General features: G+C 29.3%; 67 protein-coding genes and 2 pseudogenes (2 of these 69 running past the window's edge). 13 read left to right on the forward strand and 56 right to left on the reverse strand.

Features of this window, described 5'->3' with window-relative positions:
* Positions 1-650, reverse strand: partial view of an APH(3') family aminoglycoside O-phosphotransferase gene (locus B3Z56_RS12430; protein ID WP_346878881.1) — the 5' portion only. 109 nt of this gene lie to the left of the window's left edge; 650 of the gene's 759 nt are visible here — the first part of the coding sequence; the start codon lies at positions 648-650; its stop codon lies off the left edge, out of view.
* Between the two features lie 59 nt (positions 651-709).
* On the reverse strand, positions 710-1,261 hold the full coding sequence (locus B3Z56_RS12435) for a hypothetical protein (protein ID WP_346846815.1): 552 nt from the start codon (positions 1,259-1,261) through the stop codon (positions 710-712).
* Positions 1,262-1,648: 387 nt separating this feature from the next.
* Between B3Z56_RS12435 and B3Z56_RS12440 the strand changes: the two genes are divergently transcribed.
* From B3Z56_RS12440 to B3Z56_RS12450, 3 genes are all read left to right on the forward strand, one after another.
* A complete protein-coding gene (locus B3Z56_RS12440; RefSeq protein ID WP_346878882.1) occupies positions 1,649-2,119 on the forward strand; it encodes a hypothetical protein in 471 nt (156 codons plus the stop codon).
* A 227-nt stretch (positions 2,120-2,346) separates the two neighbouring features.
* A complete protein-coding gene (locus tag B3Z56_RS12445) occupies positions 2,347-3,138 on the forward strand; it encodes a CPBP family intramembrane glutamic endopeptidase (RefSeq protein ID WP_346846813.1) in 792 nt (263 codons plus the stop codon).
* A gap of 131 nt (positions 3,139-3,269) precedes the next feature.
* On the forward strand, positions 3,270-3,755 hold the full coding sequence (locus B3Z56_RS12450; protein WP_346846812.1) for a hypothetical protein: 486 nt from the start codon (positions 3,270-3,272) through the stop codon (positions 3,753-3,755).
* Between the two features lie 404 nt (positions 3,756-4,159).
* Here the strand turns inward: B3Z56_RS12450 and B3Z56_RS12455 are convergent, their stop codons facing one another.
* The 4 genes from B3Z56_RS12455 to B3Z56_RS12470 form a co-directional block, all read right to left on the reverse strand.
* Positions 4,160-4,660, reverse strand: coding sequence for a GNAT family N-acetyltransferase (locus tag B3Z56_RS12455; protein WP_346846811.1), 501 nt, complete (start codon positions 4,658-4,660; stop codon positions 4,160-4,162).
* A 127-nt stretch (positions 4,661-4,787) separates the two neighbouring features.
* Entirely contained in the window at positions 4,788-5,450 is a 663-nt protein-coding gene (locus B3Z56_RS12460; protein ID WP_346846810.1) for a Type 1 glutamine amidotransferase-like domain-containing protein, read from the reverse strand.
* A gap of 117 nt (positions 5,451-5,567) precedes the next feature.
* Positions 5,568-6,095, reverse strand: a complete 528-nt coding sequence (locus B3Z56_RS12465) for a GrpB family protein (protein ID WP_346846809.1) — start codon at positions 6,093-6,095, stop codon at positions 5,568-5,570.
* A 235-nt stretch (positions 6,096-6,330) separates the two neighbouring features.
* Entirely contained in the window at positions 6,331-6,783 is a 453-nt protein-coding gene (locus B3Z56_RS12470; RefSeq protein WP_346878883.1) for an NUDIX hydrolase, read from the reverse strand.
* Between the two features lie 511 nt (positions 6,784-7,294).
* Between B3Z56_RS12470 and B3Z56_RS12475 the strand changes: the two genes are divergently transcribed.
* Together B3Z56_RS12475 and B3Z56_RS12480 are read left to right on the forward strand one after the other, a co-directional pair.
* Entirely contained in the window at positions 7,295-7,417 is a 123-nt protein-coding gene (locus tag B3Z56_RS12475) for a hypothetical protein (RefSeq protein ID WP_346846807.1), read from the forward strand.
* A 30-nt stretch (positions 7,418-7,447) separates the two neighbouring features.
* Positions 7,448-7,714 carry a hypothetical protein gene (locus B3Z56_RS12480; protein ID WP_346846806.1) on the forward strand — a complete coding sequence of 89 codons (267 nt, stop codon included), beginning with the start codon at positions 7,448-7,450 and terminating at the stop codon, positions 7,712-7,714.
* Between the two features lie 217 nt (positions 7,715-7,931).
* Here B3Z56_RS12480 and B3Z56_RS12485 read toward each other — a convergent pair whose 3' ends face one another.
* From B3Z56_RS12485 to B3Z56_RS12495, 3 genes are all read right to left on the reverse strand, one after another.
* Positions 7,932-8,411 carry a GNAT family N-acetyltransferase gene (locus B3Z56_RS12485; protein WP_346878884.1) on the reverse strand — a complete coding sequence of 160 codons (480 nt, stop codon included), beginning with the start codon at positions 8,409-8,411 and terminating at the stop codon, positions 7,932-7,934.
* Between the two features lie 219 nt (positions 8,412-8,630).
* On the reverse strand, positions 8,631-10,514 hold the full coding sequence (locus B3Z56_RS12490) for a S41 family peptidase (protein ID WP_346878885.1): 1,884 nt from the start codon (positions 10,512-10,514) through the stop codon (positions 8,631-8,633).
* Positions 10,515-10,745: 231 nt separating this feature from the next.
* Positions 10,746-11,216, reverse strand: a complete 471-nt coding sequence (locus B3Z56_RS12495) for an NUDIX domain-containing protein (RefSeq protein ID WP_346846803.1) — start codon at positions 11,214-11,216, stop codon at positions 10,746-10,748.
* A 366-nt stretch (positions 11,217-11,582) separates the two neighbouring features.
* Here B3Z56_RS12495 and B3Z56_RS12500 point away from each other — a divergent pair, with 366 nt between their 5' ends.
* Positions 11,583-11,912, forward strand: coding sequence for a hypothetical protein (locus B3Z56_RS12500; protein ID WP_346876786.1), 330 nt, complete (start codon positions 11,583-11,585; stop codon positions 11,910-11,912).
* Positions 11,913-12,241: 329 nt separating this feature from the next.
* Here B3Z56_RS12500 and B3Z56_RS12505 read toward each other — a convergent pair whose 3' ends face one another.
* The 20 genes and pseudogenes from B3Z56_RS12505 to B3Z56_RS12600 form a co-directional block, all read right to left on the reverse strand.
* Positions 12,242-12,544 carry a spore coat protein gene (locus B3Z56_RS12505; RefSeq protein WP_346846801.1) on the reverse strand — a complete coding sequence of 101 codons (303 nt, stop codon included), beginning with the start codon at positions 12,542-12,544 and terminating at the stop codon, positions 12,242-12,244.
* Positions 12,545-12,548: 4 nt separating this feature from the next.
* Positions 12,549-12,764: a hypothetical protein gene (locus tag B3Z56_RS12510; protein WP_346846800.1), complete on the reverse strand. Its 216-nt coding sequence runs from the start codon at positions 12,762-12,764 to the stop codon at positions 12,549-12,551.
* A gap of 266 nt (positions 12,765-13,030) precedes the next feature.
* Positions 13,031-13,219 (reverse strand): hypothetical protein, encoded by a 189-nt coding sequence (locus B3Z56_RS12515; protein WP_346876788.1) that lies wholly within the window; start codon positions 13,217-13,219, stop codon positions 13,031-13,033.
* 273 nt (positions 13,220-13,492) lie between these two features.
* Positions 13,493-13,951: a GNAT family N-acetyltransferase gene (locus B3Z56_RS12520; RefSeq protein WP_346878886.1), complete on the reverse strand. Its 459-nt coding sequence runs from the start codon at positions 13,949-13,951 to the stop codon at positions 13,493-13,495.
* A 220-nt stretch (positions 13,952-14,171) separates the two neighbouring features.
* Positions 14,172-14,498 (reverse strand): hypothetical protein, encoded by a 327-nt coding sequence (locus B3Z56_RS12525; protein ID WP_346876790.1) that lies wholly within the window; start codon positions 14,496-14,498, stop codon positions 14,172-14,174.
* Positions 14,499-14,727: 229 nt separating this feature from the next.
* A complete protein-coding gene (locus B3Z56_RS12530) occupies positions 14,728-15,363 on the reverse strand; it encodes a class I SAM-dependent methyltransferase (RefSeq protein ID WP_346878887.1) in 636 nt (211 codons plus the stop codon).
* Between the two features lie 282 nt (positions 15,364-15,645).
* Positions 15,646-16,158: a GNAT family N-acetyltransferase gene (locus tag B3Z56_RS12535; RefSeq protein ID WP_346876792.1), complete on the reverse strand. Its 513-nt coding sequence runs from the start codon at positions 16,156-16,158 to the stop codon at positions 15,646-15,648.
* Between the two features lie 75 nt (positions 16,159-16,233).
* Positions 16,234-16,944, reverse strand: a complete 711-nt coding sequence (locus B3Z56_RS12540) for an HAD family hydrolase (protein WP_346878888.1) — start codon at positions 16,942-16,944, stop codon at positions 16,234-16,236.
* Positions 16,945-17,318: 374 nt separating this feature from the next.
* Positions 17,319-17,564: a hypothetical protein gene (locus B3Z56_RS12545; protein WP_346846792.1), complete on the reverse strand. Its 246-nt coding sequence runs from the start codon at positions 17,562-17,564 to the stop codon at positions 17,319-17,321.
* A 174-nt stretch (positions 17,565-17,738) separates the two neighbouring features.
* Entirely contained in the window at positions 17,739-18,158 is a 420-nt protein-coding gene (locus tag B3Z56_RS12550; protein ID WP_346846791.1) for a GNAT family N-acetyltransferase, read from the reverse strand.
* Positions 18,159-18,266: 108 nt separating this feature from the next.
* Positions 18,267-18,746, reverse strand: coding sequence for an NUDIX domain-containing protein (locus B3Z56_RS12555; RefSeq protein ID WP_346878889.1), 480 nt, complete (start codon positions 18,744-18,746; stop codon positions 18,267-18,269).
* 122 nt (positions 18,747-18,868) lie between these two features.
* The gene (locus B3Z56_RS12560) at positions 18,869-19,786 is read right to left on the reverse strand and encodes a hypothetical protein (protein ID WP_346876795.1); all 918 of its coding nucleotides are present in this window, start codon (positions 19,784-19,786) and stop codon (positions 18,869-18,871) included.
* A 271-nt stretch (positions 19,787-20,057) separates the two neighbouring features.
* Positions 20,058-20,501 carry a GNAT family N-acetyltransferase gene (locus B3Z56_RS12565; RefSeq protein ID WP_346846788.1) on the reverse strand — a complete coding sequence of 148 codons (444 nt, stop codon included), beginning with the start codon at positions 20,499-20,501 and terminating at the stop codon, positions 20,058-20,060.
* A 105-nt stretch (positions 20,502-20,606) separates the two neighbouring features.
* Complete coding sequence (locus B3Z56_RS12570; protein WP_346878890.1) at positions 20,607-21,089, reverse strand: GNAT family N-acetyltransferase; 483 nt, start codon at positions 21,087-21,089, stop codon at positions 20,607-20,609.
* A 184-nt stretch (positions 21,090-21,273) separates the two neighbouring features.
* Positions 21,274-21,573, reverse strand: coding sequence for a hypothetical protein (locus B3Z56_RS12575; RefSeq protein WP_346876797.1), 300 nt, complete (start codon positions 21,571-21,573; stop codon positions 21,274-21,276).
* A 158-nt stretch (positions 21,574-21,731) separates the two neighbouring features.
* Positions 21,732-22,094 carry a sigma factor gene (locus tag B3Z56_RS12580; RefSeq protein ID WP_346878891.1) on the reverse strand — a complete coding sequence of 121 codons (363 nt, stop codon included), beginning with the start codon at positions 22,092-22,094 and terminating at the stop codon, positions 21,732-21,734.
* 186 nt (positions 22,095-22,280) lie between these two features.
* Positions 22,281-23,480, reverse strand: a pseudogene (locus B3Z56_RS12585) (VapE domain-containing protein).
* Between the two features lie 21 nt (positions 23,481-23,501).
* Positions 23,502-23,693, reverse strand: coding sequence for a hypothetical protein (locus B3Z56_RS12590; RefSeq protein ID WP_346878892.1), 192 nt, complete (start codon positions 23,691-23,693; stop codon positions 23,502-23,504).
* A 160-nt stretch (positions 23,694-23,853) separates the two neighbouring features.
* Entirely contained in the window at positions 23,854-24,255 is a 402-nt protein-coding gene (locus B3Z56_RS12595) for a sigma-70 family RNA polymerase sigma factor (protein ID WP_346846783.1), read from the reverse strand.
* Between the two features lie 246 nt (positions 24,256-24,501).
* Positions 24,502-24,663, reverse strand: a complete 162-nt coding sequence (locus B3Z56_RS12600) for a hypothetical protein (protein ID WP_346878976.1) — start codon at positions 24,661-24,663, stop codon at positions 24,502-24,504.
* Positions 24,664-25,146: 483 nt separating this feature from the next.
* Between B3Z56_RS12600 and B3Z56_RS12605 the strand changes: the two genes are divergently transcribed.
* Entirely contained in the window at positions 25,147-25,491 is a 345-nt protein-coding gene (locus B3Z56_RS12605; RefSeq protein WP_346878893.1) for a hypothetical protein, read from the forward strand.
* A 231-nt stretch (positions 25,492-25,722) separates the two neighbouring features.
* Here the strand turns inward: B3Z56_RS12605 and B3Z56_RS12610 are convergent, their stop codons facing one another.
* The 6 genes from B3Z56_RS12610 to B3Z56_RS12635 all read right to left on the reverse strand — a co-directional run bounded on the left by B3Z56_RS12610 (position 25,723) and on the right by B3Z56_RS12635 (position 32,506).
* Positions 25,723-26,526, reverse strand: a complete 804-nt coding sequence (locus tag B3Z56_RS12610) for a RelA/SpoT domain-containing protein (RefSeq protein ID WP_346878894.1) — start codon at positions 26,524-26,526, stop codon at positions 25,723-25,725.
* Positions 26,527-26,740: 214 nt separating this feature from the next.
* On the reverse strand, positions 26,741-27,979 hold the full coding sequence (locus tag B3Z56_RS12615) for an MFS transporter (RefSeq protein WP_346878895.1): 1,239 nt from the start codon (positions 27,977-27,979) through the stop codon (positions 26,741-26,743).
* 1 nt (position 27,980) lies between these two features.
* Positions 27,981-28,730 carry a hypothetical protein gene (locus tag B3Z56_RS12620; RefSeq protein ID WP_346878896.1) on the reverse strand — a complete coding sequence of 250 codons (750 nt, stop codon included), beginning with the start codon at positions 28,728-28,730 and terminating at the stop codon, positions 27,981-27,983.
* Positions 28,730-29,452: an ABC transporter ATP-binding protein gene (locus B3Z56_RS12625; protein WP_346876804.1), complete on the reverse strand. Its 723-nt coding sequence runs from the start codon at positions 29,450-29,452 to the stop codon at positions 28,730-28,732. Before B3Z56_RS12625 ends, B3Z56_RS12620 begins: the two co-directional genes overlap by 1 nt.
* A 78-nt stretch (positions 29,453-29,530) precedes the next feature.
* A complete protein-coding gene (locus B3Z56_RS12630) occupies positions 29,531-30,178 on the reverse strand; it encodes a TetR/AcrR family transcriptional regulator (RefSeq protein WP_346846777.1) in 648 nt (215 codons plus the stop codon).
* Between the two features lie 156 nt (positions 30,179-30,334).
* Positions 30,335-32,506 (reverse strand): peptidase domain-containing ABC transporter, encoded by a 2,172-nt coding sequence (locus B3Z56_RS12635; protein WP_346876806.1) that lies wholly within the window; start codon positions 32,504-32,506, stop codon positions 30,335-30,337.
* A 427-nt stretch (positions 32,507-32,933) separates the two neighbouring features.
* Between B3Z56_RS12635 and B3Z56_RS12640 the strand changes: the two genes are divergently transcribed.
* The 5 genes from B3Z56_RS12640 to B3Z56_RS12660 all read left to right on the forward strand — a co-directional run bounded on the left by B3Z56_RS12640 (position 32,934) and on the right by B3Z56_RS12660 (position 38,269).
* Positions 32,934-33,155 (forward strand): lichenicidin A2 family type 2 lantibiotic, encoded by a 222-nt coding sequence (locus B3Z56_RS12640; RefSeq protein WP_346846775.1) that lies wholly within the window; start codon positions 32,934-32,936, stop codon positions 33,153-33,155.
* A gap of 21 nt (positions 33,156-33,176) precedes the next feature.
* Positions 33,177-33,365, forward strand: a complete 189-nt coding sequence (locus B3Z56_RS12645) for a lichenicidin A2 family type 2 lantibiotic (RefSeq protein WP_346846774.1) — start codon at positions 33,177-33,179, stop codon at positions 33,363-33,365.
* 158 nt (positions 33,366-33,523) lie between these two features.
* Positions 33,524-36,577 (forward strand): type 2 lanthipeptide synthetase LanM, encoded by a 3,054-nt coding sequence (gene lanM, locus B3Z56_RS12650; RefSeq protein ID WP_346878897.1) that lies wholly within the window; start codon positions 33,524-33,526, stop codon positions 36,575-36,577.
* A 14-nt stretch (positions 36,578-36,591) separates the two neighbouring features.
* On the forward strand, positions 36,592-37,308 hold the full coding sequence (locus B3Z56_RS12655; RefSeq protein ID WP_346878898.1) for a flavodoxin family protein: 717 nt from the start codon (positions 36,592-36,594) through the stop codon (positions 37,306-37,308).
* A complete protein-coding gene (locus B3Z56_RS12660) occupies positions 37,301-38,269 on the forward strand; it encodes a site-2 protease family protein (RefSeq protein ID WP_346878899.1) in 969 nt (322 codons plus the stop codon). Before B3Z56_RS12655 ends, B3Z56_RS12660 begins: the two co-directional genes overlap by 8 nt.
* Positions 38,270-38,351: 82 nt before the next feature.
* On the opposite strand, the gene B3Z56_RS12665 is transcribed toward B3Z56_RS12660, so the two are convergent.
* The 4 genes from B3Z56_RS12665 to B3Z56_RS12680 form a co-directional block, all read right to left on the reverse strand.
* Positions 38,352-40,439, reverse strand: a complete 2,088-nt coding sequence (locus B3Z56_RS12665) for an ABC transporter permease (RefSeq protein WP_346878900.1) — start codon at positions 40,437-40,439, stop codon at positions 38,352-38,354.
* Positions 40,439-41,194 (reverse strand): ABC transporter ATP-binding protein, encoded by a 756-nt coding sequence (locus B3Z56_RS12670; RefSeq protein ID WP_346878901.1) that lies wholly within the window; start codon positions 41,192-41,194, stop codon positions 40,439-40,441. The genes B3Z56_RS12665 and B3Z56_RS12670 overlap by 1 nt, the downstream gene beginning before the upstream one ends.
* A 26-nt stretch (positions 41,195-41,220) precedes the next feature.
* Positions 41,221-41,658 carry a helix-turn-helix domain-containing protein gene (locus B3Z56_RS12675; protein ID WP_414632757.1) on the reverse strand — a complete coding sequence of 146 codons (438 nt, stop codon included), beginning with the start codon at positions 41,656-41,658 and terminating at the stop codon, positions 41,221-41,223.
* 261 nt (positions 41,659-41,919) lie between these two features.
* Positions 41,920-42,354 (reverse strand): DUF3788 family protein, encoded by a 435-nt coding sequence (locus B3Z56_RS12680; protein ID WP_346878903.1) that lies wholly within the window; start codon positions 42,352-42,354, stop codon positions 41,920-41,922.
* Positions 42,355-42,936: 582 nt separating this feature from the next.
* Between B3Z56_RS12680 and B3Z56_RS12685 the strand changes: the two genes are divergently transcribed.
* Positions 42,937-43,374, forward strand: a complete 438-nt coding sequence (locus B3Z56_RS12685) for a GNAT family N-acetyltransferase (protein ID WP_346878904.1) — start codon at positions 42,937-42,939, stop codon at positions 43,372-43,374.
* Positions 43,375-43,973: 599 nt separating this feature from the next.
* Here the strand turns inward: B3Z56_RS12685 and B3Z56_RS12690 are convergent.
* From B3Z56_RS12690 to B3Z56_RS12765, 17 genes and pseudogenes are all read right to left on the reverse strand, one after another.
* The gene (locus B3Z56_RS12690; protein WP_346878905.1) at positions 43,974-44,090 is read right to left on the reverse strand and encodes a DUF3732 domain-containing protein; all 117 of its coding nucleotides are present in this window, start codon (positions 44,088-44,090) and stop codon (positions 43,974-43,976) included.
* Positions 44,091-44,576: 486 nt separating this feature from the next.
* A complete protein-coding gene (locus tag B3Z56_RS12695) occupies positions 44,577-46,862 on the reverse strand; it encodes a DGQHR domain-containing protein (RefSeq protein ID WP_346878906.1) in 2,286 nt (761 codons plus the stop codon).
* A 38-nt stretch (positions 46,863-46,900) separates the two neighbouring features.
* On the reverse strand, positions 46,901-47,719 hold the full coding sequence (locus B3Z56_RS12700) for a Dam family site-specific DNA-(adenine-N6)-methyltransferase (protein ID WP_346878907.1): 819 nt from the start codon (positions 47,717-47,719) through the stop codon (positions 46,901-46,903).
* A gap of 651 nt (positions 47,720-48,370) precedes the next feature.
* A complete protein-coding gene (locus B3Z56_RS12705; protein ID WP_346878971.1) occupies positions 48,371-48,937 on the reverse strand; it encodes an HRDC domain-containing protein in 567 nt (188 codons plus the stop codon).
* A 135-nt stretch (positions 48,938-49,072) separates the two neighbouring features.
* Positions 49,073-49,357, reverse strand: a pseudogene (locus B3Z56_RS12710) (nuclease-related domain-containing protein); the annotation flags it as partial.
* Positions 49,358-49,369: 12 nt separating this feature from the next.
* A complete protein-coding gene (locus B3Z56_RS12715) occupies positions 49,370-49,546 on the reverse strand; it encodes a hypothetical protein (RefSeq protein WP_346878908.1) in 177 nt (58 codons plus the stop codon).
* An 89-nt stretch (positions 49,547-49,635) separates the two neighbouring features.
* Positions 49,636-49,791 carry a hypothetical protein gene (locus B3Z56_RS12720; RefSeq protein WP_346878909.1) on the reverse strand — a complete coding sequence of 52 codons (156 nt, stop codon included), beginning with the start codon at positions 49,789-49,791 and terminating at the stop codon, positions 49,636-49,638.
* Positions 49,792-50,038: 247 nt separating this feature from the next.
* Positions 50,039-50,323, reverse strand: a complete 285-nt coding sequence (locus B3Z56_RS12725) for a GIY-YIG nuclease family protein (RefSeq protein WP_346878910.1) — start codon at positions 50,321-50,323, stop codon at positions 50,039-50,041.
* Positions 50,324-50,454: 131 nt separating this feature from the next.
* Complete coding sequence (locus B3Z56_RS12730; protein ID WP_346878911.1) at positions 50,455-50,730, reverse strand: hypothetical protein; 276 nt, start codon at positions 50,728-50,730, stop codon at positions 50,455-50,457.
* 621 nt (positions 50,731-51,351) lie between these two features.
* Entirely contained in the window at positions 51,352-52,212 is an 861-nt protein-coding gene (locus tag B3Z56_RS12735) for a hypothetical protein (protein ID WP_346878912.1), read from the reverse strand.
* Between the two features lie 251 nt (positions 52,213-52,463).
* Positions 52,464-53,195, reverse strand: a complete 732-nt coding sequence (locus B3Z56_RS12740; RefSeq protein WP_346878913.1) for a hypothetical protein — start codon at positions 53,193-53,195, stop codon at positions 52,464-52,466.
* Between the two features lie 153 nt (positions 53,196-53,348).
* Positions 53,349-53,633 (reverse strand): hypothetical protein, encoded by a 285-nt coding sequence (locus B3Z56_RS12745; protein ID WP_346878914.1) that lies wholly within the window; start codon positions 53,631-53,633, stop codon positions 53,349-53,351.
* Positions 53,634-53,652: 19 nt separating this feature from the next.
* On the reverse strand, positions 53,653-53,775 hold the full coding sequence (locus B3Z56_RS12750; RefSeq protein WP_346878915.1) for a hypothetical protein: 123 nt from the start codon (positions 53,773-53,775) through the stop codon (positions 53,653-53,655).
* Between the two features lie 130 nt (positions 53,776-53,905).
* Positions 53,906-55,162 (reverse strand): HNH endonuclease domain-containing protein, encoded by a 1,257-nt coding sequence (locus B3Z56_RS12755; protein WP_346878916.1) that lies wholly within the window; start codon positions 55,160-55,162, stop codon positions 53,906-53,908.
* Positions 55,163-55,409: 247 nt separating this feature from the next.
* The gene (locus B3Z56_RS18035) at positions 55,410-55,568 is read right to left on the reverse strand and encodes a DUF4351 domain-containing protein (RefSeq protein ID WP_414633084.1); all 159 of its coding nucleotides are present in this window, start codon (positions 55,566-55,568) and stop codon (positions 55,410-55,412) included.
* A gap of 77 nt (positions 55,569-55,645) precedes the next feature.
* Positions 55,646-56,428: a GNAT family N-acetyltransferase gene (locus tag B3Z56_RS12760; RefSeq protein ID WP_346878917.1), complete on the reverse strand. Its 783-nt coding sequence runs from the start codon at positions 56,426-56,428 to the stop codon at positions 55,646-55,648.
* A 119-nt stretch (positions 56,429-56,547) separates the two neighbouring features.
* Positions 56,548-57,671: the 3' portion of a hypothetical protein gene (locus B3Z56_RS12765; RefSeq protein ID WP_346878918.1), read on the reverse strand. 784 nt of this gene lie beyond the right edge of the window; only the last 1,124 of its 1,908 coding nucleotides appear in the window; its start codon lies beyond the right edge, outside the window — the gene reads right to left on this strand; the stop codon is at positions 56,548-56,550.

Consider the following 57,671-nt stretch of genomic DNA (forward strand, 5'->3'; position numbering starts at 1 on the left):
TCACGAACACATAATGCAATATCTTGATATAGATCGCCAACGCCCCCTCGTCCTAAATCTATAAAGGATGTAATATCTTTACCATCTGTAAAATAATTGTTAAAACAATAGTCTCCATGTGTAAACACTAATTGTTCTACTGGCTTATTCCTTACGAGATAATTAAATACATCCCTAGATGTTTCAAGGCCTTCCGTATATTTATTTCTATCCACTCTTCCTATCAAATTATGTTCAATCCTGTATTTTGCTTTTTCTAATTTTTCCTCTATTCTACTGTTAAAATTACATTCTGTGATATCAACACTCTGCAATTTCTTTATACCAATAGATGCTAAATGAACTAATCTTTCTGGAGCTTTTCTATATGTTTCATCTTCTAGCATCTGACCTTTTGCATTCTCTATTAGCATATAAGAAATGTCATCTTCTATCACACGATAAATCACTTTTGGTACTGATAGTTTTCCATACAACCACTGGTACATCTCATATTCTCTGATCACTTCATCATTAACCTTTTCTATCTTTAAATAATAAGATTTTTCCATATCAAAGCACTTAATTACTTTTGCTTTAGACATACCTTCTTTATCTACTTCAAAGTGCATACCTGCAAGTATTTTTTCTAACTTATTTGGTAAATACATATATTTTCCCACCAATCCTTTTTCTATATAAATATCTGGTTTTCTATATTCATTTAAATCTATCCTTGTGATTCTGTTGATCTATTTATTTTTTCATCTCTCCATAGTTTTAACAACTTTTTCATTTTTTTTCTGCTATCAATAACCCAAAACGGTTTATTAGGATATTTTTTATGTAAATTCATTATAGTATGTTTACGTGTTTTAGAGAAACTCCATAAGCCTTTACAAAGACGTAAAAACTCCTTATCAAGTTTTTCTTCAAGATATTGGGGTATATCCGAACGCTTTTTACCATTTCTTGTTAATACACTAACCAAACATATGAAACGATTTATATCAAGAAATATTATTAAATCTGCTGCTTTAAATCGCAATTCCATTGTGTCAGTATGATTTCCCTCAATTATCCATTTTACCTTTGATGTAAGTTCCATTTGCTTCTTTATCCATTCTTCTCTCGGAGGTTGTTCCCAATTAGGACGCCAAAACTCAACATCAAGATGAATAAGTGGCAAACCCGTGATAACAGACAATTCTTTAGATAAAAAACTTTTTCCACTACCATTATTACCAACAATAATAATGCGATTGTATCCTAATATACTCAATACTATCACTTCCTAAAATATAAATAATTTAATACCTATTATTAATGGGGCATGTCTAAAGAAATTATTCAGTTTTATATTTCTTAATCTCCTTCGATCAATTTATTATAATTACACATAGCCTATAAAATAATTATACATGAATATAAGCAAGTATAATCTAATTCTTCAAAATATCAGTATTAATAAATTTATTAAATATTTCAATCAGAATCATTTTAATTTTAAAGTGAAATTTGCCCTCGTCATATGTAGATATTGGGAACTAATTAAGAAAGTTTGATCTTTGAAAATTGAATAGTACTTTATTGGTAAGATATGTTATAATAGTATCGAATTGTACTGGATAAATGGGAGTCATTGGGCTAGAAGTAAGGAGGATTGGTAATGAGGAAAAACGCATTATTAACTTGCTTTATATTAATTGTGTGTGCCATGATAACAGGATGTTCATCTGTAAGCAAAGATTATTCATCAAATATATCTGTAGATAATTCAGAATTAATATATGAATCGAAAGAATATCCAAACGAAAACTATGTTAGTTTGGAGAAAGATAAAGTATTTTTTGTGGTACAAGTATTTCAAAAATCAGATAATTCTATCATTGTAAATTCAAGTTCAAATTCACAGTTTTTTGATGATATGCAATATATAATTAAATATGATAAGAAGATTTCTAAATCAGATATAGATATAAAATGGTTGACTCTAATGGGTTCTGAGGATGCTACGAAAGAAAATCAAATAGCCATATCTGATATAATAATATCCTATAGCGGAGAAGTAATTAGTGAAAGAAAAATAAATTTTGTTAAGAAAGCAATAGAAATAGTTGTAGATACTGTCAAAAATTAATTGTAATGCGGGATAAGTCCCCATTTTATAGTATATAGAGGAGTAATTTCAAATAAATACAATTCATTATAATTACACATCACCTATAAAATAATTATACATGAATATAAGCAAGTGTAACCTAATTTTTCAAAATATCATTATTAATAAATTCATTAAATATTTCAAGTAGAATCATCCATCCATTAAAATTTAATGGATACTTCAAAATGTGAGGTGAAGAAATCATGACAGATAAAAAAATTATAGTACAATTTACGATGCTGACATTTTGCATAGCCTATATTGTGTCAGGTGCTTTGATTATTCTTGGGCAGTTCGGATACTCGGTTTACAATTGGGTTCACTCGTTACAGCAATTCGGTATGAACATTCCTTTTGCAATCTATATTTTGTCACCCGCTATTGCTTCATATATCGTTCTCAAGAAGAATAACAAAATAGCAGATTTTAAGGAATGGTTGAAAACTGTTTTTTATTTTAAAAATAAAATTTCCCTCTATTTGTTCGTTGTTGCAGGGCTTGCACTGTATTTTTTGATACATATTGCAGTTTCAGGCCATACGGAAATGGTGCTTCCGTTTTATACGTTCTTCCTTTCTCTACCTGGGGGGCTTATTATCGGTGGCTTGGAAGAAGCTGGCTGGATGTACATATTGCAGCCTGAGCTTGACAAAGATTATGGCTTTGTTTTTTCTTCCATTTTTACAGGTATAGTTTGGATTTTTTGGCATATTCCTCTCTTTTTTATTCCGGGGACTAATCATGGAGAGGGACTCATTAACTTTTGGATGTTTGCAGTTCAACTCATGGCGTTTCGTTTTTTTAATGGAGCAATCTACAAAATATCGGGAAAAGGCTGTGTGTTTATGTGTGTATTATTCCATACCATGTTTAATGCAGCATCCCCCATCTTTGGCACCATGACTATGACTTGGTTAGGAACTGTTGTGGCAAATACTATGATTATTGTTGTTTCAATTGTAACTGTTGTGATGTACAACAAAAGTATAGTGTAATAGTACAACCCTGCATCCTTATACAAACTTTTCTTTGAAAATTGAATAGTACGGTGTTGGGAAATATGTTATAATATGGTCAAAGTAAGCGTGTTTAAATCAGTTGATAAAAAATAACGGGAGGTATTTTTATGGATTTTAGGATAATATCATTGCCACCATTCAAAGCAGCATCATCTGGGATAGATAAAGAATTTAACTTTTCCCCTGACGGTATTTTAGGAAAGTTCAATAAGTATTTTTCTGCAATTAATCTATGTGAACGAGATAGTTTTATGCCCAGAGACTTTTTATGTTTTGATGAAGAAAAACAAGGCCTAGTATGGTGGTGGGCATTGAGTGATGATATGGATGATGGCAGTAACGAAATTGTTGATTTTGAAGGCGGGTACTATGTAACTTATTTCTTCAAAGATGGAGATGAAGAAACACGTGGTAAGTTATATAATCAAGCCTTGGAATATATTAAGAATTCTGATATTTTCGAACTGGATATCCGTCAAAATCATTATGGTATGGGACATATTATTACACCACCAGAGATTATAAAAGCACAAGGATGGGCACAAATGGAAGCGTTTATACCCATTAAATTAAAATCAACCTCCAACTTGTAATGAAAGTTACAGTGAAGTAATTGAAATGTAAAGCTGTAAAAGATATAAATAGCTCACTAAAAATAAAATCAAATATTTTATGAAAATACCGTACTATTCAAAACTGAATATACGGTATTTTTAGTTCGCAATATAATTAAAATCCAATTTATTATTTTATGAAAAATCAGCAAATATTGAGTTAACCATTTAATATAGTTTTTCTATTATTCTATAGATTCTATTAATCTTACAGAAGTTACCACTTTATTTAATTCGTATTCATTGTTGTTATTTAATACTTTAATTATATCTCCAGTTTCAAGTGCTGTTGACCAAAAATATCCGGGGTGATGTATTAACCTTACTTATAATTATTATAATATTCTCGCTCCAGAATACTAAAATAGAATTGATCAATACACTTATTGTAAATTGTTTAATGGAAATGTATATTTAAAAACACTAATCATATAATCTTTTTCTTGAAAATCTCCGCAATAATCAAATCCCGCTTTAGAATAATAGTTTTTTAATTTTACATTTCCAGCCCAACAGTCTAAATATAGTGTTTTTCTTAAATTTCTTGAAATCTTAAAGGCATAATTAACAATTTTAAGTCCTATATCTTTTCCTTGATACCCTGGTAATATTGCTATTCTGTAAAGATATAAATTATTGGGTTTGTTGATGTGAAGTACAGCATTAACATCCATGTCTTTTATAGAAAATGTTCCAACTATTAGCTTGTCTATTGTCATCATATAGATGTTTTTATTTTTTACGTCTATGTTTATTTCTTCAATATCCCAAGGATATGTCCATTGATTAATACTTTTTTGATGTAAGTTTAACGTTACTTTATTTAGTAACTCAACTATTATCCTTATATCATCTTCCTCTGCTAATCTAATTTCATATAACATTCTAATACCTCTTTTATATTTCATTTATAGGTGCAGACCTTTTTGCTTTTATTGCATAATCCTCAAGTAATCTGGCAATCTTTCCTCTATACTACAGTTCCTTCTTATTGAAAATTTAATATTAAAGTTATTTTTGATAAACTTTTGCATTTCCTAACAATGATAGGTTATAACCGTCAACAATTATTGCACTTTGTTGTTGTGTAGTATATACCATCTTTCCATTTTCTCTTATATATTTTTCAATACTTTTATTTTGTGAATCAGTATTTTTATAGTGTACTTCAACTGCAAAATTGTCTATACATCTTAGTCCTTTTTCATAAATAAACTCTGGATAATCTTTATCTGGAGAAATATAATACTGCGAGCATTGCATCATAGCACCAGCACTCCATCCCATTATTATTCCACTATGCTGTTCTACGGTATTAATCAATCCTAACTCCGATAGCCTACTCATTATTTTATCTGGGAATCCACCTGTAAAAAAAACTATATCCGCTGAATTAATTTTTGCTTTAGCACTTTCTGAATTGTCTGTAAAGTAATTAATCAATGTTATATTATTATCCTCTATTCCATAAGTGTAAAATGGAGCAGCTATATTTTTGTAATGCTCACCACTTATTTTATTATAGGATTTTTCCCACTCAGCCTCATTTTTTATCCAATCCTCATGAAAAGCAAAAGGAATCACACAAATTTTGTACTCAGGTCTAATTATATTCTTTAATGTTTTATATGCCCATGATTCGTTAAAATCTAATCCATCTAATAAAATATTCATAATACTCCCCCTCAATGAAACTTTTTAAAATTCATAATGCTTCACAATTTAATATAACCGTTTTTATTTTCTGCTACAAACATAAATTCCATTATGTATTCCTTACTAAAGAGCGTGTCAATCCACTTCTTCTTTTACCTTTTTTAATACAGAATTAATAAATTCATTCTTTGCATTTGTATATGAACCTCTATCATTAGTATACTTTGAAGCTAAATTCTTCTTTAGCCTTGAATATTCCTCAACGGCTTCCTTATTTAGCCTAAGGTAATCACGAAAATAGATGTGATTTTTCCACAGTTCTCCGTTAATTATTTCTATATGCAAATAATGAGTTCTTAAATCTTCCCTTCCTTTAGCAAACATTACACGACCTTCAATCCCTGCATTATCTCTAAATTGATATCCATTTGCTTCTAATAAGTTTCTATGCTTATCTACATCATCCAATGATTTAACTCCTACAGCAATATCTATAATTGGTTTTGAATCAAGTCCTTCTATTGATGTACTTCCTACATGTTGTATGTCTATAGCAGTTTTGCCTAACAAATGATACAATAGTTTTTCTTCTTCCTTATAAATCTCTTTCCAATTAAAGCTATATGGAACAATCTTAACGGTTCCCCTTGCTAATCCAATCATTTATTTAACCTCCTTAAAGAGATGCACTAAATATTCTAGTTTAATAGTTAAATATATCTATAGTTAAACTGGTTCATGTTTTTATATTTAAATAGGTCTCTATATGCATTTTTACCTATATTAGATAGTTAAGTATATACCTATATGTATTTTAAACTAGGTAAGGGTATAGTTTTTAAATTTTAATATCTTACATAACTTATAGACAATATATTGAATTTGTAAATTGATTAATCTAAAATAAGTTTGTTTCAATTCTACTATTTAGTTCAAATAGTGCAACTTTATTACTTTCCCAATATAACTTTTTAAAAACCTCTTGATATGTCCCCCAGAAATATTCAGTATGTTCTAATGATAATTCTATATGGTTATTGTTAATATTAACTGCAAAACAATATTCAGGTATTACAAATACATTCTTATCCCAATATTGTCTACATTTCTCTGATATGCAGTTAGCAGGCACATAAAATGTAGATACTAATTGATAAAATTTATTTAAACGTTCTATACCAGACTCTTCAAATGATTCTCTCTTTGCAGCCTCTAAAGGAGTTTCATCGTCTTCAGCTCCGCCAGCAATAAATTGCCAATAATCTCCATTATTTCTCTTAAAAATACAATATAATGGGATTTCATTAACTAATTTATATGGTATTACTAATACCTGTATAGGCGCTCTCATAATATACACTTCCCTTTTACATTTATTTGTATTTAACGAATAATAAATTACATTTTTTCATTTACAACCATAAATATAATACTTATTATAGCACGATTACAATAAAATGTATGTATATGAAAAAAGCACCTCCATAAAGAGATGCTCTAAAATAAATGGCTCTGATTTTTAATCAAAGCCATTAAATTCAATATTATGCTTATACTATTCGTCTTAATATTGCTTCTCATATTCTATAAGCATAATCCTCAAGATTCTTTTGAACTTCAAATCCTTCTGGCATTTTTTATGCTAACTCAATACTTTCAATGGTTATATTCCCCTTATTCCTTTTAGTCTTCATTAAGGGCAAAAAAGTTAAAGTTAATATATCATCTACGGTAAATTTAAAATTATTTTATTTTTCATTATTTTGTAGTAAACTATTCATAGTATAATTAATCCATAAATTGATTTTTTAGTATTTTTTTCTAATTTGAGTTATGACATTAATTATGAGGAGAGTAAGTAGATGAAAAAAAGAACAAAGATTATATTTAATGCAGAAGGAGAAAATTCAACTCAAAAGAAAGAACATGAGGAATCTATGGAAAGATGGAAAAAGGAAATACAAGAAGATAATAGATCAGATTGATTAACTTTAATATATATTGGGAGGTGTATCATGAATAAGATAGAAAATTTACTAAAAATTCGTAAAATTTCTTTGGCCTGCTTATTTTTATCTGTTCCTCTATGCTTTATAGGATGTTTTTTTCCTTTTACCTTATTTACAATTATTGGTATAAGTTTATTGCCAGTATTTATAGTATTATCTCTTTTGTTTTGGAAATGTCCTTATTGTAATTACAGGTTACCAATGAAATTTGACAAAGATAGTGATATTGATTTGGTATATCAATGTCCATATTGTAATAAGAAGTTTAATTGAAGTAAATATATATTTATAGACAATATCCAGATATGAAAGACAATATGTAAAATGAAATATAAAAACAAATGGAAGAGCAATCTTCCATTTGTTTTTTACCCCTAATATAAATTAAAATTTAAATATCTAGTCACTTTATGCCTCAATATTGTACTTTCCTAAGGCTGATTGTAAAATAAAATTCTATAAACTACAATAGTCTTTATTAGGAATTCTATTAAGAAGAGTGCTCATAAAATTCCATTCTAACAAATTCTCCATAACCAAGAGGCGTATCTTTCCTATAAGTATCTACTACATTAAACCCTGCACTTTTATAACATTTAATCGCCCTTTCATTGAAAGACCGAACTTCTAAATCAATCTTTTTATCTGTATATATCTTCTTGCATTGTTCTTTTACTATTTCCATTAAGACCTTTCCTAATCCTTGTCCACATAGAGATGGTTTTAAACCAATTCCAATAAAAACACACTCATTTTTATCCAGTAACCTTATGTATCCACATAAGCAATTGCAATCATCAATCACAGCATTAAATTCACTCTTTCTCTTTTCTTCTATTGTAATCCCCCATTTTTCATTAGATACTTTATCCCATCCTGGATAATTATATATAGAATATATATCGTCATATTTCCAATCGCAAACTTCTTTTGCATATAGCTCTGTAAGACCTGCCAATCTCAAATTCATTTCGTACACCTCTAGAAAATTTTCCATTTACATTACAATATGATACTTTCATGAATAAATTCACCACATCCACCACAAGGTGTCATATTTAATTACTTCACAACATTTTACAATTTCTGATTTACAATCATAATTATATATACTTAGCAACTTTTGAAGCAACAAAATAGAATTTATCATAATATTATTTCACATGTTCTTACTTATTTTACACTATTGCTATTTACTCTCTGGTTTCGTGATTAACTCTATTGCTTTTTCTATAACCTCATCCTTACCCTCTGCAATTCCTTTCACAGTTTGTTTTACAGTTATGTCAGGTTTAAGACCTATTCTTTGTGTCTGGCTTCCATCCATATATGTTACTGCTAGCCCTGATATAGATGTCTGTATACACCCTGGAAGTGTAATGTCCATAATATTACCATTAGCTCCTGCAGAAGGAGTTCCTATTACCGTTGCATTTGGTGCATCCATAAAAGACATAACCATTGTCTCCAAGACGCTTTGTGTACATTCATTCATCAGTATTATTACCTTCCCATTATACTGATATCTATCTTTTACTTTTCCTAATGAGGTTCTAATAATGCCGTTATCAAATATTTTGCTAAATGTAGTTGAATCTATACCTTTGTCCAATTGTTCTGCTATGAATCCTCTTCCTGAACTATTACTGGTTGATTTTAAAAATTTCCCTGGTTCGAAACTATTACTTGAATAAAATTGTTGATATTCAGAAACTTTAGGTTTTATATATTCCCCTATAGGATAATTAATAAATTTTAAATATTCACTCATTTTTACATTATCGAATCGCGCATCAATAATCAACCCTTCTGTCCCTTTAAATTTTTTCATTAATTTATCTAAATCTCCACTTTCAAGTGTAGCTATATTAATATAACCTATTTTTTTGTCTCCCATAAAGCAACTTTTCTCATCTTGGCCCAGTCTTTTTACATCATACTTGCTATTATAATAGCATGGAACATTCAAGCTTAACTTTTCACCATTTCTTATTACCTCTATTTCAGCTATTTCTTTTGTAGAACGCAAAAGGTAATAGTCAAAAGCATTTGTAAAACGATTTTTATCTGATACTGATATATATTTGTTGCACTCATCTATTATCTTTTCTATAGTAGTTCCATCAATAGCTACCACAATATCTCCTACCTTTAAAGGGGACTTATCTTCCCTGCCAGCAATGACAATCTGACCATCTATATTAAATATTGATGCTTTTGCTTTGTATGCTCCAAAGTGTTGTTGTAGCACCTTAAAGTTATCATTAAAAAAGCCATGAGAGTCATGAATATATGTGGTAAGATTTGCAATGGATAATACATATGATTCCTTATCACCTTGAAGTGCTAACTCAGGAATCTTGTCATAAAGTACTTGATCCCAATCTTCATCCATGAGATTTTTATATGGATAGAAATATTCTATAATATTCCAATAACGAAACAACCCGAGCAATCTCATTCCTGTGTCTTCATAGTTAATAGAATTGTCCATAAAAGAATCTGAAGATACATTAACAATATCCCCTTCTTCAAAAACAGCATATCCATTGTCATTATCAGTTACTTTTACCTCTGATAAATTTTCAAGATAGTCAGCAAGGTTATTTCCAAGGACTTGTCTATTCTTTATCCATGAATATTCTACATCTAAGTATACTTTCTCTTTTACTTGACGATATAGATCTTCCTGTTCTTTACTAAGTGTATTAACCTGAAATGGAAACTGGTTTAACCATGTAGCCATGATATCTCCAGCTTCTTCCTTGGTGGTTGCCTCAAGCACTTTGGGAATAACTCTAAATAATTCTGCATCCCAATTAACATTCCCTGCTGTAATCTCTGGATGACGATACTTAGTAAATCCCCAGACCTTTGCTAAAGTATGCAAATTCTTCTGTTGAACTTCACTTAATTTTTCTATCCTAACTCCACTATCTGATGCAAATTCTGTATCTTGGGATCTTTTAAGATTCTTTTCTTTAGTTTTATCTGAACTAGTACAAGCTACAAATGTTAGACCCATAACTATAAGTATAAAACTAATTATTACTTTTTTACTAAATACATTCATTTTAACTTCTTTTTTTTCATACTTTCCACCTACATTCTTTAGTACTTTAAAATCTTTTTCAATAAGATTTTATCTTTGATAAAGTACAAATATATACAATATTGTCTATAATATTGTAAACATACCATAAAAACACTATATCACATAGTAACTAATGTGAAAACCATTTATGGAATATATTATAATTTTTGTTAGGTGATTTGAAATATGCTCACTTAAAAAAATCAACAGTTAACTTATCATTGATGAAAAATACTCTTTAATTATATGTCTATGTGTTTCAGCGATATTTAATTTTTCTAGCTCTTGGTAAGTAAAATACTTCAATTCTTCTGATTCGTCACTGCATACCAATTTATGATTCTCTGTTAAATTTACTATATAAGCAGCAGATATTATTCTAACAATATTTCCATCTGGATATGCTGCGATTCTTGATGGGTCTGAAAACATTTTCCAAAAGAACAAAGACTCTTCTGATATTATAATTCCTGTTTCTTCATTAATTTCTCTAATTATTCCTTCTTCTAAACTTTCATCAATTTTCAAACCTCCTCCTATAAGTGCCCAACGGTTACTATCTGCTCTTTTTTCTAATAATATTTTATTATTATACTTAATAATTGCACAGGCACCTATATGGTTTGGCTTATTAGGCTTTGGTGCATTTTCATTTTTATAATAAAATTTTGCTTCAATCATATTATTCCATCCTCCAATATTTAAAATCTACAATGTTATGCACTATAACACAATTATTCATTTACAATCATAATTATAATACTTATCATTGCACATTTACAATAAAATGTACCAATATACAAAAAACACCTCTAAAAAGAGATGCTCATATCAAAGTTTATTAAATATTAATCTATAGATTTATTAATGTATTTTAAATTTGCATTAATTACTTTTATAATATCTTATAATTATATAACATACTCATTATAAGATAATTGCAATAAACTACCAATTTATTTATCCTAATTAATTCATTTCCTTAAATTACAAATCTGTATATTATTAGCTCCATTACACAAACTAAAGACGAAAGGAGGCTGTGCTATGAAAAAGTTTACCGTTATATTGTTAATTTTAATTACATTGGTATTAAGTACTTTTGCTTCTACACGTGTATTTGCTGAAAATATATTTACAGAAGGTGTTTATAAAGCAACTGATTTCAATATATCCCCAAATGAATCTTATATAGTCCAAAATGTTTCAGCAAATGATAGTGTTTTTCTTACTCTTTATGATGAAAATCAAGTTATAATACAATCTATTCGTCTTGAACCTAAGTCAGCTAAGTATAATTTAATTCCTCTTAAGCCTGACTATAGAATTGTTATAGTTGGTAACGGTCAAATATTTATTGATAAAGGGACACAATAGGGTGTCCTTTTATTGTTATAATTTCTTAATTTCTTCTATGCTAGTAAATTATTCTGCTATGCTATTAAGTTCTATTTCGTAATTAGCTAGATTTTCATAATCATTTATTATTTGCTCCAAGTATATTTTTCAGTTATTAATATGCAGTAAACTATTCAGAATGCTGAAGAGTTATAATATATTTTTTTATTTGTAAGTATAACTCTTCTAGTTATTACAATGGTAACTACCTCTTTTATATACAAAAAATAAGAAGTGCTGTCGCACCTAGAAGTAATTTTCTATTGTGTAACAGCCCTTCCAATTAATCATAATAGATTTATAATTTATTATTCAGTTTGATCAGTTACAGTTTTTGATTCATTATAAGTGTCAGTCAATTGTTGCATAGGTGAATTATAAGGTTTAGCCCAACCTTTGTTTACAGCTAGTTCTGTAAGAGCAGTGTGCCCTCCAACTATTTGATTTAAACCAGAAGAATAAATGGATCTTAACTCTGGAGTACTGCTTGTTAATGTAGCATTTAGATAAGCGTCAGCTGCAGCTTTTCCAGAAGAAAGCATATTTGTAGATATAACCTCATCATTGATATTAATGTTGTTTTTAATTAGGTTTCCAACTAAATTTGCCATTCCATTATACCTCCCTTGGAACTGTTACTTGATTTTCGGTGATAAATTGTTGTAATCCTTTTATCCTACCCTCGCATGCTAGCGTGCTAGATTCACCTTGTCTTTTTAGATTTTCATCTGTTATTAGTGCATTTACTGCTCTTTGTACAATTAATCCATCTTGTTCCATCTTCAAAAGTGATGTTAAAGATAGTACTTCTGCTTCTGAAAGTTTTCTCATGTTCTTACCTCCATAATATAAATTATAAGCACTTATATTATGTGATTTTAAGAAGATTAATAACCATGTTATATCTATCCATTTCATTTTCAAATAAGTATCATTTGCTTTTTTATGAGGTAGGTTTGTTAATATAATACTTATTATAGCTCAACTACAATAAGATATATTAAAATACAAAAAGCACCTCTAAAAAGAGATGCGCAAATCAAGGTTTATTAAATACTAATCTATAGATTTATTAAATGTCTTAATAGAATCATATATTAATATAATTTCTTAATTTCTTCAAAATATGAATTATTAATTACTTTAGTTATAGCTTTACTTACGTAAGAATAATTAAAATCTTTTAAATGAATATTTCCAACATAATATTCATTTTCCCTTTCTTCTAAACAGAATAAATCATAGTACTGATTTAAGTCATTGAGCAATTCTTTCAAATCATCCATACTAGGGGATAACCATAAACTTCTTCAGCATCTATATTAATACTCCAATTCCTTACTATTTGAGCGTATTTCCTAAAAACCTCTACAAATGAATTGCAATATTCATCATTTTCATTATCACTAAATATAATTTTTGATTTATCATTATTAATGATTATTGGTAATATTTCTTCTATGCTAGTAAGTTCTAGTTCGTAATTAGCTAGATTTTCATAATCTTTTATTATTTGCTTCTAGTATTCCCCTTATTTCCTAACACTATCTTCCACATCCTCATCTATGTCCTTCTAATTTAGCCTTAATATATCCCATATATATCATTGATGAACTATCAGATATTTGAGGAATCTCAAATCTACATTTCTTATAGAAATCATAATTTTCTGGAGTAGTATGCACCCACCAATTTCCATGGGGTAACTTTTCTAAACACAAGTCTATAAGTTTTTTACCTATGCCTTTTCCTCTATACTCTTCTTTCACAGCCAGGTCTTGGATTGTTGCTGTCATGACTCTATCTGATACAACCCTTACCATAGCTATCATATCTTCCTTATCCCAGACAGTGAAAACCCATGATGAATTTTTAAAGCAGATTTCATACTTTTCATCTAGCCATAACGGTTGATTTGCAGACACCCAACCAACTTCATTGTACATTTTTTTAATGATATCCCCCTTAATCCCATCTGCACCTTCTCTAATAATCAATCCTTTATAATATTGATACATTAAATCCCCCCCTAAAATTAATTTGAACACAATTTCCTAATTTTTTTCATTTGCAATCATAAATATAATACCTATTATAACATTAGTACAATAAAATGTATGCAAATAAGCACCTCTATATAGAGATTCTCTAAAATAAATAGCTTTGATTTCAAATCAAAGCCATTTAATGATAAGTATACTTATTTTATAATAACTAGTTAAAAAATATAAGATCTAATTATTTTATACCTGCATCAATATGTACCTCACCGTCACCAACTATTACGATTTTATATTCAGATTTAAGAGAAACTAAATAATGTCTTGGTGATTTAGGTTCTAGATATAAGACTTGTGTTTTAATATTATTTTCATTAAAAACAATAACAGAAATACTATATGCTGATATATTTTGAACATGATAAGAACCATCTTTTGAATGATTAAAATCCGATACTTTATAAAAACCCTCTTTATACATATTTCGTGAAGATGCATAAGTTGTAATAGATGTACCAAATATAATAGTTACTAAAATTAGTAAGATCATAATAAATTTTTTCATATAATATCCACCTCTCAGTGATATTTTATGTATTATTAATAATAATATACAATTATTCACTTATATCATTTTGCACTATAAAATAGGAGCAATATAAAATGTACTCTATAAGGTGGACAAATTAAGAAGAAGGCAAGGCTTAGGTATTAACTAAACAACTTATGAAAAAATTCAAAATGAAAAGAGTGTCAATTATCCTAACTAATAATTATTATCGTTAGTTTTATGATTATCCTCTTTTTCTACCTAAGTAATAATAACCGTTTGATTTATTTCCATTCATAGTTGTATATACCACCTGATTTAAAATCAATTTATCAAATGGCTGCAAACATTGATCAATCCATTTTATATCGTGATGCCTAACTATAGCACCTTCAGGTAATTCAAATACACCATATTTTTGGTATTTATCTTGAAATAACTTATAACGTTCTATATTGCGTTCATCTGTGTTTAGTAAGAAATCATTAATATACAGAATCCCATTAGGTTTCAAAACACGCTCTATTTCTTTTAGCAATGCTGCCTGTTCTTTATCGTTAACAATACACGTTAGCACTGCAAATAAAATAACCGTATCACAACTTTCACTATCTAATTCAATATTATCTCCTTGCATTACCCTCAAATCTAAATGAGGATATTTTACATTGCCTCGTTGTATCATTTTCTCTGAGAAGTCAATTCCTATTAAATTGCTGTACCCTTCTAAATTTAGCTGTTCTAATGTTCTTCCATAACCACAACCCACATCTAGAATAATACCTTCCTTATTAACAAACTTAGCAAACTCTTCAAAGTGAAAAGGTGTTGTAAATTCTTTGTTTTCTGCGACTGTATTCCAATATTTCTTCTGTGTCATGACAAACCTCCTAGTTTCTTTTTATTGAATTATAATTTATGATGAAATATTATATAAATAACCTTTACTTAGTCTTATGTTATATAAGATTGTGTTTATAATGTCCTTAATGATTTGTTCCATTCAATATAAAAATCAACCATTGAATTATATCTTTTAGACCTATCAATATTTATGGATTTAATTACGATATCATATAGGTTTTTATTCAATTGCTTATTATTTATTAATTTTATTACCTAATTTAAGAAACTTTCAACTTAATGCAATTTATAATTGCAACTACTTTTCCATTAAGTATGCTGAACATGAAACACTAAAATCACATTGTTCATATAATTTTTTTGCACTAATGTTATCAACATCTACGTATAGCCTAATGCCTGTAGCATTCTTTTCTTGCCTTAATATCTCTGCTTTTTTCATTAATTCATAGGCAAACCCATTTCTGCGATATGAAGGATGAATCCATAATTCATCAACATAAACATGTCCAAAACCATTATATTTACCAACTTTAGGCATATAAATTAATGAAATCCAACCAACATATCGTCTTTCCACTTCAACCACATATATAAACAAATTAGGATTTGACAATTCATTTATAATACTTTGCTTAATTGCTTCTTTCAATGGTAATCTTTCACTACCGTTCATTCTCCAATATATCATATCATCAAATAATGAATAATTCCGTGCATCTATTTTCACAATTTTATAGTTCATACAATCACCCTCATATACAATATAATTAGTTATCTTTTTATCTAGTAAATCCATATTTTTTGACATTCTCATTAAAGCATTATTCACTCTTGCTTATATATCATTATCAGTCATCCTACAATTTGTCTAACACGCCTATTTTTATCTAATTATCTCTAATAATTCATTTAGGGAATTAATCTCAATAAAATTTTTGTTATTAATATGGGTATCATGTTTACGGTTTATAAAAACAGGTGTAAAACCAAATTTTTCAGCCCCCAGAACATCAGCTTCAAAGTTATCTCCAATGAAGTAAACTTGTTCCATTTCGATGTTAGTATCATACTTTTTAATATCATCAAATACAATTTTAAATAAATCTTTATGGGGCTTCCTTATCTTATAATCCGCACTGAAATGTATATTAGCAAAATATTTTTCTAAATCATATTGGTTAATGAATCTTTTCATTACATTCTTTTTAAATATGGAATTACTTAATAAATATACTGGGATTCCTAATAACTTAAGCTGCTCTAAGGTAGAAATAGTGTCATTAAACAATTCAGTAGTATTTATTTCAAGTGCACAATTAAATAAAATTTCTTCTAGGGGATAATTCACTTTAAAACCATATTTATTTTTAAAATCTAAAAGTTCATCTTCAAATGCCAGTTCTGAATTATCCTCGCTTCTTTTATCATAAAGTTCTTTCCAATATGTAGCTGCATAATCTAGAAATTCAGCTTTAACAGTGTCTTTTGATAAAATATTTTTATGTAGATAAGATAAACCCGAATTAAAATCAAATTTAATATCATGAAGCAATGTGTCAAATAAATCAAAGACAATAGCTCTAACTTTAGCCATAAAACCCCTCCGCAAATTATTATTTATCTAGCCTTGATAATATTTTTTGTATCCTAACCGTACAGTCAATCTTTCTATTAACATGGTCTCTCCATGAATTAGATAAAGGAAAATTAAAAGATATCTAGGTATCGGGTCTAAATCGAAATTTAGAAGTTCCTCCACTTTTAGCATGCTTCAATCCTCCTTTTAGCTCCGTTGCTTAAATGCATTTGTATATATGCTTTTTGCACAACCATCGCTGATCGCTTTATGGTAACATATTCTATAAAATACCATAAATTCTTCTAAAGCAAAAGAAGTCTTGTTAGTAGAGTTTGGATTTTATAATAGACTAAAATAAGCTAAAATTAAACCATTAATAAGTTTTCAAATTATTCAATGTAAATTAATACCCCAATTATTCTCAAAACTATTACTGTAATAAATCCAATTATAATTAATCTATTTGCTACCTTAAGTTCTTCTAGCGTTTCCTTACTAACTATTTCTGTATCATCATGCCTCTTTAGTTTTTTAGATATCTTTATATGCTTTATATATCCCCAAAGTATTATACAATAAGGAATCAAAGAAAGTAGTTCTAGAATAACAGGAAATTCTCTTAATATATCTCTCAAATATATACCCCCTTATATGATAGTGCGTAACAATTTATAATTATTCCTTCACATTCTTATTCATATACTTATTATAACACGATTTCAATAAAATGTATAAAAGCACCTCTATATAGAGATGCTTTAAAATAAACAGTTTTGATTTTTAATCAAAGCCATTAAAACCTGATCAATCTATGCCTCAAAATTGTATTTAACAAATGCAATTCCTTCAAGTTCACATGATGTGGACATACCACTTTTCTTATAAAAGGCTTTAGTTTTTTCTGTATTATCAGTCATCAGTACAATTTGTCTAATATGCTTATATTTATCTAATACTGATTGTAAAAGATAATTTCCTATGCCTTGTCTTTGATACTCTTCTTTTACTAAGATATCTTGTATATAAATAATAGAAGCATCATCACCAACAACCCTAATTAATCCAATCAACTCTTCCCCATCAAAAGCTCCAATATTGAATAAGGAATTTTTTACTGCCTTAAATAGTTTATCAGGTTTATCTGAATATACTGTCCACCCAACATTTTTATATAATTCTATCAATTGTTTTAATTCAAACGTTCCATTTTCTTTATATTTTATATTCATTTTTATTCTCCATTTCATATATATTTGAACTAGCTACTTTATGTGGAGAATTAATTTCTACCACTCACTAATAATTTCTTATTTTCCGTTTTAAGAAAAGGACAACCATCAAAATTCCTTTAATTCAATAAAATCAACACCATTTTCACTTGCAATTCCTGCATACAACTTATTATTATCTTTACCTATAGACAAATAATGCCTCAAACATTCTTTAGCAGTAAAAGGCATTTCTCTATCTAAAACTTCATCCATATTAACCCACTCCAATATGCCTTCATCACATTCATTAATGTCTATTTCAGTGTTTTGTAGTTCAGTGAAATAGTAATAGTTTTGCCTAATCTCATTATTCTTCATACGAAGTGTAACATATTTTAAATCTACAGTTCCAATATCGTTTTCTGTAATACCTGTTTCTTCAAACAGTTCCCTTAAAACACATGCCTTTGGATTATTTAGTTCGCCTTTTTCAAAATGACCACCTATACCACACCAAGAAGGTTTCACAACTCTTGAACCAACTCTATAAAGCAGTAACATTTTATTTTTAAATATAATATAAATTGTAGTCATATTCCTTAACATATCTAAAACACCTCATTTAAGTTTCTTTTAGACTTTAAGTTCACTTTCTTATACCCCTATGCGAAACTTATTAATATAATTTCTTAATTATAGAAGATTACGAATTAATTAAACTTCTATATTTATTTTGCAGCCTCAATAATCCAGTCAACTATATAATTAAATCTTTCTGATGTAAGTGCATGACCACCTTCATATTGTTTAATACTAATTTGTTGCCCTGCATTACATTTTATATATTCCTTTTCTGCCTTTTTATAGATATCCATTGCATCTTTCGAGTATTTATCTTCTGTTGCTGATACAATTAGAAATTTAGTTGGGCAAATCTCGCATACTACATCGTCAATATCATAATATCTCATAAAATTTGGTATAACACTTGCCATTTCAATACCAACATTATTCTTAATTCTGTTTCTAAATGTTGCGGCACTACCGCTAGCACAAGCATAATGTATTCTTTTATCAAATGCAGTAAGATAAATCGTTGTATTACCTCCATATGAATGTCCTAAACAACCTATTTTATTATAATCAACGCAATCCAATCCATTTAACACGCTGATTGCTCCCATTGCATCTTCAATTACTGTTTTTGCCAGAGTCTGACCTGTGAGTATTCCGTAGCACATTGTAAGAAAATGCTGCCAGTCATCATCTTCATCATTTTTATTGATTCCTGAGGCATTAACTCTTCTATCCTCAAAACACAATGAATCTGGTGCGATGACAACAAATCCCCTCTCTGCAAGTGCAGGACCAAAGGCTTGAAGATGATTCCCAGCAAGACCACAAACTTCACTTTTGCCAAGATTTCTTTCTCTGTTATGTTGATGATTTATTAAAACTGCTGGATGCTTACCTTCTCCATCTGGCAAAAACAAAAAGGCAGTGTTTTTACGTCCATGTATGAAATATTGAATAAGTTCCCTTCTGTATCCATTACATTGGAATGTTTCTAAAACCTCATAATTTATTCTGCTACTCACAGGCTTCAAGTCAATAAGTTTTAACATCTCTATACTGTTTGTACTCATACTACCTCCTTCTAATAAATACAAATTTATACTTTTGCAATATACGTATTTTATTTACTTCGTAATTTAACACAATTATTCCTTAACATACTTATTATAGCACAATTGAAATAAACTGTATGAGCATATTAAAAGCACCTCCATATAGAGATGCTCTAAAATAAACAGTATTACTAATAAGTTATTTAATTATATATCAATTTCACCATATAAAAAGATGAGATTTTAAAACATAAAAACTCTCTGACTCCACCTTGCTTAAACAATTATTTTAAATTGTATACTTAAATATAAGTTCTCCATTAACATCCTTTTCATTTATATACTCAAATCCAATGCTTTTATATAAACTATAAGCTAATGTATTTTGCTCAACTATACTTAAGTAGATAGTATTAACATCATATTTTTTCGAAACTATATCAATAAGGTTGGTCATTGCAATTCTTCCAAATCCTTTTCCCTGGTATCTTTCATCTATCATTATTCTATCAATCCAAGTATCTTTATTAGGCCCAAAGGATCCGTACATTGCAAATCCAATTACTGCCTCCTTATGATATATAGCTACAGGATTCCATTGACTACAAGTTCTTGCTTCTTCTAAGCATTCATCTACAGTTTCAATAAATTTCTCTTGGTCTGACTTTAATTTTATTTTCCTAACAATATTTTCATTAGTATTATCTATATCTTTAAAATATATATTATTCATATAATTACTTATCCCCCAAATTCAAAACATTTAAATTCATGCATCTTAACCAATGAATTACTTGATTAATCTTCTTTCTTATCTTAATTCAATCTGTTTATAATATTATTTTTCCTTCTTAAAAACAAAAGATTTGCATTCATCATTATATATGTTTTCCTTTAAAAATGTAAATCCACATTTTTTAGTATAAAATCTATGGTTTCTTATTGAATAATCCGGCGTTTCAACTGTCCATATCTTAGCATTTATATATTTTTGCTCTATGTCATTCCAAACTATAGTTCCAAGATGATGTCCTCTGTAATTTGGATCAATAAAGAGCATTTCCAAACTATATTCATTATTGGGCTTAATTCCAACTGTGTAAGCACCAACTGTATTTCCTTCATAAATAACTTTATAACTTTCAAAATCTGTGTGCTCATTGAGCCATTTAATCAAACTGCCATCATTATATCCTTTAGGTCCATCCTCTTTTATATCCGTGTGCATTGATGTATCTTCATTAAATGCAGAAGTCATGATTTTTGTTAATTCTTTATATTCATCAATATATATCTTTTGATACAAAATCTTATTATTCATTATAACTTCTCCTTCTTATTGTTTAGTACTTTGACACGTTTTTCCTACAATTATTCACTTATATTATAAACTTATTGTAACATAATTTCTATAAAGTGTATGTTTATGTACAAAAAGCATCCAATTAAAGAAAAGGTCATAAAATTAAGTGGCTACTTTTTTCTAGAAGCAACCACTTTTTAGTTTAAGTAAATGAAACTACCCTACCAACAGTTAAGATAAAAATTATAAATCCTGTCATTATAATGGTTATGGCTACTGTAAAGACTCCTCTAAATAATTGAAACCAGCTGATGGCTGCCGAAAATCCAAGTAGCCCTAGTAATAGTGTGATTATAGAAAGTATCATAACTATAACTAATGGATGCACTTGCAATAGATCCATTGTAAAGTTAATTACCTTATTTGATTCTATTGATAAAAAGAATAATATTACACATATCAATGATAAAATGAATGAGTAAATATTTAACCTTAATTTCATACTGAACCTCCTAGATATTCCATGGTAATGCAAGGTGCTTATTTAGCACGCTGCAATATTCTATTATAATTTACAATTTTACCATATTGTACGACCAATGGTATTAACTTAAATTTAAATTTCTATATACATTCAGTAAAACCTTATAAATAGAGTTTTTAGCTTCTCTGAAGCTTACTAACAGAATTCTTTCCATCGGTGTTTCTGCCCATGTAAATTAGACCTTCAAGGTTGTTTTTTATAGCTATAGCTACATGGCATGGGAAGTGACCTTTGGTTATATCATAGCCATGGACTGCTTTATATAGGGCAATAATACCCACTTGAATTAGGTCATCTATGTCATAGCCATTTACACTTATAGCCACAGCTTGGCTAGATATAAAAGCCTTGAAATTTTTTATTAGCTCTTCAAGGGCAGTATCCTCCCCTGCTTTTGCCTTTGTCACCAATTCTTGAATTTTAGCACAATTATCCATAACAAAAATCCTTTCTCCTAGGCTATTTCCTCCTGTGTCCATGTGTCCATTTTTTCCCCTATATATACATATATAGTATATATATATATTATTTATATTATAAATATGCTCTAATAGAATATCATAGACATAATAGATACATAGGGGGTTAGCCCTTATTATTACTAGGTTTGAGGCGTGTCCTTAACTGTGTCTTTCCCTGTGTCTTTGGAATCAAGGATACAGCTTTTAAGTGTTTTCATAATTATTCTTTCTTATAAAGGCTCTTTGACATCCATAATTTTTACCAAATCTCAGCTTTCCTGTGCCCATGTTATAGGGTTCCCAATCCTCAAGGACACGGAGCACATCATTAATTTCTCTAGAATTCATAGGTTTCATGTACTTAGGATCTCCTTGTAATAGCTCCACCCATATCTCCATGGCACATATTTTATCTCTTTTTTTAGTAGGTATTATATTTTCCTTAAAGTTAGTTCCATGAATATAACTTCTTCTAGCTGCCACATCAAGGTCCTCCCAATTTTCAGGAAGAGGCATTTCAAGGTATTCATGAATCAATCCCTCTATGGAACTTCTCTCTGTATGCTTCTCTTGGATTTTAACTGCTTGCTTTTCTAGTTCTAGCTCTAAGTATAACCCTTCTCCCATCTTCCAAAGCTCCACAGCTTCTGCCCAAATCTGGTGGATTTCAGCCTTTATATCCTCTCTCCATAAATTCTTTTTAATTCTATGTTTCTCTACCATTACAGGCCAAAACCTTCTGTTCCCTGTTTTATCCTTTAAGAAGTCCATTTCATTGGTGGTGCCAAAGAATACACACTGCATTGGAAACTTTGTAACCCTCTTTCCATAGGCAACTCTATAGATATCTTCCCTCTTAGATATAAAGTGTTTAACTGCCTCCATCTCTGCTTTTTTTGCAGCAGTAAGCTCTGCCATTTCTATAATCCAAGCATCTTGAAGTTGTTCATAGGCTTCTTTCCCTTGCACTGTGTTAAAGGAATCTGAGTACCAGTTTTACCCAAGAAGGCTTAAAATATGACTCTTACCTACCCCTTGTTTTCCAACTAAAACCAGCATATAATCAAACTTCACTCCTGGATTAAAAATCCTAGCCACTCCAGCAACTAAAGCTTTTCTTGTAACCATTCTGTTATATTTAGTATCACTAGCTCCTAGATAATCTATAAATAGGTTGTCCACTCTTTTAACTCCATCCCACACTAAGGAATTAAAGTAATCTCTAATGGGATGAAACTTATTTTTCTCCTCTACAATTAAAAGACCATCATTAATCTTCATGGGACTAGTTATCCTATAAACCTTTTCTATATAATGCCTTAAAGATGAATCGTCACTGTCCTTCCACTGATCCCCTTCTTTTTTATTAAGAAGCCTATGCCAGGGTAGATTACCCTTAATCATAGTTCTATGGGAAAATTCATTTTAAGCTATTTTACCCTTTAGATTTTCTTCCTTAGTTATTGGCTCCTTAAAATTCTCAGATGCCTTTTCTTTCTTAGCATCTTTTTCCTCACTTTCCCCCTTAACATCCTCTAACTTCCAAATCAGTCCCTCTTCCTTCTCCTTAGGTAATTCACCGTCAGCACCTAAAGCCTCAGACTCCTTCTCATCCAAAGCTTTAAAAACTTAGCTGACAATGTTAAAACCTTGATAAGTTCCCTGCAATTAAAGTTCACATTAATATTAATATCCATAAATAAACCTCCTTCAAAAAAATACCCTCTATATATAAAGCCTTCGTAGCAATTAATTCGTAGCTATTTTTGAAAATTTCTTAAAGTTTTTTTAAAAGGATTATTATTTCCTTATATATGAGCTTAAGAATCCTTCTTATATTTCCCTCACTAACCCCTCTCTCTTTGGCAATGGACACAATGGTTTTCCTTTGAAAAAACACTAGGTAAATTAACTTTCTCTCATCGAAAGATAATTTACCTAGTGCTTTATAAAGACTCTCATTAATTAATATTTCTTCTACATTCTCAATAACTTCAATATCATTAGATCTAAATTGAAAACCATGCTCCTCCATTTCCTCAAGAGAATTGTGTTTACGTCTCTCCTTGCGATTATTATTATGAACCTGCCTTTCTATCTCCATGACAACTTTAATAAGCTCATCAGGGATATCTACCTTCTGAACTTCACCTGTAATAAATTCATACTTAATTTTCATATTCATCTCTCCTAGCTTCAAATTATTTTGAAACTTTTATGAAGCTATTCAAAGCCTAGGTGGAGATGCTTATAAAGGGATAAAAAAAGCCTTCCACAGTGAAAGGCTTTAAAAACTAACCCTAGATGGATTAAATTCTGTTAAAATAAAAAAATAGCCGATGACTGCTAATTTAGCAACCATCCGGCTATTCGGTAGTTAATCACTCCATTGCTCGGTATGTTTTATTATACTTTAACCTATATCTTAACTCATTGTATATGAAAATTCTATTTTTCTTAATTTAATATTATTTTTTACCCCCAGAAGTTTTCTACACTTATTACACTTTATCTCTATAATTCCAACGTAGCTATTTTCCACATCGAATAATCTATTATTGCAAATTGGGCATCTCACCTGAATCAATTACATCTAATCCCCCTCTCTATACTAATTTCCCCTTTAAATTACTTAATCATAATATAGATAATATATCATTTATCCGATGACTACCAGCTCTAGTACTCCACCTTTTTTAGAGTTGGAGTTAAGAGCTGGTACGTCCCTGGATAACGATTTCTAACCTTCAGAGAAGCAAAGAACTCTGTTTACCTACATTTCCCCTTAATATAACCTAACATATCCTTTTATTTATGTCTTTTCTACCAAATACTTTTATCATTAACCCGAATTCCATAAAAGTATAGTTACATTATATGACATTTTCAAGGGAAGGTCAAGGAATTATTTGAATTATTTTGAAAATTTATTGTTTTTATCCATAAAAGTGTTTTTCAAATATGTTGCTATATACGTGTATATATTTTACAATTAGTAGGAGTAACTGGATAGTTACAATAAAATTAAAGTATATAATATTTTAATTTTATTCTTTTAGGAGGTTATAGAATGGTAGTGGAGCCTTTAAATGATGTTATGTCTCATTTTAGATTTGTATTTTCCGCCTATGTAGTATTGTTTATAATTATAGTTTTGAATTTTTATAAATCCCTACATATTAGAAAGAATTTACAGAAAGATAATTCAGTTGGCAAGTTAATTCAAAGATTTGATTTGGTTATTGATATTTTTTGTGGATTAGCAATGGCTGCAGGTTTAATGTTTCAAGGGGTATTGGCAGATAATAATGCATTAGGGCACAATACTTGGTTTACGGCACTTTTAGTCATATCCATTGTGAGTTTTATCATTTTTGTATTAACTGTAATTGTGGTTAGGAAAGATAAAAAATAAGCATATTAAAATCAACTTTCACTTATTATTTATTTTCAGATGCCTTAATGGATGTAGAGATTAGAAGTTTGTGAGTATAAATAATTTAATGAAAATATATCTCTATAAGAATTATTTTAAAGGCATGGAGATCATAAGATGGTCCCATGCCTTAATTTTGATACAATAAATAATTTAATCCATTAATCATTATAGGACATACTACCTGACAATAATTGGTGTTAGTAACATTTATTTATTTATCGTTACCTGTCTTTTTAAATCCTCTATCTCTTTATCCTTAAGATCTATAATATTTTCATACTTTTGTTCCATTTCCATCAAGTTTTTGCTTAACATATTTATAAAGGATGCCATCTCATCGGAACTTCCTGCTATACGGTTAAATAGCAAAAGATTTAATTTTAAGACCTCTGGGATCTCTTTGTGAGAATATCTAAGTTGATGGTCAATCTCTCCATAACCTTCTTCAAATATGGTTCTTACTTGAATTTCCGCTATAACCTTTTGATTAGTTGGAAAAAATTCTATAAGATAATGGACAGAACGGTATCCTGATTTTCTAGAATTAATTTGTATATTTAATTCCTCAAATATTTTTGTATCATCCCCTTCTCGTACATTAGCAGTTATCTCAACAACCTTCCAAGTTCCCAGAATATAATTATGTATATCTTCCCAATCATCCTTGAATATATGTATGGCTCTAATACCTATCAAATCATTTATCTCTTCTTTATAGTTAGAAACGGAAAATTGAAAATCCTCTCCATACTTTGATTTTCTATCCTCTGTCTTTCTAATAATCTTTTCAATAAGCCTTTCAGAATCCTTTACTCTAGATTTTACCGTATGTATTTTCTTATGTGCCCTAAGTGTATTTGCTATAAATTCTGCTTGTGTCTCATAAGTCTCTTTATACATATTGAAATCCATATATATTTCTTCTAAAGTGTCCCAAACTATTCCACTCTTTATAATCTCTTCATTCTTAAGATGATATTTACTTAAAAAAGTTTCTTTATCTAAAATCATAAATCTTGCCACCTTCAGTTTTACTTATTTTGTCCATAATAAATATATTTTATGATATTTTAAACTTATTGTAACGCAAAGTGATAAAAGATAGCAAATTGTATTGCCCATAGAAAAACGTAAAAAATAGCATTATCACGTCCCTACTAAAACAAACTTTACTTTAGTAGGGACTTTAGGTTAGTTTTAGAGGGATTGCTCATAATAAGAACTATCATGATGCATCCATATTTTTAAATATATCCTTTGATGTAAGGGAGATGGCTGCAGATAGAATTCCAACCACTAGCAGAATAATCCCTGTATGATTTGAAAATTGATCAAAAGCTACCCCATATATGGCTTGCCCAATCGGTTGTGCACACATGGAGAGAGAAATCATCACTGCGATTACTTTTCCCACAAGCTCTGGCGGTGTTTCACTTTGAACTGCTGCAATCATCTGTACACTGAACATTGTGGCAAGTGCCATGATGACAAAGCTTGTGGCTGTAATTACTACATAACTGACCATATTTGCCATGCCTAGTAGCAGTGGAATTGCCATGACCCCCATAGATAGGCTGCAAAGAAACATCAAAATGTGTGAACTTGTAAGCTTTAGTTTTTTGCTGAATACAGCGGTTAAGATTCCTCCGCAAAGTCCGCCAAGTGCCATGGCTCCCTGTGAAAACCCAAGCAGCTCATCACTCATTTTAAGTATGCCAATAATTAGAATAGGCATGCCAACAATCAGCATTGATGATAGTACCAGATTGAAAATAGTAGCCAGACCAATGATATTAATGAGGACTGGTTTTTCTTTTTTCATATAATTTGTGCTGTCAAGAAAGTCACTTTTTATAATTGCAGATATTTTCATTGCATTATTTCTTTTTTCAAAGGGTATGTGTATAAAAATCTCCATTATAGCAGAGGCAGCAAAGCAAGCAATACTAATGAGAAGGATGGGTACAATGCCAAAAGCACCAAATAACATACCACCAATAATAGGCCCCAAAAGCCCTGCCAGTGCACCAACCTGGTTGACTACCGCACCTGCTGATAAAATTTTATCTCCTGAAACCAGCAATGGAATACTTGCTTGCACTGTTGGCTGATAGGTGCCACTAATGCCATAAAGCAACATTAAAACAGCAATAAACAGTGGAACTATGGGCAGTTTTCCAAGAGCCATAAAGAACAGAAAAACAATGCTTGCCGTTAAAAAATCAAGTGCTACCATGATATTTCGCTTGTTCACTCTGTCAGCCAAAATACCTCCTAAAAATGAGAGAAAAATCATGGGAAGAAAGGAGGACGCTGTTACAATTCCGAAAAGAGATGCTGAGCCTGTTTCTCGCAAAAGATAGAGAGGAAGCGCAAATCGCAAGATTGCATTACCAAACATTGAAATGATTTGTCCGATTACTACAAGTGTAAAGTTCCTATTAAATAGTTTTGTTTGTTCCATATTACAATGCCTCCATCTTATTTACCTTTGACAACAGCTCCATAAATACTACAAGACCTAACACTAGTAAAACAACCATTCCTATTAGCCTGATTTGCAAAGAATTTTCAGGTACAAACGACATCATATTGCCAAATGGAATAATTAACAGAAAGGATGTTACTACAGTAGCTACCAATGACTTCCTCCAAAATCCTATACGCATTGCTATAAGACCTATTGAAGCTGCCAGCAGTGCTGAAACTCCTGTTGTAAAAAGTAGGTTTGGCCACATTTCACCTGTAAACATATTGGGTAAAATGTGAAAAGTATTTGATAAAAAAGCAAACATACTGATTGCAACAATATTACATATAGATACCGCAATGGCAATAAAGAAAAACACAAAGCTGCATTTCGCAAAGAGAATTTTGCTTCGCTTTATTGGGTATGAGAACAATAGAATTGCTCTTTTCCCAGTATATTCTTCAACTGTAAATTTAGCGTGCATGATAGCAGATAAGACACCGAATGCAGCAACAAACAGTATGGAAATCAAAGATATAAAATTATTCCATTGACTAAACATACTCAAATCTGTAGGCAGGGAAACGCCTCCTCTAATTTGGATCATCTGCTGTGATTGTTCAATTTGTGGTATATATGCTGTTAAAAAGCAAAATCCAAATCCAAAAATCAAGATAAGAAAGGATGCCACAATATAAGATCTAATTTTGTTTCTTTCAAGTTCTAAATTTATAAGTTTTATCATTATAATTTCCCTCCTCTCATTTTTTCAATTAAGAAATCTTCAAGATTGTTTTCATGCTCTACAATTAAGTCCTTCACATTAGCTTCAAGGGTTAACGTGCCATTTGCAATGACCGCAACTCTTTCAACGGTTTGTATAACTTCGCTTAAAATATGACTTGAAAGTAAAATTGTCATCCCTTGATTTTTAAGGGAAATAAATAAATCTCTCATTTCCTTAATTGCAACAGGATCAAGTCCATTAATGGGCTCATCAAGGAGCAATACCTTGGGACTATGTATCATACTTCTAGCAATGCCTAAACGCTGACGCATGCCAAGAGAAAACTTTGATACTGGTTTATCACCCACATCACCAAGACCGACACGTTCAAGGGCTTTTGATATATCTGCATCCATCCCCATATATCTAAGATGAATGGACAAATTGTGAGTAGCATTCAGATGCTCATAAAAATATGGTACCTCAATAAGACTACCGATGTTACCGAGTACCTGGTCTCGTTGGGCCCAAGCATTTTTTGCCAGAACATATGCACCACCCTCAGTTGGCTCAAGCAGCCCAGCCATAAGCTTTAAGAGGGTTGTTTTCCCCGCTCCATTTACACCTAATATGCCATAAATCTCACCCTGTTTAACTTTCATTTCTAGACGATTTAATACGGTCTTGCCATAAAATTCCTTGCATAGTCTGTTTGTATGCACTGCAAATTGATGTTCCATATACTTCTCCTTATTCATATACCGACGTTCGGTATGTATTTTACCAAAAATATTCTGCCCCCTGAGGAGCAGTTATTTCTACCCATTGTAGCGACTACTGTACTCAACATATTGTAAGATAGTCTCTGTATCTAAAATATCAATTCCTATTCCATTCAAAATCACACTGAAAAATTCCATTTTCCTACGCATTTCTTCAGGTGTAGATTTTGCAATGGCAGGGTTTACCCAAATGTTCATTAGTGTAATGATCACCTCAGCAAGTTCCTTTGGATAAGCGGTTTCAATTGAACCATCACTTATTCCCTCGTTGATGATAGGCTCTATATAGCATGGGACAATCAATTCATAGATTTCTATAACTTGTTTCATCACAAATTTAGGATCATTCATAATTTTGTTTGACATTGCTATAATCGCATTACTACCCGGATTAGCGTAGCCGGCTTTAATCATCATTTTTAGCTTTTCATAGCCAGTCATTGTCTTGTCATCACGGAGTTTATTGAAATAAGCTGTGTTTTCATTGCCAATTTTCTCACATACTGATTGAAAAATTTCCTCCTTGGATTTAAAATGATGATAGATTGCCCCCTTGGAAAGCCCCCCTAAATTATTGATGATATCTTGAATTGAAGTGTGTTCATAACCTTTTTCTATAAAGAGCTTTAAGGCTGCCTCTAAGATTAGGTTAACTGTTTCTTCTGGATATTTATTTCGTGCCATACAGCATCCACCTCCATACCTACCGTTGGTATTTATGTTATCATTGATGATTTTTCTTGTCAAGCACTAATATACTATTAATCTAAATATAATAAACTATAGTATTTGTCATTCAATATGGTTCTATGAAATTTATAGATTGCACCTAATAAGAAATTATTCTTTTTCTGCTGCAAACATTTCTGCATAAATACCTTGTTTTTTAATCAAACTCTCATGATTACCGCACTCCATTATAGTTCCACTTGAAATCACAATGATTTTATCGAATCGCTTAACTAAATTTGCTTTATGCGATACTAATATACATGGAATTGATTTTTTTAAGAGATTATCAATTATTTTAGTTTCTGATAAAGAATCAAGGGCACTGGTTGGTTCATCTAATAGTAGCATCTTAGTGTTTCTAAATAATATTCTTGCTAGTATTATTTTTTGTTTTTGACCTCCAGATAAATTCATTCCTTGATCTGATATGGTAGTAGATAATCCCATTGGTAATTCTTTTATCAATGTATCTAAAGTTGAATCACAAATAACTCGTTGTAAAAAATCAGGATCATAATTTTCTTCTCCAAGGGTAATATTGTAAAGAATGCTTTCATTAAATATAATAGGATTTTGATTAACCATTCCTATAGCATCTTTAATAGCCTCTTTAGAGTATTTATCTATAGTTAGATTATTAATATAGATTTCACCTTCAGTAGGTTCTAATAAATTATCAAGAATTTTTAATAATGTGCTCTTCCCAGAACCACTTGAACCTACCACAGCAATTTTATCATTTTTATGGATGGATAGATTAATATTGTTTAGTATTAGCCCATCAAATATTGAATGTTTAAAAGATATATTTTCTAACCTATAAGAATCAATGTGATCAATTCTTTCTAGCATGTGTGTATCTGAATTAAGATGTTTTGTAGAGTTTATAGCAAATATTTCATTTATCTTTTTAAACTGTATCTTAATAACAGTCATCTGTATAAATGTACTCATAACCCCATTCAAGGGTGAGAGAAAAGATTGAGATAAAGTTATAAACCCTATTAATTTTCCAAGGGTTATTGAAAATACTCCTTGTCCATAAATTAATGTTGTACCAATCAATATTAAAATAATAGGAGTAAAGTAATATATTGAACTTATAAAACTACCTAAGACAGAAATTTTTATATCCTTCTTTAAAGTAAGATCGCGTTCTAGCTTGAATTTTTCTGACCATCTCTTTAGAAAAATATTTTCTAGGTTTAGAGATTTTATTGTTTCCATTCCTTCAAAAAGTTCAATAATAATATTTTGAGTTTGATTCTGCAAAATCATTTCTTTGCTATTAAAATTAAATAGCATTTTTGTGTAGAATAAGGATGAAAAAATAATAATAGCACCTATTCCAACAGTTATGAAAGTAAGAATTGGAGAATAAGAATACATTATAAAGAGATATACAACTACTAAAATAATTTCAATTATTGATTTTAAAAATTGTTGGCTTAGTAATTGCTGAATGTAACTTATTAAATTTGCTCGATAAATCCAATCACCAGAGGCACGATTTATAAAATACTTAAATTGGATTTCCGAAATCTTCTTAATCAACTTATCTATCATCTTCCCATTAAAGTTATATTTTAATTCTGCCAGCAATAAGTCATTTAAAAATTGCATCAGAGTATAAATTATAAAGATTATAATAAACCCAGGCACTATTAATAAAGTTCTTTGAAGTAGTGATCTTACAACATTGTTGCCATCAATGAGAAGTCTAATAAAGGTAGGCACAATTATTGAAAATAACTGTAAAATTATCATTGATACAAGTAAGAATATTAGTGATTTTTTTTGCTTCACAAAGAAATTCATAATGATTTTTTGCAAAGTCTCTACATGTGATTGTTTCTGTTTTTTCCCCGTATCAATAATCATATCAGTTGGTTCAAAACTAAGAATAACCTGGCTAAATGATTCTTCAAATTCCATTTTTGAAACCTTCAAAATTCCCTTATCAGGATCAAATAATGTTACTTTATTTTTAATACTTTTAACCACAACAAAATGATTATTATTCCATAGAATAATAATTGGATGTTTAATTTTTGACGACATCAAATCATCTGAGTTAATTTTATAGGCTTTACCTTTTATCCCATGATCAGATATGATCTCAATTAAATTGTATAGACTCAAACCTCCCCTAGGAACCCCATAATGATCCCTTATTTCATTTAATGTAGATTTAATGCCCCAATAATTTAATATCATTGTTATACAAGCAATACCACATTCACTATGTTCAGATTGTTCTACTAAACTTAACTTTCCCATATTTGTGTCCATCCCTTTCCATTAACTTAAAGAGCTAAATAAATAAAAAAGCACCCTTATTTATTTAAAAATTATGGTTGTATTATCCCAAATATATGTAAAATTGTCAATGTAATCTTCTTTTGCTGTAAATAATATATACTGTACTTTTTACATGTTGTGTACTTGTTAAAAATTAAACATTGCTCTGATGAGAAATAAATAATTTAATTTACAAGATTTATATGGCTATTATTTGGGAAACCTTGTAAATACAATAATTCAATTTTAATATATCATATTATATATAAAAACAAAAATGTAAAATATTTAATAATATGTAAACAATATTGAAATTATAAAATCTTCGTGATATATTTAACATGTAAATTCAAAAGTACATGCATGTTAGATGAATTTAACAAATTAAAAGGGGGGGGAAATAAAAATGCAAAAAATGTCAAATGAAATTTGTGGAAAGAGCTTAAGGGAAATGTCACAAAATGAAATGCAAGATATATATGGTGCTTCATCTGAAACAAATGGTACACCAGCTACTGTTGTTAGTGCAATATCAAAATTTGTAACAAAAAGCTCAAAGGCGTGCATATCTGCATCTGCATCTGCTATAAGTGGTATTCTTTCATATAACAAAGACTGCTTAGGCTAATAAAAAATAAGGAGATTCATTATGGAAATGAAACAAGATAAAATTGTTGGAAAGAGCTTAAAGGAATTGTCAGAAAAAGAATTAATGGACGTTTATGGTGGACGTGGAATGTCAGAACCTCAATCTACCATGGTATGCTCTGCATTAATAACTTTTGTAGGCTCATACCTTGGTTCTGCAGTGACTAAATGCGGTAAGGACAATAAATAATAATTAAAATATAGAATAATCATAAGTAAGAGGTGTTGGCTCACCATCACCTCTTACTTATGTAATAATATAAAATTTATAACTAAATAAAAGTACCCACTTTTAGCATTGTGTAGGTTGTGGAAGTACGTAACTAAATAGGTAGAGGAGAAAATATTATGTACTATAATTTTTATAATGCACTTACTATAAAAGAAAGATATTCAATAATAGAAAATCAATTAAAATATAAAAATAACTTTAATAAAGAAGCTTTTATGCTTTGGCGAAATGATATGTCTATATTAAGTAATGCTGAATTTTCAAAGATGCTAGAAATAAATAAGTATAACCAAAATATTTTTTCATTTGCTGTTGAGAAAAATCCAAATCAGGAATTAAAAGAATTATACATAGACTATACAAAAAATTCTGATTGGTATAATAAGCTCATTGAAATACATGAATTATCCAACTCATGTATTGATTTTGATAACACAAAACTTTCATATTTATTAAGATATTATATAATATATGCTGATAAAGAAATCAGAAGTAAGCTTAAACCAGAAATAATCAAATTTATTAAACAAGAATCAATTCAGTCTATTTTATTATCCTTTTTTTCACAAATTAGTGACATAGGAATAAAGGCTATTACCCTTGAAATTAATATGCAAAGAGAAAAAGGCCTTCTTCTTGGAGATACTACTGAGGACAGATATAAATATTTTATTAGCAAATATGAAAATGCAGAAGACATTCTAAATTTCTTTGATAAATATCCAGTATTAGCTCGTGTTCTTGTAGAAATGACCACAATGTTTATTAAGAATACCATTGAAGTATTTGACCATATTAATGAAGATAAAATAAAGCTAAAGAGCCATTTTCATATAGATGAAAAAGATTTTATTATTGATACAATATATTACGGACTCGGTGATTCACATAATGGAAATAAAACGGTAATGACATTAGCTTTTGAAAATAATAGAAAAATATTGTATAAGCCAAAGAATCTACATGTAAATATTGCATTTTCTAAGTTATGTGATTATCTTAACGATAGAGCTCCAATTCTGCCTTTGAAAACTGTAAATTCTCTTGCTGTCAATGATCATGGCTATGAAGATTTTATTGATCATATAGATTGCCAATCAGAAGAGGAAGTAAAAAGATATTATACAAGATTTGGTTATTTATTAGGTCTTATGTATCTTCTTAACGGCACTGATATGCATATGGAAAATTTAATTGCCCATGGCGAGCATCCAGTTATTATTGACCTAGAAACAATTGTGCAGCAACCTACATTATTCAATGGTAAGGATAATGATAAAACTACACAACTAATCAAACGAAAAGTGTTTGAAAATATTGATAGAATAATGCTCTTAACTAGCAGGCTTAAAAATAGTGATAACAGTAAGGGAATAGATATTAGTGCTTTATCTGGAGCAGAGAAAACCCTTGATGAAAAGGTACTACAAATCACTAATCTTAACACCGATGAGATTAGATTTGTAGAAGAAACTGCTGTACTACCTGGAAGCCAAAATCTCCCACTAAAACAGATTGATTTTAAAAAATATAAAAATAACGTAATTGATGGCTTTACTACTATATGTAATTATTTTATAAATAATAGAGAAGAAATTTTAAATTCAGATGTATTTAAAAGCTTTAAAGGGTTAAAGGTAAGGCAATTATTACGAAATACTAATCAATATGCTAAGATACTGGGTCACTCCTATCATCCTGACTTTTTATCTGATATGTTAGATAGAGAAAAAATATTAGAAAACATGTGGAGCATTGAATTTAACAATCCAACATTTATTATTAGTGAAATTGAAGATATGATGTTTAATGATGTCCCTTATTTTTCTTATTACACCCATGGATTAGAAATATATAGCTCAAATAGAAATCTGGGAGAGTTTACTTCAAAAACTTCATATGAGTATCTTATAGAGCATATTATAAGGATTAGTAATGAAGATATCTTGAAACAAGTTTCCTTAATAGAATTAGCATATGGAAACTATGATATACCTAATAAAATTAAGGAATATGAAATGACAGTACAATCCCTTAAAGAAAATTATTCAACTGAAAACACTTTCTTAGAATGTGCTATTAATCTTAGCAAAAAAATATTATCTGAGCGAATTAAAAGTAAGGATCTCCTTCTATGGATGACAGTAAACACAAGTAAATATGAAGAAGACTCCTATAATGTTATATCAGCAGACTTTTATGACGGTGTTTATGGAATTGCATTAGCTATGTACTATTTATATAAAGTAACAAATGAGACCAAATATTATAGCTATTTTGAAAAGATAATTGATGAGTGTAATACGGAAGATCAAATAATATATGTTGAAAAAAATATTGGATATACAAGCACCTTTAGTTTTATACACATGGCATCCTTCTTAGAAAAAGAAGATTTACAAAAAAGTAAAATTAAAGGTTATATAAATAAGTATTTAAAAAAATTAGAGAATAATATTGAAATTGATGTTGATTATCTTAATGGAGCAACTTCCCTTGTAAATTCTTTAATTAGATTATATGATAACTCTCATGATACAACATACTTATCCCATATTATCACCTATGCTGAAAAAATATTAGCATGCTTTAAAAAAGATGAGGTAAAGGATTTTCAGGCTGGTTTTGCACATGGCTTAGGACCTATTTCTTTAATATTCTATAAATTGTATAGTATTACAAAGTCAATAAAGTACCTTAATTTTGCAGCCGATATATTAGATAAGGACAAGCATCTCTACTCCAATTATGAAGAAATGCCACTATCATGGTGTAGAGGTTTAACTGGTCTGGCAATTTCTCGTATTGAAATTTGCAAAACTATGAAAAAAGCAAATTTAGATTATACTGAAGTTTTAGAAGAAATTGAAAAAATCAATGACCATATTATGAAGTCAGCCATGTTCCAAAATGATTGTTTATGCCATGGTAATTCAGGTTTACTAGAATATTTCTTGACTAGATATTCTTTAACATTGGATTTACATGATTATGACATGGCAAAAACAATAATGAACAAGATTATGACAACCCAAAAGGCAAAGGGTAAATTCCATTTGAAACAACTTGAGCATATTTCTTCAATAGGATTATTCACTGGAGAAACTGGTATTTTATTTGAGCTAATTCGTTTGATTAATCCTGAAATTGTTCCTTCAGTATTAAGTTAGAGAGGTGATATTATATGAAAAATATTGTAACACTAATAGGTACACGTAATTTAAATACTCGAACTTATAAATATGTTGAAGAGATTTTCAATGAACTCAATGTAGAAAGTGAATACAATAATACTATTTTAGACCCAACAAAATATTGCCTTAATCCTTGCTCTGGATGTAAAAATTGTTTTAGTAATGGTATTTGTATTTTTGATAATCTTAATGATGATAAAGGTAGTGAACTTAAACAACTACTTTTATCTGCAGATTTAATAATTATTAGTTCACCAGTGTATGCCCATAATGTAACCTCTGATGTTAAACTAATTTTTGACAGACTTTCTTATTGGTTGCACATTTTTAAATTGTTAGGAAAGCCAGTTATAATACTAACCACAACAGATACAAATGGTGAAAGCTTTGTTAATGATTATTTAACTAAAATGTTTCAGTATATGGGAGCAGTAATTATTTCAAATGAAACTTTCTTTGCATATGATACACAGGAGGAGATTTTTCATAAGCTCCAATCAATAAGAAGTATCATAAAAGATGCTCTTGAAGGAAATATTGTTTTAGAATCCTCTCCAATGCAAGAGGCTATGTTTCAGCAATTAAAGTATACTTATTTATTTTTCCCTAAAGAACATTACGAATATAAATATTGGGATAGTCACGGATATTTTAATGCAAACAGTTTTTCAGAACTTTTAATTAAGGATAACAGCCATAATGAATAAATTTTTCAACTATACAAGTTTTCTTTTAATACTAATATTATTAAATTTAATTAGTTTTTTTCTACGGATAACAATAATAAATGAAATAACCCTTTACTATTTGTTATTTTTAATCGCCGTTACTTTCCACGAACTTGGACATTTTGCCTTTGGTAAAATCATAGGAATGAAGCTGGAATCCCTTTATGCTGGGCCCATAAAAATTTGTGTTGTGAATAACAAGGTTAAACTTAAAGAAAATAGCATTTTTTCCTTAAGTAATGGCTTATGTCAAATGTTTAAATGCATTGATAAAAACCAGGTATCAAGGAATTTTTCACTCTATTATTTAGGGGGCATATTTACTAATTTATTATTATTTATTCCTGCCATTCTTATAAGTAGAATAGAAACTGAATTTTACTTTAAAACAGTTATTACCACCTTTGGTACAATGAATTTTGTTATTGCATTAGCAACGTCACTGCCCTTTGAAGGAAACGATGGATGGATGGCACTTTTATTACTAAAAAATGATAAGGGCATTAAAAATAAAGTTTGGCTCCAAAATATATATTTAAGCGATATTGATGCTAGTGAGTTAACAGAGGCTGAAATAGATAATTTATTTCAAGTATTTAATAACCATGAAGACATAAGTGATATTTTCACTTGCGGTAGTCTATTAGCATTACACTATATAAAAAACAGTAATTATGACTTAGGAAAAGATTACTTTATGGAAATTATCAATATTATGAAAAAGCAAAATAAAACTAACAGGATGGAAGCAAAGAGTTATATTGAAGTCGTAGATTTTCAATTAAAATTGCTTACTTTACTAGAGAAAAATGCAGATATAGAAAACTTCAATGATTTTGACAAATCACAATTAATAAAAACAGCAAAAGAATATCAAAGAGCGACTATAGACAATCGATTTAGAGAGTACATTGATACTATTCTGTCTAGGATAAGGTAGCTTTCTATAACAATGACTTTAAAGGCATGGTGATTATCATATAATCCCATGCCTTAAATTTAGTAGAAATATTTTCCATTGATTAAACACTATTGACTTCCTTTATATATTTATTTTTACTTATTTTATAGAATATAAACTGAATTAAAATTTCTAAAAGAAGAGTAATAATTGACTTCTTCATTAACAGTTCAGTGATTCCACTATTAAATACCATAATATATAAGAAATATACTCCTAACATTCCTCCTATAAATATGGGAACAAAGAAAATTATTCTTAACTCCTTCTTAATTACCGATTTTACTTCACTTTCCAAGATTCCAACTTTAAATAGGATATTATTTCTTTTTCTCTCTTCATTAACATCAGAAATCACTTTATAATATAATACTACTCCATTAGTTATAATAAATAGTATTCCTATAAAAATTGTAGTGAATAATAACATACCATTATCATCTAATTGCATTCTGATTAACTCTTCTCTATAAAGTGGCCTATATGCTTCCAAGGTTCCTCTCTCATCATCAGATATTTTGCCACCCCATAACTGGCCTTCATTCCAATAAGTGCTATCTAAATCGTTAACACCTTTTAAATAGTTTAGTAACCCTTTAAAGGCAACATCTTTATTCCCTACATTCATTAAATGTAAGTTTTTAATGGCTTCTTCTTTTATATTTTTCTTTATCATATTATAGTCATTATCGTTAAGAATAAATGCGAATCCTGAATCATATTCTCCACCATATCTAAAATTAGTGAATTTCACACCTTTTTCTTTTCTAATTTTATCAGCGTTTATTTTCAAAGAGTGAGATTCTTTAACAAGCCCATCAAATTGTTCTTTCTCTATCAAAGTTCCATGTTCTAGTGCTAACTTATTCACTATTTCTAGATTATTATCCTTAAGAGTTAAAAAAATCAAATTTGGAATCTTATAGTCTTTACTTTCATTTTCAACTGTAACATATAATGCCTCATTAAGTTTTATATTAATATCTATTCCCATATGTTTATTATAGTTTGACTGGCTAATTACTGAATGTTTAGTATTTAAAACACTAAGATTACCCGATTCTTCCTTAAATACAGGTACTTCAATATATTCTAATTCTTTGTATTCATTTACGCTTCCACCATTATCTTTAACAACATTTATAACATCTTCTCTATTTACACTGTTATACTTGTTACTTTCAACAAACATAATATCATATGGATTTTCATTTGAAATATATTCTCTAGTTGAAACATAAATTGAATAACTATATCCTACAAATAGCATAGCTCCAGCTAATAGTAGAGAAGTAATAAACAATATGTTTTTATATGCTAAAAATCTATGAGATAAATTGCTTAAAACCAACAAGTTATTATTATATATATTAGGAAATTTCTTTAAAATAGCTTTGATCAAGGTAATAATTGCTCCAATTATTATATATGGACAAATTATAATTACTAAAAACAATCCTAATATTATAGGTGCAACATCCTCAATATTTCCCTTTAGGATAATAATAGGTAAATAATATAAAGCTGCCACAAAAATCAATATAGTTACTACGCCAATAAATACATTAGTATGTCCAACTTCCTTTTTTACATCAGCTTTAATTCCTTCAACAATAGATATACTTCTAAGGTAAAATATGTTGAATATTACATTTCCTAAAAATATTATTGCAAATATACCAGCACTTAATAAAAAGCTCTCATAATTCAATGTGTACTGGATATTAGCTCCACTAACCATTTTATTTAGAGCCATATAGAACATTCTCCCCAAAACTGTGCCACTAACAATTCCAGTAACTAGAGAAGCTATCATAACCCCGATGTTTTCCATAATAACCATTTTAGTTAAATCTTTGTATGTCATTCCTAATGTTAAATACACACCAAATTCTTTACCTCTATTTTTTAAAAAGTATAAATTGGTATATGTAATAAAAACTATAGAAAATATGATAATTCCCACTAATGCCAGCTTTACTATGCCATATGTTGATGTCTTCCCAATACCTTTGATTATGGCAGAATTGTACATTAAACTTCCATACATAAATAGCATTGCGCATATTAAGGAATTAACAAAATAGAAGGATATATATTTATAAAAGTTATAGAAAAAGTTCTTTTTTATGATAACATGAAAGGTCATTAATTATCTCCTCCTATAAGACTTTGAACTTCTAGAATTTTATCAAATAATTTCTTTCGATCCCCATCAGAGGTAATTTCCATTTTCATTTTTCCATCTTTTATAAATATAATTCTTTTACAGAAAGAAGCTGCAAAGGGATCATGGGTTACCATTAACACTGTGCTATTTTTTTCATTATTCATTTTGGCTATGGTTGTCATAACATCATTTGCCGATTTTGAATCTAAATTTCCTGTTGGCTCATCTGCAAAGATTATACTGGGATTATTAATTAGTGCTCTTGCAGCAGCAACTCTTTGCCTTTGACCACCTGAAATATTATAAGGATACTTTTTCTTTAAATCTAATATATTAAAATACTTCATAAGATCATTTAAACTATTTTCTATTTCACTTTGCTCTTTCTTATCTAATATAAGAGGTAATGATATATTTTCTTCAACAGTTAAACTATCTAGTAAATTAAACTCTTGAAAAATATATCCAATATTTTTTCTTCTAAACAAAGCAAGTTTGTCCTTTTTCATTTCACTAATATCATTATTATTAATAATCACATTACCTGAAGTACCCTTATCTACACCTGAGAGAATGTTAAGTAAAGTACTCTTTCCACTTCCACTTGGCCCCATTATGCCTACAAATTCACCACTATTAATAGTGAAATTTAATCCATTTAAAGCACTAACTTCTTTTGCTCCCTTAAAAGAAGCATATACTTTAGTTAACCCATTAACTTTTAATATTTCCATACACCATACCCCGCTAAAAAATAAAATTATCTCTTTTCTTTATTCTTTCTTCTAATAACTTCTAACACATATCCTATTCCCATACCTATAAAAGCCCCTGCAGTTCCCCACATAAAATTCCCTGTAATCACACCAATACCTGTCCCGATTATAAAACCTCCAAGCATTAAATTTACTGAATCTTCATCCTCATCCTCTTCATCATAACTATCTTTGTTATCACTAGATACATGCTCTTCTTGATTTATGCTTTTTCCTTTATCTGTTTTTTCATTAACCATCAACTCATCTAAACTAACATTAAATATATCCCTTAATAATATAAGGTTATCTATATCTGGATATGCTTTACCTGATTCCCACTTTGAAATTGCTTGACGTGATATATTTAACTTTTCTGCAAGTTGTTCTTGTGATATATTTTTTTCTTTCCTTAATTTTTTTAGATTTTCTTTAAAATTCAAAGTAACCACCTCATATATAATTATCTCTATCTATTTGCTATTATACAAGCATATATTAGTTACTTTTGCTGTAAACCAGTGGTTGCATCAATTAAAAATTAAGCTTAGATTCCTTAGTCTTGATATAGAAGTTAAAAGTAAAGAAAAAAAGTGCCCTCTACTGCAAAGAATAACTCTTTTTATCAATTAATAATCTATTATAATAAATTTGCCAGTGAAGGACTTCAAATAATAGGTAAAGAGCAGAGATTAAATTTAGTATTACTTTACAACAGGCTTCTTTTTAAAAGCTAATAATCTTATTATCTCTTCTATATCTTCCTTTGTTTTAGGTCTGTAATTAATCCATCCACCATCACTACAAGGATATTTATTCTTCCATAATTCTTTAGTTAAAGATAACCCTCCATTAATTACTTCATTGAGTTTTTCCTTATCTTTTGAACTTATTTGCATCATTACATCTATATCGCCACTTTCAAAAAAGATATAACATAAGTGCTTGGTTTTATGGGAATACTTATATCTCCAACCGTAATTATTTCCAAATGGGAACTTTAATTCCTTTTGCATATCATATTGTTTATCAAAGGTTTCTTCAAATTGCTTCAATAATTTTTTCGTATCATTTCCAATGAATTCAAAAATCTCTTTTTCCGTAGGTATATTATTTTTATCTAACATCCTATTACTCATATTAACTTCTCCAATCATATATTATATAAAGAGAGTTCTAAGCTTCTATAAAACTTTACTAACAGAATTCTTAGTATCAGTATTTTTGATACTTAGAAGTCGTTGTCCTTTAGGGGAAATTCTTATCCAGGGACGTAACAGCTCTTTACTCCAACCTTGAAGAAAAGCAGAGAGCCCAGATCTCTGATTTGGTGCTAATCGCTTTCACAGAGTGCGATAGGAGTATTAGAGCTGATAGTCATAGGATTAAAATTAAATAGCATAATTTTTTACTATTATGTATTATCATATATATATTATACGTAAGTTGTCAATAACTTGTCGCATATATGCTTATAGCTATTCATTATAGTGTTTCTCTTTTTGAGTTAGGTAAAGGGTAAAAGTTTCTTGTCTTAAGAGGATTGTGTCCCTCTTCCTGGACAAGGGATATATTTCAATACTTTATAGTAATTTGTATTATATTTCCTATAATGATACACTAATAAATAGGTCGTATATGTAAACCATAACAAATCAAAATAACATCTAGAGATTTATTTGATTTTATTATCTTAAATTTAAAAATAGGGAGGAAACTCTATGGGAATTATGTTAAAACAAGTAACAAAAGAAAATTGGTACGAATGTAATAATTTAGAGGTTTATAAAGAACAAGAAGGAATTGTTGCGCCAAATTATAATTCAATCATTTTAAGTTTATTATATGAAAATTGGAATGCAAAATGCATTTATGAGGATGATATACTAATTGGACTTCTTTTATATGGAATTGAAGAAGATACGAGTAAACCAATGTTACTTAGGTTTATGATTGCTAAAAAGTTTCAAGGTAAAGGATTAGAAAAAAAAGCAATGCTAAAATTGCTTGACTTAATAAAAGTTGAATATGGAAATATAAAATTCTATACAACAGTTTCGCCCCAAAATATATCTGCAAAGAAGTTATATGAAAGTGTTGGATTTGAAGAAACTGATGAAATAATGTGGGGTGAAAATGTAATGGTAGTACAATTATAAATAAAACCATAAGCAAGTGACTCCAACAAGACACGTCATCACTAAAATGTTACCCATTACCCAAATTAGGAACAAAATGAATAAATTTTGTTCCTATTAAATCATTAAAATACATATGAAAAATATTAAGAAAACCCGCAAACCCGCACAGCGCCAACAACTAGTTAACTAGTTATATAGTTAACTAGGTTCATATTTAACTAGTTTCCTAGGTAAAATTTTAAATATATCCCTATTAAACTATATAAAATTTTCTATATTTAACTAGGGATATATTTAAATATGTATATATTTGAGGGGGTGATGTGGGAGGATTTTTTTTGATTAGAATTTATTTTTGTGGTGATGTTTTAGAAAAGAAAATGACTATGGCAATGGAAACATTATTGTCATTTTCATTTTAGTGAGTGAGTATAAAAATTTATCTACTTCCTGTAATATTACACTTTCTTATCAATTTGATTTCATTTATAAATTCTTCTACCAAATTAATATTTCTCATATCTTTCCAAACTTCCTTTGGAATATGCTCAAATACTATAAACTGAAATTCCTCTTTGTACTCTTTATTATTAAATCAATATAATCATTTAATAAAGTTATTGAATAGTATTTTTTTCTTTATCTCTAAATTCTTCATTCTTATTATCATAATATGGTCTACTTGGTTGATCTAAAATAATATATGATGGAATGTACTTAATTTTTTGTGCCATAATAACTTCATGCTCTTTCCACCATTTTCTCCTGCAGTCATCACATCAAAATCTTCTCATTCTACCAGTAGATTTTTGTTTTATCGGCTTTTCATAATTAGCACAAAGTACAATTCTTTTTACCTTTTTTAACATTAAGAGCAACTGTTTAGCACAGAAGTCCCCAGAAATGCTATTACGCTTACATAATCCCCTAACACTATCTCTATTTAATCCTAAAAGATTAGCAATTGCTTTAAATCACCTACCTTTTAATCTTAATTCTTTAATTTTTTCTTTTTTCATCCCTGGTCATATGAGCTACTCCTTTTAATAAATATTTATGCAATAAAAAAAGCAACCACAACTCTTTGCAGTTACTTAATTTGCAGTTCTTATTTGCGATTTTTTAGTACCCCACCCTTAGTTAATTCTACGAAAATTCACACGTGACTTGGCGACAATCCTTAGTTTAAAAAGCTGTAGAGATTTGACCTCACCTACTGTTTATGACTCACCTTCTAACCATTCACACACACTACTAATTGTTTCAAACATTTGTTTCGATACACTATATGATGGCTTTGCTAATTTTGTTTTTTCTTTGCTCATATCTACAATCCATTGAGTCTTAGCTTCTTTACCTCCAGATATTTTTATTTCCTCTGGTCTAGTAATAATATTCTCGAATATATCACTCCAATTGTGTGCGTATGTAACTATTTCTTTACAATCTGCCAGTGATACACAATCCCATACATCAACTTCTTCATCTTCATCATTTGATAAAAATTCATAATTTTTCTCATCTGCTGTTGCCTTAGCATTCTTATAAACAGTTTTTGGTAAACCTTTTATGAGCCAATTATCCCCATGATATGATTCAAGCGCATCCGCTATTTTTTCTTTAACTTTGCTTTCAATCGAATTTAAATATTCTCTTGACTCTGCATTATATTGTTTTGTCTCGTTTTCTATATATTCTGTCAACCCTTCTGGCAAAAAATCTGTTCTTGTTTCAGCAATTACCTTTTGAAAGTTTCTCCAGAATTTATTATCAGCTCCTCCGCCCAAAAATCCCTTTTGCTCTCTTCGCTGTTCATCATCTAATAAATTTATATATGAAATCAATGGTTCTAAATAATATTCTGTTTCATCTATAATTTTTTCAATATTATCAGTCTTAAGATTAATTTTATTCTGCTTTGCCAAGTGCAAAACAATATCATCCAAGATCCTTATTATTCCTTGAATTCCCCTATTAATAGTTAAAATTCCTTGTTTTCCCATACTCCATTCTATTTCACAATTGGACTTAATAATCTTTAAACAGCCTTCAAGAAATGGATAAAAATAATCAATAGTACTTTGATTGTCCCCTAAATCGAAACTACCATCTGCTACAATCACATTATTTTTCCCATATGAAGTAAAGAAATGGCAACGCTTTAACGCCTGTTGAATTGCCTCAATAGAAATACATTTCGTAGGATTCTGTTCATCTTCTCCAATAACAATTCTTCCTAATAATGGTGAGGTTGGCTCCTCTCCACACATTTGAGCTAACTTTGACCTCATCGCCTCTCTTCGCTCATTATAATCCGACGAATCCCACAGCATGTCACTGTTTAATGTTACTCTTAGTGTCTTCGAAACAGCTTTTTGATTTTCATTTATATCCATAAACAATTTTAACTGTTCAATACGTACTAAATCTACAAAAGCAACTACGGGTATTGTATTAGTCCTTGCATAAACTGTATCAGAATAGCCGTATAGTCTGTGTTGCCCGTCAATAATATATGCGGAATGATATTTCTGAGGCAAATGTAACACTCCCAACTTAGACAGGGAGCCTTCTACTTTGGTTTGTGACTGATCAAATTGTAATCTTTTTCCCTTTGTATCAATACTAATAATTAAAGAATTTGGAAAATAACCGCCATTGTTTATAAAGTTTTGAACCTCTTTTAATCTTTTTTTCTTAATTAATCTTTGATATGTAGGCATCATATTTTTATTGGCTTCACTTCTATGGAGTACATATCCTATCTTTAGCAGTTTTTCTGGTTCAATAGAAAACTCATAATATTCATAACCACCCATTTTCCCCTTAATCGCAGGAATCTTATTCTGCATATTTTTAATTTCCGTATTAGCTAATAAATTTCCTAACAATTGATAACGAGCACATGTCCCCAAATGCTTAACCAACTCACAATAATACTGAATCGTAGAATCACTAAAAAAAACTATATCCCATTCTTGCATTCTTTTAATATCTGCTTGACTCATAATATAATTGTGTGCTGCCCATATAAATTTCACTTTTCTTCCTGGGTATTGTTTCTGTGCTGTTTTTCTCAGTCCATCCATTTGTCCATGTAATGCCTCAATCTCCTTTTTGAAAACTCCATCCTTTATGCTTTCCGCTGATTTACATTCTACTATCAGAATTGTTTCATCATCTGCTGCAAAAACATCTATCTGTTGTGTAAAATTCGGATTTTGAAAATCATAGGTCATTTTAAAATTCCTATCTTTATTAAGATATTTGAACCCCATCTGATAAAACAACAGCCATATTTTGTCTTCAAACTGCTCATCGTATGGTTTTTCTTTTCGAACCTTTACAAACTTAGGATCTGCATAATCCTTTACATATTCCCATCCTTCTTCTTCCAATTCAGAAAGCGCAACTTTTCGTTGTTTGTCTTCAATATACAGATTTTTTCTCTTATTCTTTGATGATACTAAGCAACCGTCAGTAACAATATTATCCCAATTTGTCATAATAGCACCTTTTCTAATTTTAAATTAGCCTTTCATTCTTAATTCTGTATATTAGCACTTACAATCAACTCATGATAAGCACGTCTTCCTTCTGTTGTTCCAGATATAAAGCATTGCCGCTCCACTGTATCAAGAACAAACCCCTCTATACCTTGATACAATTCCCTCACCGCTGGATGGTCTACATTAGTCATTATTATTTTAACATTTCTATTTTTTGCATTTTCTAATGTATGTGCTAATCTAACTTGATCATCCCATGAAAATATGTCTGCCGTATAACTAACAAACCTATTATCTTCATTTACCACAGCATATGGTGGATCACAAAACAAAAAATCATTCTCTTCTGCCAAATCAATTGTTTGTTGAAAATCTTGACATAAAATATTTGCATCTTGCAAAATATTTGAAGTCCTAATAAAGTTATTTCTATCAAAAGTAATATCTCTGTCAGTTCCATAAGGAACATTAAATCCACCTTGTCTATTTACCCTGTATATTCCATTAAAGCACGCTTTATTCAAATATATCATTCTAGCCGCCGATGTCGCTGTTGTTCTTGTCCTAGTGTTTCGAACTGTGTAATAATAATCTCTACTATTATTTCTTTGATGTCTCAAGAGATTTCTATATACTAAATCAACTTCATCCCTCACCGATATGTATGTATTTATTAATTCTTGATTAATGTCGCTTAATATTGCTTCATCAGGTCTTAAATAAAAATATACAGCTCCACTTCCTAAAAATGGTTCTATATATCTATTAAATTCATTGACATTAGGGAGTCTATCTGATTCATTATTTACAAACCATTTTTTCCCACCTGCCCATTTCAAAAATGTATCGCTCATCTACTTTATCATTACACCATTTCCTCATAACGTATGCTGCTTATACAGCACCAATAATAATCAAAGCGCCAAAAATTCTTTATTTGGCACACTCTATTTATTGATTTCATGCGGGTATTCTGTTTCCTCATTTTCCACAAATATTACCACCCTAAGCCCTAAAACCAGACAGGCATTCTTCAAAAATATAAGTCCAAAAATATCAGCTTATATAATAATATAAATGATGGATAGTTTTACCCCTTTCAAAGATCATAATCACCCATTTATTATACCTTATTTTACTTGTTTTGTGAAATAGTATTATTTCTTACTGAGCAAACAAACCATCTCGACATGTATAGTATATGAAAACATAATTAACTACAGTTATTGTTTTTCTATTTTCGTTGTCCAAGTATACCGTTCACTATTAACTACACTAAGTCTCTCATATAAACTTTTAAGAGATCATATTACCTATTCCCCCATATATTTAACTGTAAACAATCTAATACAGTGGCTCTATGGATTCTTTCAAGCTATTGTTAAACTTTTCTTTTTTAATTTTTATTTGATTTTTCCATATATATTTATTGATAAATATCCTTTTAATTTCTTCTTATTGCTTTTTATATTCTTTGCATTATACCAAAACTTTCATATTGAATTTTACACAACCTCACTTATAATGTTTAAAATACCTTGGCCATATTTTTCAACCTTAATCGGACCAAATCCTTTAACTTTTAAAAGTTCTTCCTTAGTTTTTGGCTTAGCAGCAACTATTTCATCAAGCGTATTATTGTTATATATAAAATACGGTTTATTATTTTCCATCTTTGCCATGTTAGTTCTATACTCTTTAAGTTTGTTGCATAATATTGTACTTATATCCTTAGTGCCTTCTACATTACACTCTAAATCGTCAATGTCTATAAATTCCTCTAGAATATTATTCGTTTCTGCATCAATTAGTTCAGCTTTATCTCCAATAATGGAGCTTTTATCCTGTACTATCTTTTTTTCTTCCTTTATGTTTTCAATAGATTTTTCATCTACAGCGACCTCTTCTAATATAGCCTTTTCTTGAAAATCGTCTTCTGTTAATGAGTATTTATTATAATAATCAATGTCTATTTCCTTATTATTTTTCATTAAAAATACTGCTACATTATCCATTAAACTCTCGAAAGCTTCTCCTGATTTCTCATGATTTTTAATCTCTTCATTTATCATCTCTGTTATTTGATCATATTTAAAAATTTCTTTCTTTATTTTTGAAGGAGCCTTAGACCTATTTATTATACTTTTAGGATTTGCAATTATTACTTTTGATATAGTAGAAAAAGTTTTTATTATACCATTTTTAATTAGTATTTCTCTAAAAATTCTTACATGCCTATCATTTTGAGCTATAGGACTATACATGCCTTCTTTCTTTAAAACTTTACCATTTTTATTCTTTATATGTCTTATAAACTCCCCAGCTTCATTTATATAGATATCTCCATTAAGCCTTTTAGTTTCAAGTACCATAATAAACCTATGTGTTATAACTACAAAATCTAGTTGAGCAACATCATCTCCTTCTTCTAGTCTAATATTATGTAAACAAATCATTGGGATCTTACTACTTTTCAGTTCGTAGGCTACATTCTTTTCTCCTGCTTAGCCAAGCTTTAATAGCTTTATATCTCTATCGATAAGAGCTTTCTTTTCCCTAGTCTTAACTCTCATACTTAGCTCTTCAAGTTCCCTTAATTGCTTATTATCTTCACTAAACTCTTTATAGAAAAGAGTTGAATTTATTTTCTTAATCCCCAATAAGGCTTTTAAAAATGACATTGTTGTATCCCCCTAATTATTTCAAGTCAGATGAAATATAAAGTTTTAAATATCAAATCTAAAAGGAACACTGGTGTTTCCCCATTAATCTATCTATTTATAACATATCTAATATCATCTAATTTTTGTTGACTTTCCTTATACCTATCGTATAAAAAGCATACTAACTCATCGATTTCTTCTATTAATTGATCTTGTTCTTTTTTAGGAAGAGATGCAAGCTTATAGAGCCTGTTGGTGATCATTCTTTTTACACCTAAAGAACTCTTTTCTCCAGCCTCATGTACTGCAAAGTAAATATCCCAATAATCATAAAGTGGAAAATCCTCTTCCCATATTTTTGATATTTACTTCCCTTCTCTTGCTAATTGTGCTATCTTCTCTGAATCTCTTTTATCCATAGTTTACCTTTAGTGAGAGAGTGTATTATAAATACTAAACTCCCACTAAAATTCACCTTCTTTCATTATATATTTTTTAATGTCTAATAAATCATTTCTCTTTAAATTTAGGAAATTGATTATATCCAACTTTAGGGTTGTTTGATTCAAATAATTTTATATATTCAATTTCCTTTTTGTTAACTTCTTTATCTGTTGCTATTTCAGATTCCCACAATATTTCCTTTCTTATTGTGAAATCTCTTTTTTCTTCTCTAATATAGTCTTTTTCTATTAAATCATTATTAGCACTACCAAAGTAATTAATACTATCAGTTAAATCCTTTCCAATATAGATTTTTCCGTTAGGGTAAGTTATTTTATATATAACCTTCATGAATATACCCTCTATACCAATAAGTTACTTTATATTTTTAATCTCATCTATATTTTCCTTAAATACCTTTAATTATTTTTTATATTTCTCACTAGATATACTTATCATCTGATCATTTCCAATATAGATTTTTATTCCAATTCTACTGTTCCCACATACTTGAATGTACCCCTTTCATGCCTTATTAACCATATTCCTATTTCTTTTTTTATTAACTCTCTACAGTTGGACCAGAAAGAAGATTTATTTATATTTACTGATATTGATATCTTTTCATCTTCTAATTCTAGTATTACATTTATCCAATCCCTATTGAAATATTTATCGCTATCTGTTTGTTTAATTTTTATTCCATATCCTACTCCACTAGGATTGTATGTATCGTTATTCCATACTGTACCAATCATATCTTCTCTCCTCCCTCTTAAAAGTAATATCATGTAACTTTAGTATTCTTAAAGGTCTTAAGTTAATATTATTTTTATAACTACCCATTAAAAAGACTTGTCCCATTTTAGGGATAATGGAAATTTAATAGTATATATCCTAATTATCAAAATAAATACTTTGTTCGAATCCTTATCTGAACTCTATGTTACTTACAATATGCTTCTCCCTAACAGTTATAATGGAGCTTTTTAACTTTATCCTCAAATATTTATTAACTGAGACTAACAATTGAGTTAAAAAGGAGCTACCTTTTAAAATCATTTTAAAGATCCTTCATATCTTCTATTCACTATTATATGGATAACGTGAAGCTCAATACACGTAGTATCTTTACTTACGATAGTCAAGTAGAGAAAAACCATCACGATCTTCTTTTACCACAATAATGAGTGAATCTTAAGAAATCAAATGTTTTTAATCTTTTATATCCCATCTTCTTTCCGTTTTCTTCTGCAAATTTTCAACTAAATCACCCAAACTTACTATATGTGTTGGAAAATTCATAATATCTCATTCCGTCCTTGTTCGTCTTTGCTTTTAATTAATCAGCTTAAATTTGCTCATGATTTTATTTTCTATTAGAAAATTCCCATTGCTTCATTGCAAATATCTTTGGATACACAATCCTGAAGCTTTTGCATCAGCTCATCATCTACATCTAGTTCTTTTCGCTTAATTATATCAAGCGGGTTATTATCAAAATCATAATAATCAGCATCTGTAAATTTAGATATATCAAAATACTGCTCTTTTAAAATATAGAACTTAACTTTATCCTCATTCTTATTATTTTCTAATAACACAACTTTTTTATCGAATTGATGGTTTACTATATGAGACTTTACATATAGCTCATTAATCAAATCCAATAGTTCCTTTGATTCATCATGACCTATTTTATCAACAATACCATGTCTTAATAAATCCAAATTATGACGCAAATCAGCATTGTAAAATATTTTAAATGTTAACCACGTCTTGCCTTTAGCCTTCCAATGAAATTTTCCATTATTTATAATCCAATTTAAATTACTACTGTTTAACCAAAAAGAAGTAATTATTGAATCTTGTATAGGATGCTTAGGGTCATAAAAATAGCAAAGTAGATAAGCTTTAGGTTCATCCAACAACAATTTTAAATATTTATCTTCTATATCCAAATATACAGACTTTACCTGTACTTCACCTTCATTTGTTTGAATAAATCCAAAATCAAACTCTCGACACTGTCGTGATTTTACTTGAAAGTAATAGTTCTTCATATCCTCATTTCTATTTCTAATACGCGTTCTTAAATTATGAATTAAAATATCGAATCCTAAGTCTGCATTTAATTTCATAGCCTCAAAGCCCATTTTCCAGAATTGGCCAATCGCCTGTTGCTCATATCCTAGACCCATATATAAATTTACGTAATCTTTAATATTTGTATTATCCATATGTATCTCCTTTTACATTATTAGATATATGCATGGTGCTTTTAGCACCCTTTATTTCAATCAATCACAGCACTCATCGTTACTTGTATGCAAAAAATAGATTAAAAAAAACTTCGAAATTCATTTATAAGTAACATTTATCAGTAGCATACCATATACTAAATTAATTTATCATTTATCCACTGTACTTCTGAAACATTAACTTCTAATTATAGACATTCAGTATAGATTTAATTAGATATTAACTGTCATTAAAAAATAGGCTCAGAGCTAAGCTTTGAATCTAAAATATTCAACTCGAAGCCATACTTCTTAACCATGTTTTCTACAATTTTTCTAAAATCGGCAGAAGCATTTGGATATAAAAATACATTTTCAATTAAAGTCTCGACATCCGTACTAACAAACCCACCTTTTGTTTGAGTTTCATCATCAATTTTGTTATGGCTTAACAAGTAAACGCCTCTTATTTCTTGTTCGTATTTAAATTCTTCTCTTTTTGTTAAAAAAGGCCCCCACAGACCTTCGTCATACTGTATAGAGTCTTCCTCATAGTTTTTGTACTGTACAATCCCCATAAAAACCAAACGACGAGTATCGTCCATTACAGCTTCACCGTACCTTTTGTATGTCGACTGAATTGCAACCCCAGATTCATCGCTTATATAGTTTTCCCACATACCCATATTTTCATGTTCATTCATATGCCAGCAATTAATATGGACATTCTCTCTGTAAATCTGGTTTTGTACTCTATGCTTATCTGTGTAATTCTCTAGTATTCCCAAGCCGTCCATATAAACCTCTGTATGCAAGTTCTTTCTGCAATACGAACCTTCATGATTATCCTTAAACGACTTTGAATTACAAAAATATAGAGCTTGCTCTTTTAATAGCGATTCAAACTTCTTTAAACTCATATATCTCCAAATTTTAACACTTTCATCCTCAGGTGTTTTCATTAAGTGATTTATATCAAACATTTCTCTTCATCCTTTCTATTATGTATCTTACTATATTGTCTAATTAAAGTTTCACGACATTAAACTGTTTAATTTTAATAGATAATATTATATAGTCTAACCCGATCAGACAAGTCACCCAAATGCAACAACTTGAATTCATAAATAACACACTTATATTATCGAACCAAGTAATCCGTCTTCAAAAAGCACACATCTTATTTTATCTGCTTCATATAAATCTAATACTCCAGTATGTGCACTACTTTTTCTAATGTTATTTACAGTGCTTAGGTCCTCTAACTTATCATAATAAGGTGCAATATTATCATCATATATTTTACCTAATATCTGCCCAAGCATCCTTTCACGGCTAGTTAAAATCCCTTGAAGTTTATGTCTCAATTGCACCTCTACAATCTTAGAGTACTCTACAATAATAGGGTCAAAATCAATCATTGCGTCTTTGTGTAAATCATTATAGATAATTAGCAGTCCTAAGCAGCTCTTTTGCCTTATCAGTTAAATTATGAAAGGTTTGCTCAATGTTTTGTTCAATACTGAATAATAACTCCTCATTATTGATAGTGCTTTCTTTCATACTTTCCACCTGATTTATATGAGTAATATCCTGTTATGCTGAGCATCGAACTTACAGTTATAGACATAATTATGTTTAATATTACCTTATTTCTCATTAACATAATTTATTTATGATATAGTACTCTCCATTAATTATCATAAATTTTATCATATACACTTTTATCCCAAACCCCATACCCCTGATTAAAAGCTATCTGATACAGTGGTTCTATATTTGCTTTTAACTTCTGGTTAAACTCTGCTTTTTCAATTTTTCTTTCATTATTTGCAGCTATATTTATGGATAAATATCCTTCTAAGTGTTTCTTATATCTTTTAGGATTTCTCTGCATTAAATCAAAACTTTTGTATTGAATTTCACAAAACTTGTCCATGTATAAGCTAAGTTCAGGTAGTTTATTGCTCTTTTGACTATTCACATTTTTAAAGGTAGGTGCTAAATTCCATAGTTCATCATGTAGTACAAAGCTCCAGGGAATAAAGTGATCTATGCTTAGATTCCCATAATTAGAGAAGTTTTCTTCTGTTAGTTCCTTTCCTGTATAAATATCACTAACAGTTTTATCCCTATTTATCTCTGTCCAAAGCTTAGTTGCCTTACTTAGATCTCTTTTACCTGGTGCTGTGATTTTAAATGGAATTGCTGGTACGTTAGGACTTCTCTTTTGAAGATAACAAACCAGGTTATAATGCATCCATCCGCATATTATAGCTTGATTAGCTCTTATGTACTTATACCAAGAATCATTAATCTCTATGACCTTATTATCAACATCTATTTTATATATAGCTCTCTCATCTTCTTTAGTTAGCCTAGCTATAAACTTATTTCTCTCATAATCATTCTTCTTAAATATATCCTTTGTTAAGGCTAATTCCTTAGCAAAGAAGGGAGTTAAAAGTCTATAAGGTACATAATCACGAAGTTTTTTAATCCTTTTTTCAACTTCAACATCTTCTATATTTTCTATAAGCTCTAATAGTTTATTTTTATTTATTTCACAAGGTATATTATATTTTTCATGGATTAATATAACTAAATCATAGAGCCTGTCTTGAATTCCTAAACTAAGTTTGTATTGAGTAACAGGATACCATGCTCCCACTATCATTCTACATACAAGTTTTCTAAAGGATATGTACTTATTTCCCTTAATTATCTCTTCATAGATTCCAAAGAACCAAAATATTTTATAGCTACTGCTTAATTTATCTTCCAATATTCGTGAAAAGCTATTTAAATCTATACCACCATCATAGGGTAAGGTAATAGCACCATAAGGATTAGTAATAATTGAGGATGTAATACCCTTAACATCTATTTGATTGTCCTCAAAGTCTTCTATTAATGAATTATTTTCATTTATAATATCCTTATTACTCATGCTCCACCTCTTCCCTAGGGCCTCTTTATTTCTTATATCTTAAAGATGCATTAACAAATACACCAATATATTACACGTTACACATATATTGTACCACCTCCCTGTCCACTGCTCAATAAATTCATACCATATTCAACAAATATTTCCTTTGTTTAACCTGTAACTACATAAAAAACAGCAGAATTCAGAAATTCTACTGTTTCTATGTGTTTCTAATTACTTAGTTTTATAGAGAATGCATCCTTAATTAAAGATACTTCTTTAACTCCTCTAATGATTCTATATCAAACACATCTCCATTAATTTCTTCTATCTTTTCTAAAGATAAACTAAGTATAGACTCTATTATATTCTCTGGAATATCCTTAAACTTTTTCCTTAAAAGTTTAGTTATGTTTAATAACAGTGTTTATAATATGTTGATTTTTAAAACCCATTACTCATATGATGGCTGTCACCTTAAGCTTATAATTCATGGCAGCATCACTTTAAAGTTACATATATAATTCTATGATTGGCGATGAATCCGGATTTTTCCAATGTTTTTCTTGATGCTATATTTTTAGGGTTGCAGCAAGCCATGGGCTTTAAATTATTCCTATAGCAATGTTCCTTTAGCTGAGTTATAATATATGTTCCGATACCTTTTTTACGGTATTCCTCTGCCACAATCATTCCTATATCACCATATTGTTCATTTGATTTAAATATTCTAAATTCACCTATTCCTAGTAGAATGTCACCACTGTATAGTACGAATAGTTGATTGTTTTCTATTAAATCTTCATAATAACCTTCAAATGCAGGGTCACATTTTGCTTTTATAGTGACTATATCATTGCTTTTAGCTAATTTGAAGGACACATCTTTAAAATTAGCCAATTCATATTTTATATTTTTGTTATCAGTAAAAATATAACAATCTATAGATATATTCTTCTGATAATCAAGACACAAAGATAGAAATTCTGTCTCTTTAGTAGAAACAGTAGCATTTTCGGCAATATTATTCGCAATAATATATTCAAAAATCTCTGGTGCATGTATAAAATACTCTGTAAAAGTATAGAATTGTACTAAAGTTCTTTTGGAATCGACGAAAAAATGACCTGCTTTCTTTCCATTATAAATAATTATATAGCACTGGGAATTTCCTATAATTACATTTTCCCAGTAACCATCTATTGGCGATGCTAAAGTCTTAATATACTCTTTATTCAAAATAAATCTCTCTTCTGGTGATGTTACTTTCTCTACTTGTATCATCAAATTCCCCCTTTTAATATCTTTTCTTAATTATATATGCTTAATAAGCTAACTAAACAACTATAGTCTAGCCTAAATATAGAACCGTTCCTATGATATATATAGTTTGTTCATTAAATCTACCATTTATCTGCAAGACACAAATCATCATTAATTTTTAGAACTATAATTATTATTAATTTTAGAATTGAATAATAATCAGATTCATATTGCTTCTCATCATTAACATTCGTCCCATGTAAATATCGGTTCCTAATATCATAACCATTTGTAAACTTTGACTTATTCAAGTAGAAGTCGAGGTAATCTTGTTCATTTCTAGTAAGTAATGAATTTTCAAAGACCACAATTTCTTTTTCCATTAATGAATCTATTACACCTCTTAAGCTAGGTTGATAATGAAAATAGTTTAAGACATTCTCATAGTACAACTCTTTTAAAATAAAAATAGTTTTAACATCTGCTACCTTAATAAAACCTTCTTCATTCTCAATAACTACACCATTATCAAATAACCAATTCATCCTTTGAATTTGATATTCCTGAAAATCGCTCTTCCCCACATTATCACGCATTATTAAGTCTAGAAAATTCTTATACTTTTCATTCTTATCCGGCAAGTAAAATAAACTACTTTGGTCAGACAACAAAAGAAAAGTAGCTGTCTTATACCATTCACCAATAGGATATGCGTATTTACAAGATATAAAAGATTTCACTTCTTTTACTTTTATACTTGAAGATGATATTTGAATTAATTCTTGGTCAATTTCACCATCTTCTATCAATACATTATACTGCTTGAATATTCTATCTATCTCCGGTAGAATTGTTCTACATTTTTCGAAATATGAAGATGAACCCGATGGCATTTTTATAATGAAATCAGTTATTGAAAATTCAACTGATAAATAGTCATTAAAAAACCATTCAATCATATCTTCTATTCTTATACCAAGAACATTAAGTACTTGTATATAACTAAATATTTGTGCATTAGCAATCATCTCTTTAAAGCCAAAAGTAAATGAAGTTCTATAAAGATGGTTTCCTGATGGCATGAACGCTGATTCTAAAGCATTTACCTCATTTTCCTTTGATACCATTGTTAATTGTGCTTTATCATCGACGATACTAAACAAATGAATAAAATTATTCCAAAGTGTCATATAGTCTTTATTTTCTTCAATCCAATCACGATTGACTACAATTGATACCTCTCTACCATTACCAATAGTATTAA

This window comes from Clostridium sp. UBA7791, assembly GCF_002480755.1.
GTDB lineage: Bacteria > Bacillota > Clostridia > Clostridiales > Clostridiaceae > Clostridium_J > Clostridium_J sulfidigenes.

Coding starts and splice junctions, on each gene's coding strand:
- B3Z56_RS12440 (WP_346878882.1), top strand. CDS start 1,649: ATGAGGAAAAACGCATTATTAACTTGCTTTATATTAATTGTGTGTGCC.
- B3Z56_RS12445 (WP_346846813.1), top strand. CDS start 2,347: ATGACAGATAAAAAAATTATAGTACAATTTACGATGCTGACATTTTGC.
- B3Z56_RS12450 (WP_346846812.1), top strand. CDS start 3,270: ATGGATTTTAGGATAATATCATTGCCACCATTCAAAGCAGCATCATCT.
- B3Z56_RS12455 (WP_346846811.1), bottom strand. CDS start 4,660: ATGTTATATGAAATTAGATTAGCAGAGGAAGATGATATAAGGATAATA.
- B3Z56_RS12460 (WP_346846810.1), bottom strand. CDS start 5,450: ATGAATATTTTATTAGATGGATTAGATTTTAACGAATCATGGGCATAT.
- B3Z56_RS12465 (WP_346846809.1), bottom strand. CDS start 6,095: ATGATTGGATTAGCAAGGGGAACCGTTAAGATTGTTCCATATAGCTTT.
- B3Z56_RS12470 (WP_346878883.1), bottom strand. CDS start 6,783: ATGAGAGCGCCTATACAGGTATTAGTAATACCATATAAATTAGTTAAT.
- B3Z56_RS12475 (WP_346846807.1), top strand. CDS start 7,295: ATGAAAAAAAGAACAAAGATTATATTTAATGCAGAAGGAGAAAATTCA.
- B3Z56_RS12480 (WP_346846806.1), top strand. CDS start 7,448: ATGAATAAGATAGAAAATTTACTAAAAATTCGTAAAATTTCTTTGGCC.
- B3Z56_RS12485 (WP_346878884.1), bottom strand. CDS start 8,411: ATGAATTTGAGATTGGCAGGTCTTACAGAGCTATATGCAAAAGAAGTT.
- B3Z56_RS12490 (WP_346878885.1), bottom strand. CDS start 10,514: ATGAATGTATTTAGTAAAAAAGTAATAATTAGTTTTATACTTATAGTT.
- B3Z56_RS12495 (WP_346846803.1), bottom strand. CDS start 11,216: ATGATTGAAGCAAAATTTTATTATAAAAATGAAAATGCACCAAAGCCT.
- B3Z56_RS12500 (WP_346876786.1), top strand. CDS start 11,583: ATGAAAAAGTTTACCGTTATATTGTTAATTTTAATTACATTGGTATTA.
- B3Z56_RS12505 (WP_346846801.1), bottom strand. CDS start 12,544: ATGGCAAATTTAGTTGGAAACCTAATTAAAAACAACATTAATATCAAT.
- B3Z56_RS12510 (WP_346846800.1), bottom strand. CDS start 12,764: ATGAGAAAACTTTCAGAAGCAGAAGTACTATCTTTAACATCACTTTTG.
- B3Z56_RS12515 (WP_346876788.1), bottom strand. CDS start 13,219: ATGGATGATTTGAAAGAATTGCTCAATGACTTAAATCAGTACTATGAT.
- B3Z56_RS12520 (WP_346878886.1), bottom strand. CDS start 13,951: ATGTATCAATATTATAAAGGATTGATTATTAGAGAAGGTGCAGATGGG.
- B3Z56_RS12525 (WP_346876790.1), bottom strand. CDS start 14,498: ATGAAAAAATTTATTATGATCTTACTAATTTTAGTAACTATTATATTT.
- B3Z56_RS12530 (WP_346878887.1), bottom strand. CDS start 15,363: ATGACACAGAAGAAATATTGGAATACAGTCGCAGAAAACAAAGAATTT.
- B3Z56_RS12535 (WP_346876792.1), bottom strand. CDS start 16,158: ATGTCAAAAAATATGGATTTACTAGATAAAAAGATAACTAATTATATT.
- B3Z56_RS12540 (WP_346878888.1), bottom strand. CDS start 16,944: ATGGCTAAAGTTAGAGCTATTGTCTTTGATTTATTTGACACATTGCTT.
- B3Z56_RS12550 (WP_346846791.1), bottom strand. CDS start 18,158: ATGAATATAAAATATAAAGAAAATGGAACGTTTGAATTAAAACAATTG.
- B3Z56_RS12555 (WP_346878889.1), bottom strand. CDS start 18,746: ATGTTAAGGAATATGACTACAATTTATATTATATTTAAAAATAAAATG.
- B3Z56_RS12560 (WP_346876795.1), bottom strand. CDS start 19,786: ATGAGTACAAACAGTATAGAGATGTTAAAACTTATTGACTTGAAGCCT.
- B3Z56_RS12565 (WP_346846788.1), bottom strand. CDS start 20,501: ATGAATAATATATATTTTAAAGATATAGATAATACTAATGAAAATATT.
- B3Z56_RS12570 (WP_346878890.1), bottom strand. CDS start 21,089: ATGAATAATAAGATTTTGTATCAAAAGATATATATTGATGAATATAAA.
- B3Z56_RS12575 (WP_346876797.1), bottom strand. CDS start 21,573: ATGAAATTAAGGTTAAATATTTACTCATTCATTTTATCATTGATATGT.
- B3Z56_RS12580 (WP_346878891.1), bottom strand. CDS start 22,094: ATGGACACAGGAGGAAATAGCCTAGGAGAAAGGATTTTTGTTATGGAT.
- B3Z56_RS12595 (WP_346846783.1), bottom strand. CDS start 24,255: ATGAAAATTAAGTATGAATTTATTACAGGTGAAGTTCAGAAGGTAGAT.
- B3Z56_RS12605 (WP_346878893.1), top strand. CDS start 25,147: ATGGTAGTGGAGCCTTTAAATGATGTTATGTCTCATTTTAGATTTGTA.
- B3Z56_RS12610 (WP_346878894.1), bottom strand. CDS start 26,526: ATGATTTTAGATAAAGAAACTTTTTTAAGTAAATATCATCTTAAGAAT.
- B3Z56_RS12615 (WP_346878895.1), bottom strand. CDS start 27,979: ATGGAACAAACAAAACTATTTAATAGGAACTTTACACTTGTAGTAATC.
- B3Z56_RS12620 (WP_346878896.1), bottom strand. CDS start 28,730: ATGATAAAACTTATAAATTTAGAACTTGAAAGAAACAAAATTAGATCT.
- B3Z56_RS12625 (WP_346876804.1), bottom strand. CDS start 29,452: ATGGAACATCAATTTGCAGTGCATACAAACAGACTATGCAAGGAATTT.
- B3Z56_RS12630 (WP_346846777.1), bottom strand. CDS start 30,178: ATGGCACGAAATAAATATCCAGAAGAAACAGTTAACCTAATCTTAGAG.
- B3Z56_RS12635 (WP_346876806.1), bottom strand. CDS start 32,506: ATGGGAAAGTTAAGTTTAGTAGAACAATCTGAACATAGTGAATGTGGT.
- B3Z56_RS12640 (WP_346846775.1), top strand. CDS start 32,934: ATGCAAAAAATGTCAAATGAAATTTGTGGAAAGAGCTTAAGGGAAATG.
- B3Z56_RS12645 (WP_346846774.1), top strand. CDS start 33,177: ATGGAAATGAAACAAGATAAAATTGTTGGAAAGAGCTTAAAGGAATTG.
- lanM (WP_346878897.1), top strand. CDS start 33,524: ATGTACTATAATTTTTATAATGCACTTACTATAAAAGAAAGATATTCA.
- B3Z56_RS12655 (WP_346878898.1), top strand. CDS start 36,592: ATGAAAAATATTGTAACACTAATAGGTACACGTAATTTAAATACTCGA.
- B3Z56_RS12660 (WP_346878899.1), top strand. CDS start 37,301: ATGAATAAATTTTTCAACTATACAAGTTTTCTTTTAATACTAATATTA.
- B3Z56_RS12665 (WP_346878900.1), bottom strand. CDS start 40,439: ATGACCTTTCATGTTATCATAAAAAAGAACTTTTTCTATAACTTTTAT.
- B3Z56_RS12670 (WP_346878901.1), bottom strand. CDS start 41,194: ATGGAAATATTAAAAGTTAATGGGTTAACTAAAGTATATGCTTCTTTT.
- B3Z56_RS12680 (WP_346878903.1), bottom strand. CDS start 42,354: ATGAGTAATAGGATGTTAGATAAAAATAATATACCTACGGAAAAAGAG.
- B3Z56_RS12685 (WP_346878904.1), top strand. CDS start 42,937: ATGGGAATTATGTTAAAACAAGTAACAAAAGAAAATTGGTACGAATGT.
- B3Z56_RS12690 (WP_346878905.1), bottom strand. CDS start 44,090: ATGGCACAAAAAATTAAGTACATTCCATCATATATTATTTTAGATCAA.
- B3Z56_RS12695 (WP_346878906.1), bottom strand. CDS start 46,862: ATGACAAATTGGGATAATATTGTTACTGACGGTTGCTTAGTATCATCA.
- B3Z56_RS12700 (WP_346878907.1), bottom strand. CDS start 47,719: ATGAGCGATACATTTTTGAAATGGGCAGGTGGGAAAAAATGGTTTGTA.
- B3Z56_RS12705 (WP_346878971.1), bottom strand. CDS start 48,937: ATGATAAATGAAGAGATTAAAAATCATGAGAAATCAGGAGAAGCTTTC.
- B3Z56_RS12715 (WP_346878908.1), bottom strand. CDS start 49,546: ATGTCATTTTTAAAAGCCTTATTGGGGATTAAGAAAATAAATTCAACT.
- B3Z56_RS12720 (WP_346878909.1), bottom strand. CDS start 49,791: ATGATCACCAACAGGCTCTATAAGCTTGCATCTCTTCCTAAAAAAGAA.
- B3Z56_RS12725 (WP_346878910.1), bottom strand. CDS start 50,323: ATGAAGGTTATATATAAAATAACTTACCCTAACGGAAAAATCTATATT.
- B3Z56_RS12730 (WP_346878911.1), bottom strand. CDS start 50,730: ATGATTGGTACAGTATGGAATAACGATACATACAATCCTAGTGGAGTA.
- B3Z56_RS12735 (WP_346878912.1), bottom strand. CDS start 52,212: ATGGATAATACAAATATTAAAGATTACGTAAATTTATATATGGGTCTA.
- B3Z56_RS12740 (WP_346878913.1), bottom strand. CDS start 53,195: ATGTTTGATATAAATCACTTAATGAAAACACCTGAGGATGAAAGTGTT.
- B3Z56_RS12745 (WP_346878914.1), bottom strand. CDS start 53,633: ATGATTGATTTTGACCCTATTATTGTAGAGTACTCTAAGATTGTAGAG.
- B3Z56_RS12750 (WP_346878915.1), bottom strand. CDS start 53,775: ATGAAAGAAAGCACTATCAATAATGAGGAGTTATTATTCAGTATTGAA.
- B3Z56_RS12755 (WP_346878916.1), bottom strand. CDS start 55,162: ATGAGTAATAAGGATATTATAAATGAAAATAATTCATTAATAGAAGAC.
- B3Z56_RS12760 (WP_346878917.1), bottom strand. CDS start 56,428: ATGATACAAGTAGAGAAAGTAACATCACCAGAAGAGAGATTTATTTTG.